Annotated in this window: 52 protein-coding genes, 1 tRNA gene and 1 pseudogene (1 of these 54 running past the window's edge); 25 read left to right on the forward strand and 29 right to left on the reverse strand. The window is 64.1% G+C overall.

Annotated elements, in window-relative coordinates; genetic code table 11:
• Positions 1-128: pseudogene (locus FFY45_RS03075) on the forward strand (EF-hand domain-containing protein); the annotation flags it as partial.
• 666 nt (positions 129-794) lie between these two features.
• Here FFY45_RS03075 and FFY45_RS03080 read toward each other — a convergent pair.
• The 3 genes from FFY45_RS03080 to FFY45_RS03090 form a co-directional block, all read right to left on the reverse strand.
• Positions 795-3,119 carry a hypothetical protein gene (locus tag FFY45_RS03080; RefSeq protein WP_176339391.1) on the reverse strand — a complete coding sequence of 775 codons (2,325 nt, stop codon included), beginning with the start codon at positions 3,117-3,119 and terminating at the stop codon, positions 795-797.
• Positions 3,120-3,143: 24 nt separating this feature from the next.
• Entirely contained in the window at positions 3,144-5,015 is a 1,872-nt protein-coding gene (locus FFY45_RS03085) for an ATP-binding protein (protein ID WP_176339392.1), read from the reverse strand.
• Between the two features lie 217 nt (positions 5,016-5,232).
• Positions 5,233-6,588: a helix-turn-helix transcriptional regulator gene (locus tag FFY45_RS03090; protein WP_176339649.1), complete on the reverse strand. Its 1,356-nt coding sequence runs from the start codon at positions 6,586-6,588 to the stop codon at positions 5,233-5,235.
• Positions 6,589-7,510: 922 nt separating this feature from the next.
• On the opposite strand from FFY45_RS03090, the gene FFY45_RS03095 reads away from it, so the two are divergent.
• Positions 7,511-8,296 carry a winged helix-turn-helix domain-containing protein gene (locus tag FFY45_RS03095; protein ID WP_023903139.1) on the forward strand — a complete coding sequence of 262 codons (786 nt, stop codon included), beginning with the start codon at positions 7,511-7,513 and terminating at the stop codon, positions 8,294-8,296.
• A 121-nt stretch (positions 8,297-8,417) separates the two neighbouring features.
• Here FFY45_RS03095 and FFY45_RS03100 read toward each other — a convergent pair whose 3' ends face one another.
• The 13 genes from FFY45_RS03100 to murJ form a co-directional block, all read right to left on the reverse strand.
• The gene (locus tag FFY45_RS03100) at positions 8,418-8,804 is read right to left on the reverse strand and encodes a DUF805 domain-containing protein (RefSeq protein ID WP_006450581.1); all 387 of its coding nucleotides are present in this window, start codon (positions 8,802-8,804) and stop codon (positions 8,418-8,420) included.
• Positions 8,805-9,254: 450 nt separating this feature from the next.
• A complete protein-coding gene (gene radA, locus FFY45_RS03105) occupies positions 9,255-10,646 on the reverse strand; it encodes a DNA repair protein RadA (RefSeq protein ID WP_176339393.1) in 1,392 nt (463 codons plus the stop codon).
• Between the two features lie 390 nt (positions 10,647-11,036).
• Positions 11,037-12,917: a M61 family metallopeptidase gene (locus tag FFY45_RS03110; RefSeq protein WP_176339394.1), complete on the reverse strand. Its 1,881-nt coding sequence runs from the start codon at positions 12,915-12,917 to the stop codon at positions 11,037-11,039.
• Positions 12,918-13,086: 169 nt separating this feature from the next.
• Entirely contained in the window at positions 13,087-13,422 is a 336-nt protein-coding gene (gene cyoD, locus FFY45_RS03115) for a cytochrome o ubiquinol oxidase subunit IV (RefSeq protein ID WP_006450195.1), read from the reverse strand.
• Positions 13,422-14,051, reverse strand: a complete 630-nt coding sequence (gene cyoC / locus FFY45_RS03120) for a cytochrome o ubiquinol oxidase subunit III (RefSeq protein WP_176339395.1) — start codon at positions 14,049-14,051, stop codon at positions 13,422-13,424. Before cyoC ends, cyoD begins: the two co-directional genes overlap by 1 nt.
• A complete protein-coding gene (gene cyoB / locus FFY45_RS03125; RefSeq protein WP_176339396.1) occupies positions 14,048-16,048 on the reverse strand; it encodes a cytochrome o ubiquinol oxidase subunit I in 2,001 nt (666 codons plus the stop codon). Before cyoB ends, cyoC begins: the two co-directional genes overlap by 4 nt.
• A complete protein-coding gene (cyoA, locus tag FFY45_RS03130) occupies positions 16,048-16,998 on the reverse strand; it encodes a ubiquinol oxidase subunit II (RefSeq protein ID WP_104550311.1) in 951 nt (316 codons plus the stop codon). The genes cyoB and cyoA overlap by 1 nt, the downstream gene beginning before the upstream one ends.
• A gap of 363 nt (positions 16,999-17,361) precedes the next feature.
• Positions 17,362-17,437: transfer RNA gene (locus tag FFY45_RS03135), tRNA-Thr, on the reverse strand.
• A gap of 183 nt (positions 17,438-17,620) precedes the next feature.
• Positions 17,621-18,571, reverse strand: coding sequence for a 4-hydroxy-3-methylbut-2-enyl diphosphate reductase (gene ispH / locus FFY45_RS03140; protein ID WP_176339397.1), 951 nt, complete (start codon positions 18,569-18,571; stop codon positions 17,621-17,623).
• Between the two features lie 79 nt (positions 18,572-18,650).
• The gene (lspA, locus tag FFY45_RS03145) at positions 18,651-19,163 is read right to left on the reverse strand and encodes a signal peptidase II (protein WP_043889026.1); all 513 of its coding nucleotides are present in this window, start codon (positions 19,161-19,163) and stop codon (positions 18,651-18,653) included.
• 337 nt (positions 19,164-19,500) lie between these two features.
• Positions 19,501-22,332, reverse strand: coding sequence for an isoleucine--tRNA ligase (gene ileS / locus FFY45_RS03150; protein WP_176339398.1), 2,832 nt, complete (start codon positions 22,330-22,332; stop codon positions 19,501-19,503).
• Between the two features lie 6 nt (positions 22,333-22,338).
• Positions 22,339-23,373, reverse strand: coding sequence for a bifunctional riboflavin kinase/FAD synthetase (locus FFY45_RS03155; RefSeq protein ID WP_176339399.1), 1,035 nt, complete (start codon positions 23,371-23,373; stop codon positions 22,339-22,341).
• Positions 23,374-23,580: 207 nt separating this feature from the next.
• Entirely contained in the window at positions 23,581-25,185 is a 1,605-nt protein-coding gene (gene murJ, locus FFY45_RS03160) for a murein biosynthesis integral membrane protein MurJ (RefSeq protein WP_176339650.1), read from the reverse strand.
• A 116-nt stretch (positions 25,186-25,301) separates the two neighbouring features.
• Between murJ and rpsT the strand changes: the two genes are divergently transcribed.
• Complete coding sequence (gene rpsT / locus FFY45_RS03165; RefSeq protein ID WP_002807888.1) at positions 25,302-25,571, forward strand: 30S ribosomal protein S20; 270 nt, start codon at positions 25,302-25,304, stop codon at positions 25,569-25,571.
• A gap of 91 nt (positions 25,572-25,662) precedes the next feature.
• On the opposite strand, the gene obgE is transcribed toward rpsT, so the two are convergent.
• From obgE to rplU, 3 genes are all read right to left on the reverse strand, one after another.
• On the reverse strand, positions 25,663-26,715 hold the full coding sequence (obgE, locus tag FFY45_RS03170) for a GTPase ObgE (protein ID WP_006449999.1): 1,053 nt from the start codon (positions 26,713-26,715) through the stop codon (positions 25,663-25,665).
• A 232-nt stretch (positions 26,716-26,947) separates the two neighbouring features.
• Positions 26,948-27,208, reverse strand: a complete 261-nt coding sequence (gene rpmA / locus FFY45_RS03175) for a 50S ribosomal protein L27 (RefSeq protein WP_006450000.1) — start codon at positions 27,206-27,208, stop codon at positions 26,948-26,950.
• 12 nt (positions 27,209-27,220) lie between these two features.
• Positions 27,221-27,541, reverse strand: a complete 321-nt coding sequence (gene rplU, locus FFY45_RS03180; protein ID WP_006450001.1) for a 50S ribosomal protein L21 — start codon at positions 27,539-27,541, stop codon at positions 27,221-27,223.
• Between the two features lie 326 nt (positions 27,542-27,867).
• On the opposite strand from rplU, the gene uvrA reads away from it, so the two are divergent.
• Both uvrA and FFY45_RS03190 read left to right on the forward strand, forming a co-directional pair.
• Positions 27,868-30,834 carry an excinuclease ABC subunit UvrA gene (uvrA, locus tag FFY45_RS03185; protein WP_176339400.1) on the forward strand — a complete coding sequence of 989 codons (2,967 nt, stop codon included), beginning with the start codon at positions 27,868-27,870 and terminating at the stop codon, positions 30,832-30,834.
• Positions 30,834-31,241 (forward strand): acyl-CoA thioesterase, encoded by a 408-nt coding sequence (locus tag FFY45_RS03190; RefSeq protein WP_176339401.1) that lies wholly within the window; start codon positions 30,834-30,836, stop codon positions 31,239-31,241. The genes uvrA and FFY45_RS03190 overlap by 1 nt, the downstream gene beginning before the upstream one ends.
• Positions 31,242-31,554: 313 nt before the next feature.
• Here the strand turns inward: FFY45_RS03190 and FFY45_RS03195 are convergent, their stop codons facing one another.
• Positions 31,555-31,983: a copper chaperone PCu(A)C domain-containing protein gene (locus FFY45_RS03195; protein ID WP_176339651.1), complete on the reverse strand. Its 429-nt coding sequence runs from the start codon at positions 31,981-31,983 to the stop codon at positions 31,555-31,557.
• Between the two features lie 65 nt (positions 31,984-32,048).
• Between FFY45_RS03195 and FFY45_RS03200 the strand changes: the two genes are divergently transcribed.
• The 5 genes from FFY45_RS03200 (at position 32,049) to FFY45_RS03220 (ending at position 36,659) form a co-directional block, all read left to right on the forward strand.
• Entirely contained in the window at positions 32,049-32,819 is a 771-nt protein-coding gene (locus tag FFY45_RS03200) for an enoyl-CoA hydratase/isomerase family protein (protein ID WP_176339402.1), read from the forward strand.
• Positions 32,820-32,892: 73 nt separating this feature from the next.
• Entirely contained in the window at positions 32,893-33,798 is a 906-nt protein-coding gene (tesB, locus tag FFY45_RS03205) for an acyl-CoA thioesterase II (protein ID WP_023903119.1), read from the forward strand.
• A gap of 157 nt (positions 33,799-33,955) precedes the next feature.
• Positions 33,956-34,459, forward strand: coding sequence for a putative signal transducing protein (locus FFY45_RS03210; protein WP_154844801.1), 504 nt, complete (start codon positions 33,956-33,958; stop codon positions 34,457-34,459).
• A gap of 96 nt (positions 34,460-34,555) precedes the next feature.
• Entirely contained in the window at positions 34,556-35,752 is a 1,197-nt protein-coding gene (locus tag FFY45_RS03215) for an RNA polymerase sigma factor (RefSeq protein WP_176339403.1), read from the forward strand.
• A gap of 448 nt (positions 35,753-36,200) precedes the next feature.
• Complete coding sequence (locus FFY45_RS03220) at positions 36,201-36,659, forward strand: hypothetical protein (RefSeq protein WP_176339652.1); 459 nt, start codon at positions 36,201-36,203, stop codon at positions 36,657-36,659.
• A 353-nt stretch (positions 36,660-37,012) separates the two neighbouring features.
• Here FFY45_RS03220 and FFY45_RS03225 read toward each other — a convergent pair whose 3' ends face one another.
• Positions 37,013-37,618: an EF-hand domain-containing protein gene (locus tag FFY45_RS03225; protein WP_176339404.1), complete on the reverse strand. Its 606-nt coding sequence runs from the start codon at positions 37,616-37,618 to the stop codon at positions 37,013-37,015.
• Between the two features lie 40 nt (positions 37,619-37,658).
• Between FFY45_RS03225 and FFY45_RS03230 the strand changes: the two genes are divergently transcribed.
• Together FFY45_RS03230 and FFY45_RS03235 are read left to right on the forward strand one after the other, a co-directional pair.
• Positions 37,659-38,573 (forward strand): arginyltransferase, encoded by a 915-nt coding sequence (locus FFY45_RS03230; RefSeq protein ID WP_176339653.1) that lies wholly within the window; start codon positions 37,659-37,661, stop codon positions 38,571-38,573.
• A 52-nt stretch (positions 38,574-38,625) separates the two neighbouring features.
• Entirely contained in the window at positions 38,626-39,858 is a 1,233-nt protein-coding gene (locus FFY45_RS03235; RefSeq protein ID WP_255171850.1) for an endonuclease/exonuclease/phosphatase family protein, read from the forward strand.
• 263 nt (positions 39,859-40,121) lie between these two features.
• Here FFY45_RS03235 and purT read toward each other — a convergent pair whose 3' ends face one another.
• Complete coding sequence (gene purT / locus FFY45_RS03240) at positions 40,122-41,324, reverse strand: formate-dependent phosphoribosylglycinamide formyltransferase (RefSeq protein ID WP_176339405.1); 1,203 nt, start codon at positions 41,322-41,324, stop codon at positions 40,122-40,124.
• Positions 41,325-41,451: 127 nt separating this feature from the next.
• Here purT and FFY45_RS03245 point away from each other — a divergent pair, with 127 nt between their 5' ends.
• The 5 genes from FFY45_RS03245 (at position 41,452) to FFY45_RS03265 (ending at position 43,929) form a co-directional block, all read left to right on the forward strand.
• Positions 41,452-42,321 (forward strand): SPFH domain-containing protein, encoded by an 870-nt coding sequence (locus FFY45_RS03245; RefSeq protein WP_176339406.1) that lies wholly within the window; start codon positions 41,452-41,454, stop codon positions 42,319-42,321.
• A gap of 9 nt (positions 42,322-42,330) precedes the next feature.
• Positions 42,331-42,615 carry a hypothetical protein gene (locus FFY45_RS03250; protein ID WP_006450014.1) on the forward strand — a complete coding sequence of 95 codons (285 nt, stop codon included), beginning with the start codon at positions 42,331-42,333 and terminating at the stop codon, positions 42,613-42,615.
• Positions 42,612-42,791, forward strand: coding sequence for a type II toxin-antitoxin system antitoxin (locus FFY45_RS03255; RefSeq protein WP_006450015.1), 180 nt, complete (start codon positions 42,612-42,614; stop codon positions 42,789-42,791). Before FFY45_RS03250 ends, FFY45_RS03255 begins: the two co-directional genes overlap by 4 nt.
• Positions 42,788-42,967, forward strand: coding sequence for a DUF4177 domain-containing protein (locus tag FFY45_RS03260; protein ID WP_023903110.1), 180 nt, complete (start codon positions 42,788-42,790; stop codon positions 42,965-42,967). Before FFY45_RS03255 ends, FFY45_RS03260 begins: the two co-directional genes overlap by 4 nt.
• A 161-nt stretch (positions 42,968-43,128) precedes the next feature.
• Positions 43,129-43,929, forward strand: coding sequence for a M15 family metallopeptidase (locus tag FFY45_RS03265; protein ID WP_176339407.1), 801 nt, complete (start codon positions 43,129-43,131; stop codon positions 43,927-43,929).
• A 75-nt stretch (positions 43,930-44,004) separates the two neighbouring features.
• On the opposite strand, the gene FFY45_RS03270 is transcribed toward FFY45_RS03265, so the two are convergent.
• The 5 genes from FFY45_RS03270 to FFY45_RS03290 form a co-directional block, all read right to left on the reverse strand.
• Complete coding sequence (locus FFY45_RS03270) at positions 44,005-44,679, reverse strand: DNA-3-methyladenine glycosylase family protein (RefSeq protein ID WP_176339408.1); 675 nt, start codon at positions 44,677-44,679, stop codon at positions 44,005-44,007.
• Positions 44,680-44,681: 2 nt separating this feature from the next.
• Positions 44,682-45,068 (reverse strand): DUF423 domain-containing protein, encoded by a 387-nt coding sequence (locus tag FFY45_RS03275; RefSeq protein ID WP_170118591.1) that lies wholly within the window; start codon positions 45,066-45,068, stop codon positions 44,682-44,684.
• 81 nt (positions 45,069-45,149) lie between these two features.
• Positions 45,150-46,319 (reverse strand): polyketide cyclase, encoded by a 1,170-nt coding sequence (locus tag FFY45_RS03280; protein WP_168957959.1) that lies wholly within the window; start codon positions 46,317-46,319, stop codon positions 45,150-45,152.
• A 400-nt stretch (positions 46,320-46,719) separates the two neighbouring features.
• On the reverse strand, positions 46,720-47,361 hold the full coding sequence (locus FFY45_RS03285) for a response regulator (protein WP_006450021.1): 642 nt from the start codon (positions 47,359-47,361) through the stop codon (positions 46,720-46,722).
• Entirely contained in the window at positions 47,362-48,558 is a 1,197-nt protein-coding gene (locus tag FFY45_RS03290; RefSeq protein ID WP_023903105.1) for a sensor histidine kinase, read from the reverse strand.
• A 219-nt stretch (positions 48,559-48,777) separates the two neighbouring features.
• On the opposite strand from FFY45_RS03290, the gene FFY45_RS03295 reads away from it, so the two are divergent.
• The 5 genes from FFY45_RS03295 (at position 48,778) to FFY45_RS03315 (ending at position 51,887) form a co-directional block, all read left to right on the forward strand.
• Positions 48,778-49,377: a GNAT family N-acetyltransferase gene (locus FFY45_RS03295; protein WP_006450023.1), complete on the forward strand. Its 600-nt coding sequence runs from the start codon at positions 48,778-48,780 to the stop codon at positions 49,375-49,377.
• Between the two features lie 3 nt (positions 49,378-49,380).
• Positions 49,381-50,127 carry a septum site-determining protein MinC gene (gene minC, locus FFY45_RS03300; protein WP_176339409.1) on the forward strand — a complete coding sequence of 249 codons (747 nt, stop codon included), beginning with the start codon at positions 49,381-49,383 and terminating at the stop codon, positions 50,125-50,127.
• Positions 50,128-50,162: 35 nt separating this feature from the next.
• On the forward strand, positions 50,163-50,972 hold the full coding sequence (gene minD, locus FFY45_RS03305) for a septum site-determining protein MinD (protein ID WP_006450025.1): 810 nt from the start codon (positions 50,163-50,165) through the stop codon (positions 50,970-50,972).
• 2 nt (positions 50,973-50,974) lie between these two features.
• Positions 50,975-51,232 carry a cell division topological specificity factor MinE gene (gene minE / locus FFY45_RS03310; RefSeq protein ID WP_005994583.1) on the forward strand — a complete coding sequence of 86 codons (258 nt, stop codon included), beginning with the start codon at positions 50,975-50,977 and terminating at the stop codon, positions 51,230-51,232.
• Positions 51,233-51,419: 187 nt separating this feature from the next.
• Entirely contained in the window at positions 51,420-51,887 is a 468-nt protein-coding gene (locus FFY45_RS03315) for a hypothetical protein (RefSeq protein ID WP_176339655.1), read from the forward strand.
• Between the two features lie 153 nt (positions 51,888-52,040).
• Here FFY45_RS03315 and FFY45_RS03320 read toward each other — a convergent pair whose 3' ends face one another.
• Positions 52,041-53,339, reverse strand: coding sequence for a sensor histidine kinase (locus FFY45_RS03320; RefSeq protein WP_176339410.1), 1,299 nt, complete (start codon positions 53,337-53,339; stop codon positions 52,041-52,043).
• Positions 53,332-54,048 carry a response regulator transcription factor gene (locus FFY45_RS03325; protein WP_176339656.1) on the reverse strand — a complete coding sequence of 239 codons (717 nt, stop codon included), beginning with the start codon at positions 54,046-54,048 and terminating at the stop codon, positions 53,332-53,334. Before FFY45_RS03325 ends, FFY45_RS03320 begins: the two co-directional genes overlap by 8 nt.
• Before the next feature lie 136 nt (positions 54,049-54,184).
• On the opposite strand from FFY45_RS03325, the gene FFY45_RS03330 reads away from it, so the two are divergent.
• The 3 genes from FFY45_RS03330 to FFY45_RS03340 all read left to right on the forward strand — a co-directional run.
• The gene (locus FFY45_RS03330) at positions 54,185-55,918 is read left to right on the forward strand and encodes a glycosyltransferase family 39 protein (protein WP_176339411.1); all 1,734 of its coding nucleotides are present in this window, start codon (positions 54,185-54,187) and stop codon (positions 55,916-55,918) included.
• A 98-nt stretch (positions 55,919-56,016) separates the two neighbouring features.
• Positions 56,017-56,781 (forward strand): phosphatase PAP2 family protein, encoded by a 765-nt coding sequence (locus FFY45_RS03335; protein ID WP_176339657.1) that lies wholly within the window; start codon positions 56,017-56,019, stop codon positions 56,779-56,781.
• Positions 56,778-57,671, forward strand: partial view of a phosphoethanolamine transferase gene (locus FFY45_RS03340; protein WP_176339412.1) — the 5' portion only. 762 nt of this gene lie beyond the right edge of the window; only the first 894 of its 1,656 coding nucleotides appear in the window; the start codon lies at positions 56,778-56,780; its stop codon lies beyond the right edge, outside the window. Before FFY45_RS03335 ends, FFY45_RS03340 begins: the two co-directional genes overlap by 4 nt.

The raw sequence follows: 57,671 nt of genomic DNA on the forward strand, positions 1-57,671 counted from the left end.
TCAAGAAGACGGTCGAAGGAAAGCGCCATTGCGACCTGTTCTATTGGCGCAGCACCGATGCGCAGATCCGTGTGGATTGCCGCACGGTGTTCAGTACCAGCGATGACAAGGCTGCGGCCAAGCCCTGAGGGGTGATAGGTGGGTGCGGATGGATCACCTTTGGAGCAAGTGATCAGTCTGTGCGAACAGATCACTTGTGGAGCGGCTGATCTGCTGTTTGGCTGCAGGGTCCTTGCCCGCCCACCATCGCGGGACACGCCGCAAGTACGTCCGTGTAGGCTCTTACGCGGCATCCATGCCGCGTAAGGTCCCACGCCGGGACGCGCGCAAGCACCACCACACGTGATTGGTGGCGATAGGAAAGCGGCGACTGGTTGACGGACCCTTCCTCGGATCGTGACCTTCAATGGCGAAACGATGGGTTGATGCCAACCACATCGACTGCGGAAATCGACTTTGCAATCCGCAGGCACTACGCCTGCCTGAAGCCATTGCTTGCCGATCAGCACCCGCGAAGAGTCGGAGCGCGGTGACGCATCCGGGGGCGGGACCGTGTGGCGGCATGGATGCCGCCACCGAGCCTACATGGACGTACTTGCGGCGTGTCCCGACACCGGATGCGGCACCGCGCGCAAGCCGACCACGCACACGAAGTCAGCAGGTTTTCGTGGGAATGCTTCGGTACGCTGCAGGCGCTTGCACGCGTACCGCAGTGGGACACCGGATGCAGTACCGCGCATCGACTATCCCCGCACACGACCTAAGCGGCTGCGCGATGACGCTGATCGCCGCCCTTACAGCCCGTAACGCTCCACTGCGTCCAGATGTGGGCGAGGATCCTGATCGCAGGCCTCGGCCAAACGCAGCCAGCACATCGTGTGCGGCCACTGCGCGGTGGCGGCCAGCAAGGCCCGATGCAATTCCAACGGCGCCGCCGTTTCCGGCAGCGCTACGGTGAACAACACGCCGGGCAGGCCCGTGCTCGCATCTTCCGGGTCGAACGCATCCGGATGTTGCGGATCGATCACGTGATAATCGTCGCGACTGTGCACCCACAGCTTCCAGCCGCGGGCCTCGATCTCTTCGCGCAAGGCCTCGATCGCCGGATCGCCGGGATGCACGCCATCCACCAACCAACTGCTGCCGTAACCGCCCGCCTGCAACACATGCACCTGCGCGTAGGTCGGTACGAAACGCTCGCGCTCGGCCTCGTCTTCCGGTGGCGGATACAGCAACTCGGCATCGAACACCACCCAATCGCCGACATGCTGACGCCGATGCGCAGGCGCGTTTTCGAGGATGCGCGCGGTGACCGGGCCGGTGCGGCGCGCGTAATACTCGGCCGCCTCGCCGTCGTCCACACAACGCACGATCACCCAGCCCCAGTTCTCTTCGACCACACCGCTGGTGCTGCTCAGCTCCATGCCGATCGCCAGCGCCGAGGCACGTACTGCCTCCCACTGCTGCGCCGCACTGGCCGCGGTCATGTGATCCCAATGCGCAGAGCGCGGCTCTTCCATCAGCTCAGTCAGCTGCCGGTAGACCTCGGCCGCTTCGGCAAAGCGCCCGGTGTTGAGATACATGCGCCCCAGCAAACCGCGTGCGCCATGCGAGCCGGGCGACAGTTCCAGCAACGCGATACAGGCCTGTTCCAGCGCCGGCCAATCGGCCAGCCGCTGGGCCAGCTGTGCTTCGCACCATAGCGCCGCCACCGGCACCAACGGGCGATACAGCTGCGCCAGCCGACGCATGCCGGCGTCGTCGCCACGGCCCAGCAACAGATTCATCAGCCGGAAGGTCGGGCTGGTCTCGCGATCGGCATGCCGCTGCACGAATGCCCACAGCAGCGTAATTGCCTCATCGTCGGCCGCACACGCGCTCAAGGCAGACGCAGTGGTGTCCACCAACTCGGCATCGTCGGGGCGCTCGGCCACTGCCTGCAGCAACCATTGCGCTTCGCGCTCGGGGTTGCGCACCACGTCTTCGGCTTGCGCCTCCAGCCATTCCAGCAGCTGCGCGGCAGGCACCGGCGGCGCCTCGCCCGCCGGTGCGGTCTCGATGCGCATGGCCAAACGGTCCAGCAATTGCGTGGCGCCACGGTCCTGCCGCAACTTGGGCACATGCGCACGCGCAAGCGCCAGATGCCGGCGCGCGGTCCACACCGCACCACGCTGCAACGCCAGCTCGATCGCCATCTCGGCCGCGTCGATCAGGATGCGATGCGCACCGACCTGCGCGTAATGATCCAGCATCACCTGCAAGCGGCTGCCCAGATCCCAGGTATTGCGCTCCGGCGTGCGCGACACCAGCACCACCACCGCACGCAACCAGTGCATGCGATAGCGCGGCGCAACCTCGCGCCACGGCAGAAATGCCTCCAGCGCTTCATCGTCGCGATGCAACAGCGCCAATGCGCGCGCCTTTTGCAAACGCCGCGGCTGGCTGCAGTTGGCCCACTCTGCACCTTCGCGTGCGGCCTCGCGTTCGCGCTGTTCGATCAGCGCCAGCGCTTCTTCTGCACGGCCGAGCGAGAGCAGGATCGAGATGCGCATGTCCGGCACGCCGTCGTAGATCTGCCCGCCATGCGCAAGAATGGTCTGCGACTGCTCTTCCAGATAATGCAGTGCCGCCTCGCCGCGCCCATCGTCGAGCAAGGCGTCGGCTTTTTCGCAGCTCAGACACTGGTAACACGACCAACTCGGGTCGATGCGGCCCAGCGTTTCCTCGCATACTTCGATGCGCTCTTCCACCCAGCCCGGCCCGTCGATATTGGCGTAGCACGCGGCCAGATCCTGGGTCACGCACACCGATTGCGGGCACTCCACCGCATCGGCGCGATGCGCGCGCTCGAACAGCGTCACCGCATCGCTCAGCGCACGCTCGCCTTCGCATAGATTGCCGACCCGGTTGCGCATTTCCCAATGCCCGACGAACACCTCCAGCCACGGATTGGCCAACGTCTTGCCCAGCGCACGCGCCTCGGGCAAGAGCGCTTCGGCGCGTTCGATCTGCAGGTCGCAGATATGGTCGGTCAGGCGCGTCAGCAGTTGCGCGTTTTGCGGCTGACCGGCTTCGCCCAGATCGTCCTGCAGCTTTTCAACCCAGTTCCAGATCTCCATCCTGTTGCTCCTTCGATGCGGCGCTCAGCGCGCCAGCAGTTGGGTCACGGCCTCGGCAAGATCGCCGAAAGCCCGGTTCAAATCCGATCCGCCCGACGCGCTGGCGCCCGGCTGCGGCTGGGTGCGCCCCTGTGCCGACACGATCACCTTGAGTGAGCGCAGCAGCCGCGCCGCCACCGCCGCCTGCGGATTGCCGGCGCGCTGCGCCGCCAGCAGTGCCTGCAGCGCCGGGTTGTCGAGATTGAGATACAGCCGCTGGGTCTGGCGTGCTTCGATCCCCGCAGTGAACTGCCGGGCCAGCCGCAACGCAGCGGTGGACACGCGCTTGTCGTTTTCGTCCTGCTCCAGACGGCGTTTCAGTTCGGCCTCACGGTCGGGCACCACCACCAACGGCAATGCTTCGGGGCTGAAACGCGCCGGCACCAAGGCTTCGCCATCGCCCAGATGCTGTTCCAGCCAGGCCAATTCGTCGGCCGGCAAGCTGTCGTCCAATTGGAACAACTGCCGGTTGCCCTGCTCGGTGCCCAGCTCCACCAGCCGCACGCCCTTGGCCTGCGCCCAGCGACGCAGGAACGGCACCACCGCATAGCGATTTCCGTAGGCCACCGGCACGCCCATCGCGCGGAACAGCATCTCTTCGAAACCGCTGTCGCTGTCCAGGATCACATGCACTGCGCCACGCGCCGGCAACTGCTGCGCCGGCAGATCGCCTTGCGAGGTCGGCACCCGCACGTGTTCCATCAGCAACTCGAACAGGCGCTCGTCGCACAAGGCCGCGCCCAGCAAGGCCTCGTTGTGGCGCAGCAGGATGCGTCGCCAGGCTTCCGGCTGCTGACGTGCGACATCGGCCAGACCTTGCACCAGCGCTTCGGACAGCGCGTGCTGCACCGCCGTGTAGGTGGAGTCGCGCTGCAGATCCTCGCGGCTGGCGGTGGGCGTCAGTCGATTGGATTCGATCACCCCGCCGATGAAGCCCGCCCACGGCGGCAGCAGCTCGCGTGCGTTGTCGTCCAGCAGCATGCCGCGCAGGAACACCGACAGATTGCGGTTGTCGCTGGTGCCGTAGGTCGCCCCGTCCTGCACCCATAGCAAGCCGACCGCATCGCTGCCCTCCTCCGTACGCACCGGCATGCAGCACAGCGGTTCGAAGTTGCGCTCGAAGCGCGCGGCAAACTCGCGTTGCCGCCGCCAGGCCTGCACCGGATGCAAGGGCACCGCATCGTGCATGCGCCACGGTGGCGGCTCGGGGTTGATCGCCTGCGCATCGCCCCCGATCCAGATCGGCTCGCGCAACAGCGCGCAGTAGCGCGACAGTATCTCGCGCAGCCGCCCTTCCTGGGCCAACGACAGATAGTCCTCATGCAGTTCCAGCACCACTTCGGTGCCGACCTGCGCACGCGCCGGGATCGGGCTGACCGTGTATTGCTCGGCGTTGCTGGAGATGTAGCAATGCCCCAGCGTCGGGCTCTGGTACGAGGTGGTGCGCACGGTGACCCGGCGCGCCAGCACGAAGGCCGACAAAAACCCCAGCCCGAACATGCCGATCAGGCCGCTGTCTTCGTGCCCGCCCTGACGCAGCCCACGGGTGTAGCCCACGCCCACGGTGGCCAGATAATCGTGAATTTCCTGCTGGGTCAGCCCGGCGCCGGTATCGACGATGCGCACGATGCCCTGGGCCGCATCGGCATGCACTTCGATGCGCGATTCGCCTTGCCAGTCGGTTTGTTCCAGGCGGCGGCGCAGGATCGAGTCGTGCGCGTTCTGCACCAACTCGCGCAACGCGACCACCGGTGTGGAATAGAGGTGCTTGCTGAGGACGGACATCAGTCCGTTGAGATCGACGCCTGCACGGCGGATCTGAGAGGCGTCCGTCGCCTCGGAGGTGTGATCTTGCATGATCGTCTGTCGTTTCCTTGGCGGCCACGCCCATCCTCGGACGCGCCTTCCTGGGTGGCAATGCGAGCCGGAAAGCATAGCCGCAAGCCACGCCGCACGCACGCACGTCTCAATTCGGATCCCTCCACCGCACTGCGACCGGACATCGCTGCTGCATCACCCACCGGAAACGAAGCGCCACGGCCCGCATGACTGCACGGCCGTGGCGCCAGACACATTATCGCTGCAAGGTTTCCATCGGTGCCTCATTGAAGTGCTGGCGGTAGCCCTTGGCCAGCGCCGAGCGGCTGCCCACGCCCCAACGGCTTGCCGCCTGCAGCACACTGCCGCAGCCGCCTTCGGCCAGCAATTCGTCGCGGATGCTCTGCATCCGGTAACGCCGCAGCACCTGGGTCGGCGACAGCCCGGTGGCGGACTTGAACGCCTGCTGCAAGGCGCGCCCGGTCACCCCGATCTGCGCAGCCACTTCATTGATCGACAGATCCGAGCGATGCGCGTTGGTGATCATGTAGGTGTAGGCACGCCGGTACTTGGCCGGCAGGCGCGCCGAGATGTCGTCGCTCACATGCGCCGGGGTACCGCTTTCCAGCAGGCGCGGCGCCTGCACTTCGCTGCGCAGGCATTGCACCGCACCCAGCGCGTACCGGTTGTAGAGCAACAACGCCTGCTCGGTCTTGCCCAACGCCTGGCTGATCTTGGCCTGGCAATACTCGAACTCCAGGTTCCAGCGCGGCGCATGGTGCCGGCCGGCACCGGCCAACGCACGCTCGGCCAGATCCGCACGCCCCACCGCCAACGCAGCCAGTGCCAGTTCCACCTGCGCGTCCTGGCGGGCGCACGGCGGGCAACCGGTGGCCGCAGCCGGCAACGCATCGATCTGCGCATCGAAACCGAAGGTATCGCCACCGGCAATCCGCAACAGGTTGCGCACATGCCGCATGCGCTGGGCGAGCACCGGCATGCTCTCGGCCAGATCGGCGATGCAGGCGCGCAGCTCGTTGGGCTCGAAGGCATGCGCCGCATCTTCCTGGCGCAGCGTGGCCTGCCAGAACACGTGGTCGCTCATGCGATCGGAGCGACGGATGCGCAGTTGCGCAATCATGTCCAGGCGCAGCGCGGTGGCGATCCGCAGCCAATCGCTCGCACCGGTCTCCAGTTCCGAAAGCACCTCGTTGGCGCGCTCCAGCGTCTGCAGCGCGAGTGTGCTCTGGCCCAGATGGAAGTGCGTCAACGCTTTACCCAACAGGCTCTCGCCGCACAGGCAGGACGGTGTCTCGCGGTCCATCGCCAGCTGCGCAAAACAGTTCAACGCGGCGCTGAGCCGGCGCTGGCTCAGCATCAACCAGGCGGTGTTGCGGCACGACAACAGCCGCAACTGCCGTTGATGCCCACGCATGGCCTTCAATGCATGCCGATACTCATCTTCGGCTTCTTCCTGATACTCCAGGATCAACAGCGCGTCACCACTGGCGCCGAGCAGGCTGACTTCATCGTCGCCGCCATCCGAGGCGGCCTGCCCGTCGCGGCGTTGTTGAAGGTGTTGCAGACCCTGCGGCCAGGCACCAACCAGCATCCTGCTTGTATAGGTAGGAAGACGGTCTGCGTACGACAACGCAGAGATCGCTGCGAGGTAGGTGGAAAGGATCATGCCAGGCTCTCTCTTAGGGGGATGAGCAAAAAACAACCAATTTCGCCGGTCTTTTGGCGCAATCGATTGTATGCAGCGGATCCAATGGAATTTCTCACTTTGGGGCACTAAGAAAATCAAAAATTCTCACTCTGTGCCGAGCCGTGCCAGTCGCACAGCGTGCAGAGCATGTGGGCATTTTTTGCACTCCAGGTCCGATGTCGCGCACAGGACATCGCACGACATGCGATTGCGTATTGAAGACATCGACTCCTGCAGCAAGACCCTGGCGGTGCCGGAACGTCTCGGAACATCTCGCTTCCACACGCACCTCGCGTTGTCGAAGCATGTCGTGGCAATGACTGCATGTCGGTTGCGTGTGGTAACAGACGCAATCGCCGCGAATAGAAACTTCGGCGATCCGCCGCGTCGATAAACCGCCGACATATTCCACAAGCGCTATAACAGCGAATAAATTGCAATACCTTGGTCTATACCTGACCAATTGGTCTGGATGTCTGCGGGCCCAGGCGTTTTTCTGGCGCTTCCGCAGGGCCATCCGCCGCAGCAATGTCGTAATTTTGTTATTTCCTGCGCATCCATGCCTAAATGTAAGAGCTCCGTTACGCCTATCTGAGCGCACGTTAAAGCCAACCCACGCAAAGCCGAAGAAAAGTACGCAGCAGTGAAACTTTCTGCCTCGCCAATGGTACATACCATTCGTCTGATCTCGGTCAGACCCTCCCTGGCAGCCGAAAGGTTTGGCGATGTACTTATCTATACACGTGGGTTTTGTATTGGCGCCGGCTGCCCGTCACAGGCACCCGACATACGACTGGTACGCATGCCGACATGGGAAGGCTGGCTGATGTACGCCAACGCTTCCGGCAAGCAAGGATCGGCTTTCCTGTTGACGCAGGATGCGCGTCTGGCCTCGCAGGTCAACGCGAGCCTCGCACCGCTCGCGCCGAGTTTTGCGGTCTTTTCCGACGAACTCGAACTTCTGCGCTCGCTGCGACATTCCCCTTGCGAGCTGCTGGTGTTCGATGCGACCTGCGTCGCCTCCGACGATAGTTCGCTGCTGGCCTGGCAGCGCTGCCATAGCGGCCATCCAACGCCATTGATCGTGCTGGGACGCTTCGATTGCCCCAACGACATCCTGGCCTGGTATCGCGCTGGTGCGCAGGACGTGCTGGCGCTGCCGTTCAATTCGCATGAGTTGCATGTCCGCGCGGCATTGGCGATCTCGCCGGTGGCGCAGGCATGCCCGGAAACGCAGCAGCTCAGCGTTGGGCCCTACCAGTTGATCCGCGACGAGAACACCGTGTATCTGCACGGCAAGCCGATCGTACTCACCGCACGCGAGTTTTCGATTGCCTGGTTGCTGTTCTCCAGCCCCGGTGTGTGCTTCCGCCGCTGCCAGTTGGCCAAGGCGGTATGGGGCAGCCATACCGAGTTCACCGACCGCACCATGGAGCAGCACATCTACAAGCTGCGCAAGAAGTTGCAGCTGTGCAATCACAGTGGCGCGGTGCGCATCAGAACCGTGTATTCGCATGGCTACAAGCTGGAACTTGCCCTGCATGACACAGATGCAGTGACTCCGGGCAAGCTCACACCCCAGAACGCCGCAAGCCACGCTGCGGCGTGCTGATCCAGACGCGTCTTGACGTGGTGCGTGCCGACGCAAAGCTTGTTTCAAGCTAATAAGTTGCACAAACGACAACGGCGCAGGGACTCCCCTGCGCCGTTGTTCGATCGATCGGTGCGTCCGGTTACTGCTTGGGGCTTTCACCGTATTCGTTCGGGCCCGGGGTGCCGTCCATGCACATGAAGACCAGCAAGACGATCGCACCCACGTAAGGCACCAGGCTGATCAGATAGAACCAGCCGGACTTGCCCTGGTCATGCAGGCGACGCACGGTCACTGCAATGCCCGGCACGATCATTGCCAGGCCGACGATCATGATGATGGCAAACACCACCCACGCCAGCGGGCCGGGGCCGTTGTCGCCGCCGCCTATCGCTGCCGCGATGCCGAATATGCCGCCCAGCACCAGCAGAACAATCATCTGCAGCAAGAAGAACATCCAGTATTCCTTGCGACGCGAGCGACCGGTGAAGTCGGCGTAGCGCTTGAGCGGCAACAACATCCATTCCATTGTGATTCTCCAGGTAAGAGCAGTCAGCGGTGTCTGTGATCCGGTGCACGGTGCAACGGGCCGCGCATGGTGCCATAGCCGCACTCTTTCTGAAAACGTTTTCTCGACAATCAAATGCAAATACAGCCGTCTATCCGACAGACGGTTTGCAGCGCTCAGTCGCAGCGGAGAGGCGCGGTCAACGCACCAACCAGACCGGCTAACGTTCTGCACCCGGCACGTCGCCGCCGCAGCTCGTGACGCGCACTGAAGGTCGCCAGGTTTTCAACGATGACTCTGGCTGAGCGTGCGCTCATGAGAGGCGATCGTCAGGGCGTCCGATCGCTCATTGACGGTCGGCCGGCAATGGTCGGGACGAGCGCAACATGCGGCTGCCTGACATGGTCGAGGCGATGCTGCCGCCACGTTCGACACTGCTCAGCGCAGCACCCACCCCGCTCTGCGTGGAGCTCAGTCAGCCGCCGCTTCCAAGGCCTGGCTCAGACGCTCCACCGCAATGATCTCCATGCCCTTGATGCTGGTGGTCTTCGGTGCATTGGCCTTGGGCACGATCGCGCGCTTGAAGCCATGGGTGGCGGCTTCTTTCAGGCGGTCCTCGCCGTTGGGCACCGGCCGGATCTCGCCGGACAACCCCACCTCGCCGAAGGCGATCGTCTTCTCGGCCAATGGCCGGTCGCGCAACGAGGACAACACTGCCAGCAACACCGGCAGATCGGCCGCGGTTTCCTGCACGCGGATGCCGCCAACCACGTTGACGAATACGTCCTGATCGCCCACCACGATGCCGCCATGGCGATGCAGCACCGCCAGCAGCATCGCCAACCGGTTCTGTTCCAACCCCACCGCGACCCGACGCGGATTGGACAACGGCGAGGCATCCACCAGCGCCTGCACTTCCACCATCAACGGCCGGGTGCCTTCGCGGGTAACCATCACGCAACTGCCGGGCTGCTGGGTGCTGCCGCCGGACAGGAAGATCGCCGACGGGTTGGAGACCTCCTTGAGGCCCTTCTCGCCCATCGCGAACACCCCCAGCTCGTTGACCGCACCGAAGCGATTCTTGAAGGCGCGCAACAAGCGAAACCGGCTGCCGCTCTCGCCTTCGAAGTACAGCACCGCATCGACCATATGCTCCAGCACGCGCGGCCCGGCAATGCCGCCTTCCTTGGTCACATGGCCGACCAGGAAGACGGCGGTGCCGGTTTCCTTGGCATAGCGCACCAGCCGCGCCGCGCTCTCGCGCACCTGGCTCACCGAGCCCGGCGCTGCGGTCAGCGATTCGGTCCACAAGGTCTGTACCGAGTCGGCCACGATCAGCTTCGGCCGCGCCACGCTGGCGTGCTGCAGGATGTTTTCGACGCCGGTTTCGGCCAGCGCATTCAGGCCTTCCAACGGCAGATCCAGGCGCACCGCACGTCCTGCGACCTGGGCCAGCGATTCTTCGCCGGTCACGTACAGCACCGGCAGCGTACTGGCCATGCTGGCCAATGCCTGCAGCAACAACGTCGACTTGCCGATGCCGGGGTCGCCACCGATCAACACCACCGCGCCTTCGACCAGCCCGCCGCCCAGCACCCGATCGAACTCGCCGATGCCGGTGGACACGCGCGACTGTTCGGATTGGCGCACGTCCTTGAGCGCGGTGATCTTGGGCGCCTCGGTCTTGCCCGACCAACCGGTGCGGCGCGAAGCCGCCGGCGATGCCTTGCCACCGGGGGTTGCGCTTTCGAGCACGATTTCGCTGAGCGTATTCCAAACCCCGCACTCGGTGCACTGCCCCTGCCACTTGTTGTATTCGGCGCCACACTCGCCGCAGACATAGGCTATTTTTGCCTTCGCCATCGTCAGTTAGCCAATCGTTTCTGGAGCGACAGCATAGTCGCCGCCGGTCTCAGGATGCGCGACGCGGGATTCGGGATTCGGGATTCGGGATTCGGGATTCGGGATTCGGGATTCGGGATTCGGGAATCGGGAATCGGGAATCGGGAATCGGGAATCGTCCAAGCTGACGCGCTGTTGGATTGCGTGCAACTGGAAATTTCAACAACGACGCTCTACGTGGGAGGCATCGACGAGGCCGGCCACTTGGCTAGCGCACTATCTTTCTATCGATCAGTCGGTATCGGCAGCGACGAATATCAATCTCCGAAGCTGCATGATCGATCGCAACCGACCATGCAGCTCCGGCTCCTGCCATTGCCCGCTCGAACAGCTCCGAGCGGGCAGCGCCCATCAACGCGCCTTGTACAACTCGCTCAAGCGATCCGGCTTGCCGGCGATGCGCTCCAGATGCGGATACAGCAGGCCGCCGTGGTAATCGATGCGCACGGTGTCGTAGCGATCCAGGCGCTTGACCAGCAGCTCGATCGGCGCGGTGGTGCCCTTGGCCGCCGTGATCGCGTCCTTGATCACCTCACTGCTGAAGGCGCGGCCGTTGACCGCCACGATCGTGTTGCCGGCGATCAGGCCGGCATTGAAGGCCGGGCCGTCCCACAGCACATCACCGATGTCGCCAGAGGCTTTCAAGGACACGCCAAGCGAATAGGCCAGATTGGCGTCCTTGTCGTCGCTCTCGTCGGCCTTGGTGGCCAGGTTCGGCTCCTCGTTGTAGACCAGCTTCCAGCCATTGGCTTCGATGCCGCCGTTCAACGACCCGTGCCCGTCCATGCGGCTGCGCAACAGGCTCGCCCAGTCGTAGGCGGCCACGCCGTTGAGCGTGGTCACGATGTCGTCGAAGGTGTACGGATTGACGTCCCAATCGCCGTTCTTCATGCCGAAGAACGCCTTGCCGAAGTCGTCGATGGAGCGCTTGTTGTTGGTCAGCGCGCGCAGCTTGCTATCCACTTCCAGCCACATCATCTGGCCGCCGGAATAGTAGTCCTCGCTCATCTGGTAGCTGCGGTACGCCTTCGGGCGGCGCATCGACATGGTCGGGTCGTTGGTGGTGTCCTGCACGGTGCGCCAGGCCATGCCGGGGCGGCCACGCTCGTAGCTTGCCGCCACGCCGGCCAGCATGTCGCGCGCCTGATCCTGCGTCCACAGGCCCGAGCGCGCGGCCATCACTTCGCCCCAGAACTGGGTCTGGCCTTCGTACAGCCACAGCAGGCTGTCGCCCATCGGCACGTTGAAATTAGGCGTGGCCAGATCCGCGCCGCGGCGATACTTGCCGTTCCAGGAATGGTTGAATTCGTGCGCGAGCAGGTCGCGCCCGGTCCAGCTCTTGTCCCACTCGGTGAAATACGTCGGCACGCCGCTGTTTTCGCTGGAACGGTGATGCTCCAGGCCGATGCCGCCCAGCTTCTTGGTCAGCGCGAGCAAAAATTCGTAATGGTCGAAATGGCGCGCGCCGTACAACTTGTCCATCTGCTGCACCAGCGCCGCATGCGCCTTGATCTGTTCCGGCTTGGCATCCAGCGACTTGGCTTCGTCGGCAAAGACGTTGAGGTAGACCGGCTGCTTGCCGCCGCTCAGCTCCACGCGCTTGTAGTACTTGCCGGCGAACATGGGCGAGTCGACCAGATCGTCGAAGTCGATCGGCTTGAAGGTCACCGTGTCGCCGACCCGGCTCTGGGTTTCCAGCGAGGTCGCGTAGTCCCAGCCCTTGGGCAAGGTCACACTGGCCTGCGTCTTGATGTTGCGTGCGAAGACACCGGCCGGATACAGCGCGGTGGTATTCCACTGCAGGTTGAGCATTTCCGGGGTCATCATCACCCGGCCCTGGTTGCTGGCCTGCGGCGAGAGAAACTTGAACTCGGCTACCAGCTCGGTGGCGCCCTGCGGCACATCGATCTTGAAGGCATACACGTCGAACTGATCGCGCGTCCACGGCACCACCTTGCCATCGACCTTGATCACCAGACCGGCGAGCTTGTCGATCGGCCCGGTCGGCGAGTGATTGCCGGGGATCCACTGCGGATACAGCAGCGTCATCGGGCCGGGCTTTGCCGGCATGGTGGTCCTGACCTTGAAGATGCGGTGCGCCAGATCGGTGGCATCGACATCGATCTTCAAGCTGCCTTCGAACGGCACGTCCTGCGGCGGCGCGGTTTGCGCAGCGGCGGGCAACGACAGCGCTGCCAGCAGCGACACGGACAACAGGGTAGGCATCTTCATCGCAACTCCGCAGTGACCTGGAACAGGCAAGCCTACGATGCTAAGCGCCCACCACGGCTTCCCCGTATGCCATTGGTCATGCCGCAGGCAAATTCATGCGCAAAAAAAAGCCGCCAATCGCTGGCGGCTTTCTTCATAACAGCATGACGCGATCCGGCGTGGCGCCGTCTCAATGCATCATGTTGACGTTCATGTTGTGCAGCACCCACAGCGAACCGACGATCACGATGCCGATGATCAGCAGCGAGAACAGGCCCACCTGCACGTTGGAGCGCTGCTCGGGCGAGCGATCCATATGCAGGAAATACACCATGTGCACCAGCATCTGCACGGCGGCCATCAGCGAGATCACGATGACGGTGACGCCCTTGGAGAACGCCCCACTCATCACCATCGCAAACGGGATGACGGTCAGGATCACGGCCATCACAAAGCCGATCAGGTAGGACTTCAGGCCGCCGGCATGTGCATCGGCAGCGGTTTCATGCGCGTGGTGATTGGCCATTACAGCGCTCCCAGCAGATAGACGACGGTGAACACACCGATCCAGATGATGTCCAGGAAATGCCAGAACAGGCTCAGGCAGGCCAGACGCGTGCTGTTGCGCGGGGTCAGGCCGTTCTTCGAGATCTGGATCACCAGCACTGCCATCCACAACAGGCCGGAGGCCACGTGCAGGCCGTGCGTGCCCACCAGGGTGAAGAAGGCCGACAGGAACGCGCTGCGCCCCGGACCCGCCCCTTCATGGATCAGGTGGTTGAACTCCCACACTTCCATGCACAGAAAGCCGATACCCAGCAGCGCGGTGACGCCCAACCAGGCATACAGCCCGGTCATGCTGCGCTTGTGCGCGGAAATCATCGCGACGCCGAAGCTCAGGCTGCTGAACAACAGCAGGAAGGTTTCCACCAGCACGAACTTCAGGTCGAACAGCTCCTTGGCGGTCGGTCCGTCCACCGTGGCGCCCGAGAGCACCGCATAGGTGGCGAACAGGCCGGCGAACAGCAGGCAGTCGCTCATCAGGTAGACCCAGAACCCGAAGACGGTGTTGCCACCAGCGTCGTGATGCTCGTGGTCGTCGTGGCCGCCCGCGTGGGCGGCGTGGTCAAGCATGGTCGAGGAAGACATGGTCATACCACCTTCGCGGCCTGCGCCGCATGTTGCTGTTCGAGCAGGGCAAAGCGCGCGTTTTCGATGCGCTCCACTTCGTCGGCCGGCACCCAGTAATCGATGTCGTCATCGAAGGTACGTGCGATGAAACTGCCGATCATGCCGACCAGGCCAATGATCGCCAGCCACCAGATGTGCCAGATCAACCCGAAACCCATCAGCACGCTGAAGGCACCGATGTACACGCCTGAACCGGTGTTGCGCGGCATGTGGATCGCTTCGTACTTGGACGGACGCACCCAGCCCTTGCCGTTCTGCTTGTCGGCCCAGAACTGATCGCGGTCGTCGATGTGCGGCAGCACGGCGAAGTTGTAGAACGGCGGCGGCGAAGAGGTTGCCCACTCCAGCGTACGGCCATCCCACGGATCGCCCGTGTAGTCCATGTGCTCCTTGCGCTTCCACACGCTGTAACCGATCTGCACCAGATTCAGGAAGATGCCCATGCCGATGATCGCAGCACCCGCAGCGGCCACGTACAGCCACGGCGCCCACTCGGGGTGGTTGTAGGTGTTCATGCGGCGGGTCATGCCCATGAAACCGAGCACGTACAGCGGCATGAAGGCCACGAAGAAGCCGATGATCCAGCACCAGAACGAGGCCTTGCCGATCTTCTCGTTGAGCTTGAAGCCGAACGCCTTCGGGAACCAGTAGGTCAGACCTGCCAGGTAACCGAACACCACGCCGCCGATGATCACGTTATGGAAATGCGCGATCAGGAACAGGCTGTTGTGCAGCACGAAGTCCACCGCCGGAATCGCCAGCATCACGCCGGTCATGCCGCCGATGGTGAAGGTGATGATGAAGCCGATCGTCCACAGCACCGGCGAGGTCATGTGCACACGACCGCGGAACATGGTGAACAGCCAGTTGAAGATCTTCACGCCGGTCGGGATCGAGATGATCATCGTCGTGATGCCGAAGAAGGCATTGACGTTGGCACCCGAGCCCATGGTGAAGAAGTGGTGCAACCACACCACGAACGACAGCACGCCGATGCACGAGGTGGCGTAGACCATCGAGGTGTAGCCGAACAACCGCTTGCGGCTGTAGGTCGCGATCAACTCGGAGAAGATGCCGAACGCCGGCAGGATCAGGATATAGACTTCCGGGTGGCCCCAGATCCAGATCAGGTTGACGTACATCATGGCGTTGCCGCCACCGTCGTTGGTGAAGAAGTGCGTGCCCAGGTAACGGTCGGCACCCAGCAACGCCAGCGCCACGGTCAGGATCGGGAACGCGGCGATGATCAGGATGTTGGTGATCAACGCGGTCCAGGTGAAGATCGGCATGCGCATCAGGGTCATGCCCGGCGCGCGCATCCGCATGATCGTCACGAAGAAGTTGATACCGGTCAGCAACGTGCCTAAGCCTGAGACCTGCAACGCCCAGATGTAGTAGTCGACACCGACCCCTGGACTGTATTCCAGCCCCGACAACGGCGGATACGCCAACCAACCGGTCTGCGCGAATTCACCGACACCCAGCGAGATGTTGATCAGCGCCGCACCGGCAACGAACAGCCAGAAGCTCAGCGAGTTCAGGAACGGGAACGCCACGTCGCGTGCGCCGATCTGCAGCGGCACGATCAGATTCAACAAGCCCGTCATGAACGGCATGGCCATGAAGAAGATCATGATCACGCCGTGCGCGGTAAAGATCTGGTCGTAGTGATGCGGCGGCAGCACACCTTCGCCGCCGTTACCCGCCAACGCCTGCTGGGCACGCATCATCGCCGCATCGGCGAAGCCGCGCAGCAGCATCACCAGCGCCACGATGATGTACATCACACCGATGCGCTTGTGATCCACCGAGGTGAACCACTCGTTCCACAGGTAGCCCCACAGCTTGTACTTGGTGATGGCGCCCGCGATGAGCAGGCCGAGCAGGCCGGCGCCACCGAGAGCGACCATAATGATCGGCTCGTGGTACGGAACCGCCTCGAGCGTAAGTTTGCCTAGCATCACTTGTCTCCAGAAGTGCACATGGCAACCGGCTCTGCAGCCGATGCCTGATGGTCGCCGTGGCCTTCGCCATGGCCTTGCGGACCGTGACCCGGACCATTCATGTATTTGTCGACCAGCGAGCGGAACATGCCGTCCTGCACCGACGAGTAGTAGGTGACCGGATACTGTTCTTTATCGTTGCGATTGGCGGCCAGCACCTGGTACTCGGCGGCGGTCAGCGCCTTCGGCGATGCCTTGACCTTGGCCACCCATGCGTCGAAGCCTGCCTGATCGACCGCATGCGCCTTGAAGCTCATCTTCGAAAAACCGTGACCGCTGTAGTTGGTCGACAGGCCGAAGTATTCGCCTGGCTCGTTGGCCACCAGATGCAGCTTGGTTTCCATACCGGCCATCGCGTAGATCATCGTGCCCAGGTGCGGGATGAAGAACGAATTCATCACCGTGTCGGAGGTGATCTTGAAGTTCAGCGGCGTGTGCACCGGGAAGGCGATTTCGTTGACCGTGGCGATGTTCTGATCCGGGTAGATGAACATCCACTTCCAGTCCAGCGAGACCGCTTCGATGGTGAGCGGCTTGACGTCCGAATCCAGCGGCCGGTACGGATCCAGCGCATGCGAGGAGCGCCAGGTCAGCACCGCCAGCACCAGGATGATCACGCACGGGATCGACCACACCACCACTTCGATGGCGGTGGAGTGTGACCAATCCGGCTCGTAGCGCGCCTTCGTGTTGGACGCGCGGTATTTCCACGCGAACGCGATCGTCATCACGATCACCGGGATGACCACGATCAGCATCAGCACCACCGAGGTGATCAGCAGTTGCTTCTCGTCGTGGCCGATCTGGCCTTTCGGATTGAGGATGGCCGAGTTGCAGCCTGCCAACAGCAGGAACGGCAACATCAGGCCTGGACGAAGTACACGCCCGAGATGTTTCAACGGAATCATCGGTCGATCCAAGTGCGAAGGAACGCCAGCCTCATGCGTCGCATCCCCTTTCGGGACATGTCCGGCAGCGCTCTTCCTGAAGAAAGATGACCGCGCAGACCGAAGACACGGGTTAGCTTCCTAATTTTAAACTTTGCTGCACCTGCACGAAACCCATCGGCCATGATCTGCCGCAATTAATGCGCGCAAACGTATGCGACATGTTGTCGCAGCGCTGCGCAGGGCAGAAACGATGCGATTGCGGACCTGCACAATCAGGCCTGCGTGATGTGCAGCGTCTATTGCTGCTAGCGCGCCAAGGTGTGTGTGCATCCGCCCAAAACGCAACTGGGCCGACCAATGGCCGACCCAGTATTGAAGCGATGGTGCCGGAAATAGGAATCGAACCTACGACCTACGCATTACGAATGCGCCGCTCTACCAACTGAGCTATTCCGGCGAGCCGTGAATTGTAGGAGCGGAGCCAGTCTGCGGTCAATCGCCGCTGGTGGAGCAGACCGGGCATTGCGGCGTCATGCGCCAGATTGCGACTGGCGAAGGTCAGTCAGCTGGCAACTGCAAGGCACCCGACACGCGCCAAACCGAATCCCTACTCGCCAAGCCCATTTATAAGCGCCCGCTTTCAGCTGACCAGGCGCAACCGCAGTTCCTTGGGCAGCGCGAAGACCATCGATTCCGGCTCGCCCTCCAGCTCTGAGACGCCCCCGGCGCCCAGCTCGCGCAGCCGTGCCAGCACCCCATCCACCAGCACCTGCGGCGCCGAAGCGCCGGCGGTCAGGCCGATGTGCTGCTTGCCGACGATCCAGGCCGGGTCGATCTCGCTGGCGTTGTCGATCAGGTAAGACTCCACCCCGTCGCGTCGTGCTAGCTCGCTGAGACGATTGGAATTGGAGCTATTGGGCGAACCAACCACCAGCACCAGATCGCATTGGCGCGCGAGATCGCGCACCGCGTCCTGGCGGTTCTGGGTGGCGTAACAGATATCGTCGTGGCGCGGTCCCTGCATCGCCGGGAAGCGCGCACGCAGGGCCTCGATGATGCCCATGGTGTCGTCCACCGACAGCGTGGTCTGGGTGGTGTAGGCGAGGTTTTCGGGCTGGCGGATCTGCAGCGTGGCCACCTGCTCGATGTCTTCGACCAGATAGATGGTGCCGGGGCCGCGCTCGCGGCTCCACTGCCCCATCGTGCCTTCCACTTCCGGATGCCCGGCATGGCCGATCAGCACCACATCGCGGCCGGCCCGGCAGTGCCGCGCCACCTCGAAGTGCACCTTGGTCACTAGCGGGCAGGTCGCGTCGAACACCTTGAGCCCGCGGCGCTCGGCCTCCAAACGCACAGCTTGCGAGACGCCGTGTGCGCTGAAGATCACCGTGGCGTTGTCGGGCACCTCGTCGAGTTCTTCGACGAAGACCGCGCCGCGCTGCTTGAGGTCGTCGACCACGAAACGATTGTGCACGACTTCATGGCGCACATAGATCGGCGCGCCCAGCGTCTCGATCGCACGCTTGACGATCTCGATCGCACGGTCGACGCCGGCACAAAAACCACGGGGATTGGCGAGCAGGACTTCCATGGCGGGCATTCTACGGGAATGGGGAATCAGGAATCGGACCGGGCGGCGTGCGCCCGCAGGAACACTTCAGCCTCGATTGCTAATTTTTGATCCCTGACTCCCGCTTGCCGCCCTTGTCGAACAGACCGAACACTGCGATGCCGATGGCGCCGCCCACGATCGCCGAGTCGGCGATATTGAACGACGGCCAGGTGTGGCTGCCGATGTACCACTGGATGAAATCGACCACGTGGCCATGCATCAGGCGGTCGATCACGTTGCCGATCGCCCCGCCGATCACCAGCGCATACGGCAGCGCGCTACGCCACTCGCCGCGCGCGGTGCGTGACAGCCAGAACGCCAGCAGCCCGCTGATGCCCACCGCCAGCGCGGTGAAGAACCAAAGCTGCCAGCCGCCGGCATCGCTCAGAAAGCTGAAGGCCGCCCCGGTGTTGTAGGTGCGGTACCAGTTCCAGAAGCCGTCGATCACCGGCACGGCTGTGTACTCGGGCAGGCTGGACAGCACCCAGGCCTTGCTCCATTGGTCCAGCCCGACCACGAGCGCAGACAACAGCAACCAGATCAGGGCGGAAGGTTTGGGGCGTTGACTCATGTCGAGAGGTCGCAATTGGTTGTGATTTCTCCGACGCCGGAGAAGATGCCTGGATGGCGTTGGAGATGGCGAAAACTAAACAACGATGATCAAAGCTGGATGACAGGCAAGCGAGGATGGCATGGACGCTTCAGCCAGCTGCCCTGGCCCGCTCTGCCGCAAGCGCGAGCTTCAGCAAGCGCCACAACGCATCAGGCATAGCGGACAGCGCCGCGTAAGCGTGTGGCGCAGTAGCCTGCAAATAAAGCAGCGGCCCGTTCCAGTGCAGCACGTTCTACGAAAAACATCGGCAACGTGTCGCGGAATCTTCCGCGACGCGTTGCCGTCGATGCGCGCATCAGAACCAGCGACGCGCCTCGCCCGGGCCTTCGAGATTGCTCACGCAGCGGCTGCACAGTTCCGGGTGACGCGGATCGCTGCCCACGCTGGCCTGGTGGTGCCAGCAGCGCACGCATTTGGCCTTGGTGGTCGGCTGCGCACTGACGAAGATGTCGTCGGTGCTGGCTGCGGTGACGGTGACATCGCCACTGATGAACAAAAAGCGCAGCTCCTCGGCCAGCGGCTGCCAGCGTGCGGCGGTCTGCGCATCGGCGGCGACGGTGATCTCCGCTTCCAGCGCCGCACCGATCGCCCCGTTGGCACGCATCGGCTCCAGCACCTTGGCCACCTGCTCGCGCAAGGCCAGCAATTTGTCGAAGTCGGCACTGGTCAACGCGGCATCGGCCGGCAGTGGCGCCAGGCCGTCGTACCAAGTGGCGAACAGCACGTTGTCGGTGTGCTTGCCCGGCAGATAGCCCCACAGTTCTTCGGCGGTGAAGCTCAGCACCGGCGCGATCCAGCGCACGAACGCCTCGGCCACGTGATACATCGCGCTCTGCGCCGAACGGCGGCCGCGTGCCTCCTCGGCCATCGTGTACAGACGGTCCTTGGTCACATCCAGATACAGCGAACCCAGGTCCACGCTGCAGAAATTCAGCAGCGCCTGCACGATCTCGGCGAAGTCGTAACGCGCATACGCGGCAACGATCTTCTCCTGCAGCTCGTGCGCGCGATGCACGATCCAGCGGTCCAGCAGCACCATGTCATCCAGCGCCACCAGATGCTGCAACGGATCGAATCCATGCAGATTGCCGAGCAGAAAGCGCGCGGTATTGCGCAGGCGGCGATACGCATCGGCGTTGCGCTTGAGGATCTCCTGCGACAGCGACATCTCGTTGCTGTAATCGGCCGAGGCGATCCACAGGCGCAGGATGTCCGCGCCCAGGGTCTTCATGATGTCCTGCGGCTCGATGCCGTTGCCCAGCGACTTGGACATCTTGCGGCCGTGCTCGTCCACGGTGAAGCCGTGGGTCAGGCACTGCTTGTACGGCGCCGCCTTGTCCATCGCCACGCCGGTCAGCAGCGAGGACTGGAACCAGCCGCGATGCTGATCGGAACCTTCCAGATACAGGTCGGCCGGTTTGGGCAGGCCGCGGTCCACCAGCACTGTTTCGTGGGTCACGCCGGAGTCGAACCACACATCCAGGATGTCGGTGATCTTGTCGTAATCGGCCGCCTCATCGCCCAGCAGCTCGGCCGCGTCCAGCGTGTACCACACGTCCACACCGCCCAGTTCCACGCGGTCGGCGACCTGGCGCAGCAACTCGGTGCTGCGCGGATGCGGCTCGCCGGTTTCCCGGTGCACGAACAAGGCGATCGGCACGCCCCAGGTGCGCTGGCGCGAAATCGTCCAGTCCGGGCGCCCGTCGACCATGCCGGCGATGCGCGCCTGGCCCCAGGACGGATACCAATGCACGTTTTCGATCGCCTTGAGCGCATCGGCGCGCAGGTTGGCCTGCTCCATCGAGATGAACCACTGCGGCGTGGCACGAAACGCGATCGGCGTCTTGTGGCGCCAGCAATGCGGGTAGCTGTGCTCCATCTTGCTGGCGGCCAGCAGCACGCCGGTGTCGCGCAACGCATCGATGATGATGTCGTTGGCCTTCCAGATATGCAGCCCAGCCAACACGGTGTCGCCTAGCGGCGGCGTCGACGGCAGATACACGCCGCGCCCATCCACAGGATTGATCTGCGCAGCGCCGTAGCGCTCCAGCAACCCATACTGCTTGGAGACCTGATAGTCCTCCTGACCATGACCCGGTGCGGTATGTACAGCGCCGGTACCGTCTTCGGCCGACACGTGGTCGCCCAGTAGCAGCGGGATCTCGCGCTCGGCATAGAACGGGTGGTTCAGCAGCATCTGCTCCAGCGCTGCGCCCTTGGCATGGCCGTGCACCACCACCGTTTCCACGCCGTAACGCAGCAGTGCCTTGCCGGCCAGGGCCTCGGCGATCACCAACCAACGCGGCTGACCGCGATCGGCCGGGCCTTCGACCAGCACGTAATCCAGTTCCGCACCCAGGCTCACCGCCAGCGAAGCCGGCAGCGTCCACGGGGTGGTGGTCCAGATCGGCACCGCCACGCCCACGCCGGCCGGCAGGCTCGCGCCGAAGGCGGCAGCGACAGCCGCCGGATCACGCGCCGGATAGGCGATATCCACCGTTGGCGACACCTTGTCGGCGTATTCGATCTCGGCCTCGGCCAGCGCCGAGCCGCAATCGAAGCACCAGTGCACCGGCTTGACGCCACGGGTCAGATGGCCGTTGTCGACCACCTTGGCCAGCGCGCGGATTTCATTGGCTTCGAAGCGGAAATCCAGCGTCTTGTACGGGTTGTCCCAATCGCCGATCACGCCCAGACGCTTGAAATCGCGCCGCTGCAGATCGATCTGCTCGGTGGCGTATTCGCGGCACTTCTGGCGGAACTGCGCCGCATCCAGCTTCACGCCGACCTTGCCGTACTTCTTCTCGATCGCGATCTCGATCGGCAGACCGTGGCAGTCCCAGCCCGGGATGTACGGCGCATCGAAGCCAGCCAGATACTTCGACTTGACGATGATGTCCTTGAGGATCTTGTTGACCGCATGGCCCAGATGGATCTGGCCGTTGGCATAGGGCGGGCCGTCGTGCAGCACGAACAGCGGGCGCCCGGCCGCGTTGGCGCGCAGTTGCGCGTACAGCCCCTCGCGCTCCCAGCGTTCCAGCATCGCCGGCTCACGCTTGGGCAGGTCGCCGCGCATCGGAAATTCCGTCGCGGGCAGATGGAGCGTGGCTTTGTAGTCGTGGGTCACAGGTCTCTACCGTTGCGCTGCGTTGTCTGAAGCGTCTGCACTTGCATGTGCAGACGTTTGCGAGGAGCTCGCATGTTTATTGTCCGCACATGGAGGTGCGGGTTCTTGCGAGGGACTCGCATTAAGTACCGCACGCGCCTGCTCGGCATCGCGATGCATCTGCACGGTCAGCGCCCCCAGGCCATCGAACTTTTCTTCGTCGCGCAGCTTGGCGACGAATTCGACTTCGATGTGGCGGCCGTACAAATCGCCCTGAAAATCGAACAGATGCGCTTCCAGCAGCGGTTCCACACCGGCCACCGTCGGTCGCGTGCCAAAGCTCGAGACCGACGGCCACGGCTGATCGGCCACACCATGCACCCAGGTCGCGTAGATACCCGACAGCGCCGGCGTGCGCGGAAAGCGCAAGTTGGCAGTGGGGTAACCCAGCGTGCGGCCGAGTTGCTTGCCGCGCACCACCCGCCCGCCGATGGCATACGGGCGGCCAAGCAGTTCGCCGGCATGCGCAAACTCGCCCGTGCCCAGCAGCTCGCGAATGCGCGTGGCAGAAATACGCTCGCCGCGCAGATGCACCGGGGCGATCTCGCCGGCCACGAACCCGTATTGCTCACCGAGCGCACGCAGCAGGCCGATATCGCCGCCACGCCGATGGCCGAAGCGGAACTCCGGGCCGATCCACACTTCGCGCGCGCACAGCCGGCCAACCAATGCGAGCCGTACGAAATCCTCAGCGCTCATTGCCGCCAAGTGGCCGTCGAAACGGATCATGCCCACGCTGTCGGCGCCCAGGCCGTATAGCCCTTCGATCTTGGCGCGGGCCAGCGTCAACCGCGGCGGCGGCGCTGCCGGAGCAAAAAATTCGCGCGGCAACGGCTCGAAGCTCACTGCCACTGCCGGCACGCCCAGCGCGCGCGCGCGTTCGACCGCGTGCTGCACCAATGCCCGATGCCCCAGATGCAGGCCATCGAAGGCGCCGATGCAGACCACGCTTCCGTGCGGGAACAGCGTCCCGCCCTCGACGTCTCTAAACAGCCTGCTCATTGCTCGATCCAAACAGATGCCGGCCTGCGGGCCGACCCTCACTGATACATAACCTGCAAGTATAGCCGTGCCTGTCAATCCGCATGGGCGCGCGCCGCGCAGTGAGCAACGCTTGGCCAGGCGCAATGAGTATTCCAGCTGCGCGAAGTCAGAACTCCGCACAGCACAGGCGGTTCTGCAGCGCGCTTGGCCGGTCCGCCAAGCTGCCTACCCTTCGCGCAGATGCCGCGGCCGCAGCCCCAATGCCAGCTGCGCCACCAGATAGGTCGCCCCACCGCTGCAGACCAGCACCGCCAGCCAGCCGATGCGATCCCACTTTTCCATCACGGTGAACGAGGGCAACCACCACAGCAGGCCCAACAGCACCACCACCATCGCCGTACATGCCAGCAGCAGGCGCAGCGCATAGCCGCCCCAACCCGGCCGCCGCTGGTACACGCCGGACTTGCCCAGCCAATACCACAGCAAGCCCAGATTGAGATAACTCGACAACGCACTGGCAATCCCCAGCGCCAGATGCAGGCCCGGCTGCTTGCCCAGCGCCTGCATCACGCCCTGCGCCTTGAGTTCGGGCGGCACCATGATCTGGTAGACCACCGCCAGCAGCGCGAAGTTGAACACCATGTTGGCGATCAGCGCCGCCACACCCGCGCGCACCGGCGTACGGGTGTCCTGGCGCGCGTAGAACGCCGGCAGCAGCACCTTGAGCATGGCATAGGCCGGCAGGCCGAAGCTCAGGCCATAGACCGACATCGCGGTCATGCGCGTATCGAAGGCGGTGAACTGGCGGTACTGGAACAAGGTGGCCACCAGCGGCTCGGCCAGCAGCAGCAACCCGAGCATCGCCGGCATGGCGATCAGCAACGTGGTACGAAAGCCCCAATCCAGCGCGCCGGAGAACGCGCTTCGGTCGGTCTTGACGTGATGGCGCGCCAGCGCCGGCAGGATCACCGTGCCCAGCGCCACCCCGAACACCCCCAGCGGCAGTTCCAGGAAGCGGTCGGCCAGCGACAGCCACGACTGCGAGCCATCGGTCAGCCTGGCGGCGATGACGGTGTCCAGCAGCAGGTTGATCTGCGCGATCGATGAGCCGAACAGGGTCGGCACCATCAGGGTCAGCACCTTGCGCACGCCTGGATGTTGCCAGCCCCAGCGCGGCAGGGTCAGCAGGTTGATGCCTTTCAGCGAAGGCAGCTGGAACAGCAACTGCAGCATGCCTGCCGCCAGCACCGCCCAGCCCAGCGCGAGGATCTGCTTTTCCGGAGTGCCGCCCAGCTTCGGCGCCAGCCACACGGCGCCGGCGATCATGCACAGGTTGAGGATCACCGGGGTCAGCGCCGGCATGGCGAACTTCTGGAAACTATTCAGTGCCCCGCCAGCCAGCGCGGTCAGCGAGACGAACAGCAGGAATGGGAAGGTCAGACGGAACAGGTCCACCAGCAGGCCATGCTTGGCCGGGTCGGTGTCCACGCCGCTGGAGAACAGCGTGGCCAACTGCGGCGCGAAGATCAGCGCCAGTGCGGTGACCAGCAGCAGCACTCCTCCTAGGGTACCGGCCACGCGCGACATCAGTTCGCGCAGATCGGCATGCGGCCGGGTTTCCTTGACCTCGGTGAACACCGGCACGAAGGCGGTGGCGAAGGACCCTTCGGCAAATAGCCGACGCAGGAAATTGGGGACCCGGAAGGCCGTCCAGAACGCATCGGTCACCGCATTGGTGCCGAAGGTGGTGGTGATGACTTGGTCGCGCACCAGCCCCAATACCCGCGACACCATGGTCATACTGCTGAACGAGAGCAGGCCTCTCAACATACCGGGCTTGCTCACGCAGCCTCCCTCTTGACATCTGACTTGACGTACATAACTAGGTCCATCATACTTTCGCGCTTGCTTTTTCCACCATACCGATTTTTCAGGAACCCACCACCGTGGCCAATATCAAGTCCGCCAAGAAGCGCGCCAAGCAGACCGTCGTGCGCAATGAGCGCAACACGGGCCAGCGTTCGATGCTGCGCACCGCCGTCAAGAAGGTGATCAAGGCCCTTGACGCCAACGATGCTGCAGGCGCCGAAGCTGCTTTCGCCGTTGCTCAGCCCATCCTCGACCGTTTCAGCGCCCGTGGCCTGATTCACAAGAACAAGGCTGCGCGTCATAAGAGCCGTCTGACCGCTCGCATCAAGGCCATCAAGGCCGCGTAAGCGATCGGTTTCGGCACTACCGGAAGCCTGGCTTTCGGTGGAACAGAAAAACCCGGCCTTGGCCGGGTTTTTTGTTTGGCTGCGATACCACTCAGCCGGCATTGCGCGCCTCGAGTTCGTCCTCGCGCTGACGGTCGAAGAACGCCATGATGTCCTTCATGATCGGGAAGGTGCCATCGCGACCCAACGCCGAGACCAGATACCACGGCGAGGTCCAGCCAAGTTCGGCCACGATCGCCTCTGCCGCCGTACGCGCCTCGTCCTCGAACATCAAGTCGGCCTTGTTGAGCACCAGCCAACGCGGCTTGGCTAGCAACTCCGGATCGTGCCGCTCCAGCTCGCGCTCGAGAGTGCGCACCTGATCGGCCGGCGACACACCATCCACACCACCTTCCATGGGCGAGATGTCTACGAGGTGCAGCAGCAAACGCGTGCGCTGCAGATGGCGCAGGAACTGCGTGCCTAGCCCCGCACCATCGGCCGCGCCCTCGATCAGGCCCGGGACGTCGGCGATGACGAAGCTGCGATAGGCCTCGACACTGACCACGCCCAGATTCGGATACAAGGTGGTGAACGGGTAATCGGCCACCTTCGGCGTTGCCGAAGACACCGCTCGGATCAGCGTGCTCTTGCCGGCATTGGGGAAGCCCAGCAGGCCGACGTCGGCCAGCAGCTTCAACTCCAGCTTGAGCAGACGCTCCTCGCCCTCTTCGCCGGTGGTGGACTGGCGCGGGGCGCGATTGATCGAGCTCTTGAAATGCATGTTGCCCAGGCCGCCCTTGCCGCCCTTGGCCACCAGCAGACGATCGCCGTTCTGGGTCAGGTCGCCGATGATTTCATCGGTCTGCACGTTCATCACCACGGTGCCGACCGGCACCACGATGATGCGGTCTTCGCCGCCCTTGCCGTAGGCCTGACGGCCCATGCCATTCTCGCCGCGCTGCGCCTTGAAGGTGCGCTCATGCCGGAAGTCGACCAGGGTGTTGACGTTCTCGTCGGCCACGATCCACACGCTGCCGCCGCTGCCGCCATCACCACCATCCGGCCCACCGAGCGGGATGAACTTCTCGCGGCGAAAGCCGACACAGCCATTGCCGCCATTGCCGGCACTGACCAGGATTTCCGCTTCGTCGACTAACTTCATGAGATTTGGGATTCGTAATTTGGGATTGGTAACACCACCGCAGGACGCCGCTTGGCGGCCGCGGAAACAGCAGGAAGCGACGGCATCGGGACTATCGAAATCCGCCGTTGCGAATCCCAACTCCCGAATCCCCACTCCCGGCCGTCAAACGAAAAACCCCGCAAAAGCGGGGCTTTCCGTCTCGTCCGTCAGGCATCGGTGCCTGGCGGACTGGCCTGCATGGAGCGGGCGATTACGCCTCGACAACCACGCTGACGGTACGACGCTTCTTCGCACCCTTGACCGAGAACTCCACCTTGCCGTTCACCAGGGCGAACAGGGTGTGGTCACGGCCGAGGCCGACGCCGCTACCCGGGTGGAACTGGGTGCCGCGCTGACGCACGATGATGTTGCCGGCATCGATGGCCTGGCCACCGAAGATCTTCACACCCAGGTACTTCGGGTTGGAATCGCGACCGTTGCGCGAGGAACCTACGCCTTTTTTATGTGCCATGACTGGTTCTCCTTACTTCTTATCGCCACCGGCAATGCCGGTGATCTCGATTTCGGTGTAGTACTGACGGTGTCCCTGACGCTTCATGTGGTGCTTGCGGCGACGGAACTTGATGATGCGCACCTTGTCGGCGCGGCCATGGGCCACAACCTTTGCGGTGACCGAAGCGCCCTTCAGCGCATCGCCCAGCTTGATGCCATCGCTATCGCCCAACATCAGGACGGTGTCGAACTTGATCTCGTCGCCAGCTTCGACTTCGAGCTTTTCCACGCGGAGCGTTTCGCCCTGCGCGACGCGGTATTGCTTACCGCCGGTTACCAGAACTGCGTACATGACCAGGTTTTCCTCTGTAGTTATTATGGTCGCACTGACGTGCCCTAGGGCAGACAGGAGCGGGATTGTACTGGCCTATCGGGTTTTGGGTCAACCCGCAAGCCGGGCGCCGGCCGGTTTCCGATCGGCGGCACGTCGACCTGCCGCAGGCGACATCGATCCGGCTCCATGCAACGCATCATCCGGCCGCCACAGCGCTCCGGGCAGACTGGCATTTCGGGCAATTGCCCTCACCTAGGTCGGCGGGTAGGCTGATCGACTGCCACTCATTCCTGCTGAGCACGCTCGCATCACCGCCGGTTCGCCGGCCCGACATCGGATCCCCCATGGCGATGGATTTCATCCGCATCCGCGGCGCGCGGACGCACAACCTCAAGAACATCGACCTCGACCTGCCTCGCGACAAGCTGATCGTGATCACCGGCCTGTCCGGCTCGGGCAAGTCGTCGTTGGCGTTCGACACCATTTATGCGGAGGGCCAGCGCCGCTACGTCGAGTCGCTGTCGGCGTATGCGCGCCAGTTCCTCAGCGTGATGGAAAAGCCGGACCTGGACCATATCGAAGGTCTGTCCCCGGCGATTTCGATCGAACAGAAATCGACCTCGCACAACCCGCGCTCCACGGTCGGCACGATCACCGAGATCTACGACTACCTGCGCCTGCTGTACGCGCGCGTCGGTCAGCCGCGTTGCCCGGACCATGGGTTCCCGCTGGAGGCGCAGACGGTCAGCCAGATGGTCGACCACATGCTCAACCAGGACCAGGAGCAGCGCTACATGCTGCTGGCGCCGGTGATCCGCGACCGCAAGGGCGAGCATGCGCAGGTGTTCGAGCAACTGCGTGCGCAGGGCTTCGTGCGCGTGCGCGTGGACGGCGAGTTGTACGAGATTGATGCGGTGCCGGCCTTGGCGCTGCGCCAGAAGCACACCATCGAAGCGGTGATCGACCGCTTTCGTCCGCGCGAAGACATCAAGCAGCGGCTGGCGGAAAGTTTCGAGACCGCGCTCAAGCTGGGCGAAGGCATGGTGTCGGTGCAGTCGCTGGACGATGCGGCCGCCGCGCCGCATCTGTTCTCGTCCAAGTACAGCTGCCCGGTCTGCGATTACTCGCTGCCCGAGCTGGAACCGCGGCTATTTTCGTTCAACGCACCGGTGGGCGCCTGCCCGAGCTGCGATGGCCTGGGCGTGGCCGAATTCTTCGACCCCGATCGTGTCGTGGTGCATCCGGAGCTGTCGCTGTCGGCCGGTGCGGTGCGTGGTTGGGATCGGCGCAATGCCTATTATTTCCAGCTGATCGCCTCGCTCGCCAAGCACTACAAGTTCGACGTGGACGCAGTGTGGAACTCGCTGCCGGCCAAGGTGCGCCAGGCGGTGCTGTTCGGCAGCGGCGATGAGGTGATCAGCTTCACCTACTTCACCGATGCGGGCGGGCGCACCACGCGCAAGCACCGTTTCGAAGGCATTTTGCCGAACCTGGAACGGCGCTACCGCGAGACCGAATCGCCGGCTGTGCGCGAGGAACTGACCAAGTACGTCAGCCAGCAGCCCTGCCCTGCGTGCAATGGCACGCGACTGAATCGTGCCGCGCGCAACGTGTTCGTCGCCGACCGCCCGCTGCCCGAGTTGGTGGTGCTACCGGTCAACGAGGCGCTGAGCTTTTTCCGTGGTTTGTCGTTGCCGGGTTGGCGCGGCGAGATCGCCAGCAAGATCGTCAAGGAGATCGGCGAGCGGCTGGGCTTCCTGGTCGATGTGGGCCTGGATTACCTGACCCTGGAGCGCAAGGCCGACACCTTGTCCGGTGGCGAGGCGCAACGCATTCGTCTGGCCAGCCAGATCGGCGCCGGCCTGGTCGGGGTGATGTACGTGCTGGACGAGCCCTCGATCGGCCTGCACCAGCGCGACAACGAACGCCTGCTCGGCACGCTGACGCGACTGCGCGACCTGGGCAACACCGTCATTGTCGTCGAGCACGACGAGGACGCGATCCGCCTGGCCGATTACGTGCTGGACATCGGCCCCGGCGCCGGCGTGCACGGCGGCGAAATCTGCGCGCAAGGCACGCTGCAGGACATTCTGGATGCGCCGCGCTCGCTGACCGGTCAATACCTGTCGGGCAAGCGCCGCATCGAGATTCCCAAGCAGCGCCACAAGCCCAACCCGAAGATGATGCTGCATCTGCGCGGGGCGGCCGGCAACAACCTGAAGAATGTCGATCTGGACATTCCGGCCGGCCTGTTGACCTGCATCACCGGCGTGTCCGGCTCGGGCAAGTCCACGCTGATCAACGACACGCTGTTTTCGCTGGCGGCCAACGAGATCAACGGCGCGTCGCATCCGGTGGCGGCGCATCGCGAAGTGGAGAATCTGGACCTGTTCGACAAGGTCGTGGATATCGACCAGTCGCCGATCGGGCGCACCCCGCGCTCCAATCCAGCCACCTACACCGGCATGTTCACGCCGTTGCGCGAGTTGTTCGCACAGGTACCGGAATCGCGCGCGCGCGGTTATTCGCCTGGCCGTTTCAGCTTCAATGTGCGCGGCGGCCGCTGCGAAGCCTGCCAGGGCGATGGCCTGATCAAGGTGGAGATGCACTTCCTGCCCGACGTCTATGTGCCCTGCGATGTCTGCCACGGCAAGCGCTACAACCGCGAGACGCTGGAGATCCGCTACAAGGGCTACAACATCAGCGACGTGCTGCAGATGACCGTGGAAGATGCGCTGCGGCTGTTCGAGCCGGTGCCGTCGATCGCGCGCAAGCTGGAAACGCTGGTCGATGTCGGCCTGAGTTACATCAAGCTGGGGCAGAGCGCGACCACGCTGTCCGGCGGTGAAGCGCAGCGGGTCAAATTGTCGAAGGAGCTATCGCGTCGCGATACCGGACGCACCTTGTACATCCTCGACGAGCCGACCACCGGCCTGCACTTCCACGACATCGAAGCGCTGCTCGGCGTGCTGCACAAGCTGCGCGACGAGGGCAATACGGTGGTGGTGATCGAACACAATCTGGACGTGATCAAGACCGCCGACTGGATCGTGGACCTGGGCCCGGAAGGCGGCCACCGCGGTGGCAGCATCCTGGTCTCCGGCACGCCGGAAGAGGTGGCTGCGCACAAGGCGTCCTACACCGGGCAGTTCCTGGCCAAGATGCTGCCGTCGGTAAAGGCGCGCGAGACGCGTCCGGCGGCAATGGCCAACAAGCCCGATGCGCGCCCGCCGCGCAAGATCAAACCGGAAAAGGTGGCGAAAGTCGCCAAATCCGCCACCAAGAAAACCGCGAAGAAGAAGGCAAGCTGATGAGCGAAGAGCACAAGGTGTTGGCACGCATCCCGATCAGCGTGCGCTGGCGCGACATGGACAGCATGGGCCATGTCAACAACGCCAAGTACATTTCCTATCTGGAAGAAGCGCGCGTGCGCTGGATGCTGGGCGTGGACGGTGTGTCGATGACCGATCGCATCGCGCCGGTGGTCGCGGCCACCAACGTCAACTACAAGCGCCCGCTGGTGTGGCCGAACGACATCCTGGTGGAACTGTTCGTCGAGCGCCTGGGCAGCAGCAGCATCACCATCGGCCATCGCATCCTCGACCAGAAAGACGAAGGCGTGCTGTATTCGGATGGCAACGTGGTCGTGGTGTGGATCGATACGCAAACTGGCAAAAGCGCGTCGCTGCCGGATGCGGTGCGCGCTGCCAGCAACTGAGATTTTATCGGCCCGGTTGCCGAGTTTTCCCAGCGCTAAAGATCGGCGGCGGCTCTTTCGGCAGCCGCCGTTTTCGTTTTCGAATGACGGCGTGATTACGTTACTTCGTACTACCGCACGTTTGCAGCATGCAGTGACTGTGCTGCCGCAGTGACTTCATGCCTGCAGCGTGGTGAGCTGGCACCGCAGCCTGATTAAGCAGCGCCTTCTACGCGCCGTTCGAATGCTTTGCCGAAATCATTGGATCAAGCAGCGCTGCTGCCAACGGCAGCATCCATGCTGCCGTCTTCGCTCTACAGCCAGCTGCGCTCCCTCACGAACCCGGCGCGCGCTTGCGCGCCTCCAGCGTGGTCTTGATCTCGCGGCCATCCTGCAAGGTAAAGGTCACTGGCACCCATGTGCCCTCCTGCAGCGGCGCGCTCGCCTCCATCAGCATCAGATGCAAGCCGCCCGGCGCCAGCATCACCGACTTGCCGGCCGGCAGCGGCAACTCGGGCACCGCACGCATGCGACTGACGCCATTGGTTTGCGTGGTCTCGTGAATGGAGACATCGGCGAACACGCTGCTCTTGGCCGCGGTGACCTTCAGCGGCTGCGCGCAGCCGTTATGGAATTGCCCGAACCCCGCCGCCATGCCCATGCCCCCGGGCGGTGGAATGCGAACCCAGCCATCCTTGAATTCAGGCAGGCACTGCGCCGAGGCGCCTGCACTTGCCAACACCGCCAACGCACCGAGCAGCACGCGTGCGTACATGCGCTGCCTGCTTCGACTGCCGTCTATCATGACCCGACCTCCAGGAGCCCCGAATGAGCATCCAGATCTTAGACCATGGCCGTCTTCGCGAAATCCGTCTGGCCCGCCCGCCGGTCAATGCACTGGACAGCGCGCTGTGCCAGGCCTTGAGCGTTGCGGTGCAGCAGGCCGGCGATGAGACCGATGGCATCGTGCTCTCGGGCAGCGAGCAGATCTTTTCCGGTGGCATGGACGTGCCGCACTTGCTGGCGCACGGCAACGACCGCGCCGCATTGCTGGCCAGCTGGACGGCCTTCTTCGAGGCCGCGCAGGCACTGGCCAATAGCCGCGTGCCGGTGGTGGCGGCCATCGGCGGGCATGCGCCGGCCGGCGGCTGCGTGTTGGCACTGTGCTGCGACTACCGGGTGATGGCGCGCAGTGCCGACACCGCCAAACCCTATGCGATCGGCCTGAACGAAGTGCAGGTGGGGCTGGCCGCGCCCGAAGGCATCCAGCGCCTGTTGCGCCGCGTGGTCGGTGCGCACCGCGCCGAGCGCCTGCTGATCTCCGGCCAGCTGCTACCGGCCGAACAGGCGGTCACGATCGGCCTGGTCGACGAGCTGGCCGATGGCGAGCTGGTCACCGCGCGCGCGGTTGCCTGGCTGCAGGATCTGCAGCGACTGCCGCGCCAGCCCATGCTGACCACGCGCGCCATCGCCCGCGCCGATCTGCGCGCCGCACTGGCACCCGAGCTGATCCAGCTGGAGCGTTTCATCGACGGCTGGTACGCACCGGATGCGCAGGCAGCGCTGCATGGCCTGGTCGCGCGCCTGCAAAAGGCCTGAGCACGCGCCTTGCGCATGGTGGCGACGGGGCGACCGGTATAATCGCGGTCTGTCGCACGCCCAGGCCAGCCCTTTGTCCGCCACTGCCGAACCCGTCGTCTCCGAACTGATCAACCTGCTGTCGCTGGAGCGCCTGGAAGACAACCTGTTTCGCGGCCAAAGCCGCGATATCGGCACCAAGTACGTGTTCGGTGGGCAGGTGCTGGGGCAGGCGCTGGCCGCCGCGCAGGCCACGGTGGAAAACGGCCGCCAGGCGCACTCGTTGCATGCCTACTTTCTGCGCGCCGGGGATATCGATCACCCGATCGTCTACGACGTCGATCGCACCCGCGATGGCGGCAGTTTCTCGGTACGACGGGTCACCGCGATCCAGCATGGCAAGGTGATCTTTTTCTGCGCAGCGTCGTTTCAGGAACACGAAGACGGCGCCGAGCATCAGTCGGTGATGCCGGTGGTGCCGCCGCCGGAAGACATCGAACCCACCGCGCCGCTGGCACCGGAAGTGCTGGCGAAACTGCCGGCCAAGGTGCAGCGCTGGCTCTCGCGTGGCGGCCCGTTCGAATTCCGCCACGTCTTTCCGCGCGACGAACTCAGACCACCCAAGCGCCCGCCGTTCCAGCAGATGTGGCTACGCCTGAGCGACCCGGTCGGCGACGATGTCGGCCTGCATCGCGCCTTGCTGGCGTATGCCTCGGATTTTCAGCTGCTGGGTACCTCCACGTTTCCGCACGGCATCAGTTATTACACGCCGAACGTGCAGATGGCCTCGCTCGACCATGCGCTGTGGTTCCACCGCCCGTTCCGTACCGACGACTGGCTGCTGTACTCGCTCGACAGCCCCACCGCGCAGGGCTCGCGCGGCCTGGCCCGTGGGCAGTTTTTCACCCGCGATGGCGTGCTGGTCGCCAGCACCACGCAGGAAGGCTTGATCCGCGTGGTGCCCGATGGCAGCGCAATTGCCGTGCCGGCGAAGGACTAGCCGTGCCCGTGCTTGAACAACAACTTTCGCTGAGCGCAGACAGGTCTGCTGCCGCCTTTTTCGGTTGTGGACCGACGTCCACGCCACTCTTCTTCCATGTCTCGAACACGCGCACCCGCAGCGCGATGCGTTCGGCAATCGCTGGCACACCTTAAGCATGCGCAAGATCTTCAGCAGTCAACGTATCGAAACCGCCGAAGGCGTCGCCAACCTGTTGCGCGATGCCGGCATCGATGTGCGCATGAGCAATGGCCGCTCCTACGAAAGCAAGCGCACCGGCCAGTTCAGCTATCTCGAACACAGCAACGCACAGACCTATCCCACCGTGTGGATCGTGCATGCCGACGACCAGCCACGCGCGCGCGAGTTGCTGCGCGACGCGCGCCTGCTCGACACCACCCGCCGCGACCTGCCGAACGTGGAATACACCTTCCGCGAAGGCGAGAACGGCTCAAGCTCCAGCGCGCGCAGCTGGGCCTGGCGTATCCGGCTGGTGCTGCTGTTGGTGATCGGCGCGGTTGCAATGTTCGTGGTGCTGCGCCATCGCAGCGCGCCTGCGCCGGTGGCTCAACCGGCATCGCAGCAAGCGGCGCCTGCCAACGCGACACCACCGGCGGCAGAGGACGAAGAAGTGCGCGTGCGGATCCAGCCGGCGCGCTGAGCGCAGCTGACGTCAGCACCTGCATGAATCGGCATCGCATCGGTCACATCTGCCGCTCCCATGCGTCATGCTGGGACCAGGACATGGATTGCGCCGATGCACACCGACACGCTGGACCTGATGTTGCAACGCGAACTGCCGCATGCCGCGGCCGGCTGCCAGCAGGCCTATGGGCGCATCGTGCGTGCCTGCCAGAACACGGTGACCGCCATCGCGCTGGCGATCACCCGCGATATCGCCGCCAGCGAAGACATCGCTCAGGAGGCCTTTTTGCGCGCCTGGCAGCGGCTGGCACAACTCAGCCAACCGGCCAGCTTCCTGCCATGGCTGCGCCAGATCACCCGCAACCTGGCGCGCGACTGGCTGCGCGCCAACCGGCATCGCGCGCTCAGTGGCGAAGCAGCCGACCTCGCCATCGCGATGGCAGCCGACCCAGCACCCTCGCCCGCCGAGCACCTGCTGCAGGTGGAAGAAGAAATTGCCGCGCTCGACATCATTTCCGCACTGCCCGAAGAAAGCCGCGAGACGCTGCTGCTGTATTACCGCGAAGGCCAGAGTTCGCAGCAGGTGGCCTCGCTGCTCGGCCTCAGCGATGCCGCCGTGCGCAAGCGCCTGTCGCGGGCACGTGCCAGCGTGCGCGAGGAGCTGCTGCGCCGGTTCGGCGCGTTCGCGCGTGGCAGCGCACCCAGTGTGGCCTTTGCCACTGCGGTGACCTCGGCAACGATGCTGGCAACCCCGGGAACCGCGAGCGCGGCCATTGTGTTGGGCGGCATCGGTGGCGCGGGCAAGCTGGGCATGGGTGGTTTGACCGGATCTGCGCTCAGCGGTGGCGGTGCCGCCGGTGCGCTAAGCCTCTGGTTCGGCATGCCGGCGCTGTTTGCTGCAGGCAGCGTGCTGGTCGCAGCACTGGGAACTTACTGGTCGGGCTGGTATCTGCTGCGCTTTGCCGAGACAGCTCGCGAAACCGCAGGTATCCACCGCTTCATGCTCACAAGCACCCTGACGTCGGTGATCGTGTGCGGCAGCACGTTGCTACTGAACCGACTCAGCAGCGAACCCTGGTCGGCCTTGCTGGTGCTGTGCGCAGGCATGGTCGTGATCAACTATCAAACGCTGCGCGTGCTGCCCCGGGTGATGCGCCCCATGCTGGAACGCGATGCACAACGGCGCGGCACCACGCAGGCACCATTATTACTTTACCGCTGCATGTTCAGTCCAAGCGCAATGCTCGTGAGCACGCTGGCGGTCCTGCTGCCGATCCTGCATCACTCCATCAAGTCGGGGATGCCATGACGCACTTGAAAGCCAGGATCGGCCTGCGCGGCGGTCGAGCGAGAAAGGCAGCGATCCAGCATCCTCGCATCGCGCTTGCAACCGGCATGCGCCATGTTTTCACAGACACGCAGCTGCGCTCTACGTAAGGCCTCCCGCTTGCGCGGGAGGCATCGCAACCAATAGCCCCTGCCGATATACCCACCGCCTGCAGCAAAGAATGAGAAGGTGCGCGTGCGGATCCGGCAGGCGCGCTGAGCGCCGGCGAATATCCGCGTCGTGAACGGCACGGCCCCATCACAGCGTGGCTGAGCCGCATTTTTTGACTGTATCCCAATGAATTGCATTGCAACTGCTTCTCTGCGAGTATTCCAGCGGCTGTGCGACTGCAGCAGTGCAGTTTCGGCACACGGCGCTTGAAAAAGACCAGGAGAGCAATGCAGTGAAAAAGATCGTGACCGCAGGCCTGATGCTGCTGAGCAGCGCTGGTGCGCACGCGGAAGGACTGACAACCTCGCCCGACGGCCAGACGCTGACCGTGAGCTTTGGAGAACCCACCGTCAAACAGGTGCTCCACTATCGCAAGATGTACGAGAAAAAGCCGTTTCCCGATGCGGAGATTTATTACTACGGCAACGGCATGTACAAGATCATTTCGCAGGGCGAGAACCACTATGGCGTCTACGTTCTGCAAGGCAGTTTCGACGACGAGACCTGCACGGTGAAGTTCATCTCACTCCCCTCTCCAGACTGGGGCAACAAAACCGCCTTCCACCAACTGACCTTCATCCGCAGCGGCAAGGAAAACGTCTTCATTCAAAACGCCATCGTCGAGACGGGTGAAGCCATTGCGCAGCAGAACGGAACCTACACGCAGGAACAGAACACGCTCGCCAATCCTGTCCACAAGGAGTGGCACAGCAAATGACAACCTGCGCTGGCGTCACGGTAATGCCAAGCGCCCGAATCGGCACTGTTCTTGTCGCCGGAGAGTATCCCAACGCCGCCGGGACCTGACGGCAGGCCGCGGTGCTGCACCGGCCGGAACACACTGGCACATCGCGCTGTCGGTACCCGTGCGACTTGCCATTACGGCATGAGCTCGCCTTTTCCAGCAACCGCCGAGGTGATCGCAGCACATCCGGCAGCCCCATGAAAAAAGCCTCCCTTGCGGGAGGCCATGGGTCGATCGGCGCCTTGTTGCATCATCCGTGTGACTGACGTCCTTACCGCTAAAGTTGGCGCGGCACGTGTTCAGCCACGTGCCGCGCCAACACGTGCTCAGTTGCCCGCAGCGGGCTTGGCCGGCATCGGACGCTTGCCGTGATCACCACGCTCGCCATGCTCGCCCGGACCACGCGGACCGTGCTCGCCACGCTGCTTGGAGGCCGCATCGAACTCGGCCTTGCTCAACTTGCCGTCCTTGTCGGTATCGGCCTTGGCAAACCATGCGTCGCGATGCTGCTGCATGCGCAACGCACGGTCGGCGCGATCGACAAAGCCGTCCTTGTTGACGTCCATCTCATCGAAACGCGCGGCGAACTTCGGGTCGGCCTTGGCTTCTTCGCGGCTGATGCGGCCGTCCTTGTTGGTATCGAACTTGCTCAGCCATTCGCCGCGCCCGTCGCGTCCATCACGACCCGGGCCCCGATGATGCGGACGCTCATCGCGCGACAGCTTGCCGTCCTTGTTGGTGTCCAACGTATCGAACTGCGCAGCCAGCTTCGGATCGGCCGCCGCTTCGCTGCGGTCGATCACGCCATCGCCGTTCTTGTCGAGCTTGGCAGGACGCGGCGCATCGCCAGCGGCAGGCGGAGCGGCGAACACCGCGCCGGTGGACAGGGCGGCCAGCACGGCCAATGCGAGAAACGGTTTGCGAGACGTCATGAGAAACTCCTGGGATGTGAGAACCACACGCGGCACCTGCATGGGCCGCATCGCGTGGGTGGCGCATCCGGATCCACCGTGCGCTGCCACCAACACCCACATCAACGAGCGATCGGCACACGCGTTGACGCGGCCACCTGGCGTATTCATCCGGCGGACAGTCGCCGCTGTTGCGACACACAGGCGCTATCCTGCGTCCATGGCCATCCACGCCGACACCCACGACGACCTGCGCCTGTTCCAGACCGGCGAGCATGCCTGCGGCTACTGGCCGGATCGGCGCGCGCGCGACCTGGTGCTGGACCCGCACGATCCGCGTCTGGGCGCAATTTATCCGCAGGCATTGGCGTGGGGATTCCGGCGCTCCGGCGATCTGGTCTACCGGCCGCATTGCGAACGTTGCCGCGCCTGCGTGCCGGTGCGCATTGCCGTGGATGCGTTCCGGCACGATCGCAGTCAGCGCCGTTGCCTGGCGCGCAACCAGGACCTGGTGGTGCGCGTGGTCGCCGCCGAACGCACCGACGAACAACTTGCGTTGTATCGGCAGTACCTCAAGCACCGCCATCCCGGCGGCGGCATGGACGAACATGGCGCCACCGAATTCGACCAGTTCCTGATCGGCGGCTGGTCGCATGGGCGCTTTCTTGAGATACGCGAACCGGCGGTGGCGCACGCGCCAGGGCGATTGCTCGCCGTTGCGGTCACCGATGTCACCGAGCACGCCTTGTCGGCGGTCTATACGTTCTACGCGCCGGATGCCGCCGCGCGCAGTCTGGGCACCTTCGCGATCCTGCAGCAGATCCAGTGGGCGCAACGCGAGCGGCGCGCGCATGTGTATCTGGGCTACTGGATCGACGGCCACGCGAAGATGAATTACAAGCGCCACTTCAGCGCACTGGAAGCTTACGACGGCCGTCAATGGCGCGGGCTCCCCGCCCCTGCACCGGCAGGTTGAACCACCGGACGACGACATCGGCCTGTCGTCTCCCGCATGCGAGAATGTCGCGATGATCAAACCCATCCTGCTGCTTGCGCTGACCATGCTCTGCGCTGCTTGCGCGCATCGCGCGCCCTCCTCCGATACCGCGCCCGGCGCTTCCGCTGCCGCGCCTGAATCTGCCCACTTGCGCATCGCGACCTACAACACATCGCTGTATTCCGACGAGGCCGGCGGCCTGGTGCGCGAACTGCAGGGCGACAGCGCGCATGCGCGCAAGATCGCCGCGGTGCTGCAGCGGGTGCGCCCGGATCTGGTGCTGCTCAACGAGTTCGATTTCGACCCCGAGCACCGCGCCGCCGACCTGTTCCAGCAGCGCTATCTGCAGGTCGCTCAGCCAGGCGGCGGCGAAGCGCTGCGCTATCCGTATCGCTACCTGGCGCCAGTGAATACCGGCGTGCCGAGTGGGCTGGATCTGGACAACAACGGCACTGTCGGTGGCGATGGCCGCTCGCGCGGCAACGATGCCTGGGGGTATGGGTTGCACCCTGGCCAGTACGGCATGCTGGTGCTGTCGCGCTATCCGATCGATACGCAGGCGGTGCGCAGTTTCCAGCTGCTGAAATGGAGCGCGTTGCCGGGTGCGTTGCGCCCGACCGATCCGTCCAGCAAGAAATCGTTTTATCGCGATGCGATCTGGGCGCAACTGCGGCTGTCGTCCAAATCGCATTGGGACGTGCCGGTGCGCACGCCGCTGGGCGTGGTGCACGCGCTGGTGTCACATCCCACACCGCCGGTGTTCGACGGTGCCGAGAAGCGCAACGCCGCCCGCAATCACGACGAACTACGGCTATGGCGCGAGTATCTGGATAACCCAAAAGACGCCGCATGGTTGTGCGACGACCAGGGCCGCTGCGGCGGTCTGCCGGCCGACGCGCGCTTTGTGATCCTCGGCGATCTCAATAACGACCCGGTCGATGGCGCTGGCCGCCACGATGCGATCCGCGCACTGATCACGCATCCGCGCGTGCTGCAGTACCCCACCCCGCACAGCGACGGCGGCCCGGAAAAAACCACCGAATACGCCGCGCTAGGCATTGCGCATACCGGCGACCCGCAGCAGGTCACCGGCGACTTCGGCCCGCAGGCCGGCACGATGCGCCTGGACTACGTGCTGCCATCGCGCCAGTTCACCCTGATCGGCAGCGGCATCTTCTGGCCCGCGAGCAGCGCGCCGGAAGCGGCAATTGCCGATGGCAGCGACCATCATGCGGTGTGGGTGGATGTGGCTGAGAAGCCGTGATTGGGGGATTCGGGATTCGGGATTCGAAGCATCTGGCTCAGAGCTGACTCAGGCTTCTCCTGCGGACGATCCGTTGAACAGCGGCAGCTGCGGCAGGAGCACGGGGTGCTCGTGCAGCAGTATGTTGAAGACGTGCCGGGATGCGGTCGGCGCTCGTCAATGCCGGGCTAGCGCGGTCGGTGACGAGAGCGCCCACCCGAGTCGCCAGAGCAGGGAGCGGTTCTTTGCTGCCGCTACAGCCCCGCCCCGACACGCATTGCGCCTCAGGCGTCCAGCCGGATCGCCAACGCCTCAGCCGCCACACGTGCCTTCTCACGCGCAGCATCGATGCTGTCGGCACGCGCCAGCGTGACACCGACACGGCGATGGCCATCTACGCGCGGCTTGCCGAACAAACGGAGTGCGGTATCCGGGTCGCGCAGTGCATCGGCAATGTTATCGAAGGCCGGCACGCCGTGGCCGTGTGCGAGCAATGCACACGATGCCGATGGCCCGCTCTGACGAATCACGCCACCGTTGTCGGCACCGACCGGCAGGCCAAGAATGGCGCGTGCGTGCAGCGCGAATTCGCTTAACTCCTGCGATACCAGCGTGACCAGGCCGGTGTCGTGCGGGCGCGGCGAGACTTCGCTGAACCACACCTCGTCGCCCTTGACGAACAACTCCACACCGAACAGCCCCCAGCCACCGAGGTCGTCGGTGATGGCCTGCGCGATCTGCTGCGAGCGCTGCAGCGCGGCCGGCGACATCGGCTGCGGCTGCCAGCTCTCGCGGTAGTCGCCATCTTTCTGCCAATGCCCGATCGGATCGCAGAACGAGGTGCCGCCGGCATGCCGCACGGTCAACAAGGTGATCTCGTAATCGAAGTCGATGAAGCCTTCGACGATGCAGCGGCCGGCACCGGCACGCCCGCCGGTCTGCGCGTACTCCCACGCGGCATCGATGTCCGCTTCGCTGCGCAAGGTGCTCTGGCCCTTGCCCGAGGACGACATCACCGGCTTGACCACGCACGGCAGGCCGACGGCGGCGATGGCGTCGCGGTATTCGGCAGCCGTGTCGACGAAACGATACGGCGAGGTCGGCAGGCCCAGGGTTTCGGCCGCCAGACGACGGATGCCTTCGCGGTCCATGGTCAGGCGTGCGGCGCGCGCAGTCGGGATGACCTTCTGCCCTTGCTCGCGCTCCAGCGCGACCAGCGTTTCGGTATGGATCGCCTCGATCTCCGGCACGATCAGATGCGGCTGCTCTTTGGCGATCAGCGCGCGCAGTGCCTGCGAGTCGAGCATGTCCAGCACGTGCGAACGATGCGCCACCTGCATCGCCGGCGCGTTGGCGTAACGGTCGGCAGCGATCACTTCCACCCCGAAGCGCTGCAATTCGATCGCCACTTCCTTGCCCAGTTCGCCCGAGCCCAGCAACAGCACGCGGGTGGCGGAAGGCGACAACGGCGTGCCGAGAGTAGTCATGAGCGCGGTCCAGATCGGAAGGGGGCCGCCATTCTAACGGGCCGTCACCCAGACCGCCGGTCAGAGCCCTTGCGTCGACTGATATCAATTTGATATCTTTTTTCTACTCCCCAAGGACACCTGACTCATGAAAGAGAAGCCGATCAGCTCACTGCCGGGCATTCCCGTCATCCTCGCCGCCGGCGCGGCGTTCGCAGGCGCGGCGTGGTTCATCCTCACCTCGATGGCTGCCACCACCACAACGCCGGGCGGGTTTCTCACTTCGCTGCTGGTGGTGGCGGTGGGCATCTTCATGCTGGCCGGCCTGTACACGCTGGAGCCGAACCAGGCCGCAGTGCTGAGCCTGTTCGGCAAGTACGTCGGCACGGTCAAGGACCCGGGGCTGCGCTGGAACAACCCCTTCTATGCAAAACGTCGCGTCAGCCAGCGCGTGCGCAACTTCGAAAGCGGCCGGCTCAAGGTCAACGAACTGGATGGCAGCCCGATCGAGATTGCCGCCGTGATCGTGTGGCAGGTGCTGGACGCATCCGAAGCGGTCTACAACGTGGACGATTACGAAAGCTTCGTGCATATCCAATCCGAAGCGGCGCTGCGTTCGATGGCCACCAGCTACCCCTACGACCAGCACGAAGACGATCAGATCTCGCTGCGCAGCCACCCGGCTGAAATCAGCGAGCAACTCAAGCGCCATCTGGACGAGCGCCTGACCCAGGCCGGCGTGGATGTGATCGAAGCGCGTATCAGCCACCTCGCCTACGCACCGGAAATCGCCCAGGCCATGCTGCAGCGGCAGCAGGCCAATGCGGTGATCGCCGCACGCACGCGCATCGTCGCCGGTGCGGTGGGCATGGTCGAAATGGCGCTGTCCGAACTGCAGAAAAATGGCGTGGTGCAGCTGGACGAAGAGCGCAAGGCGCACATGGTCAGCAACCTGCTCACGGTGTTGTGTTCTGATCGTGGCACCCAACCGGTGGTCAACGCCGGCTCGCTGTATTGAGGTGATGCGATGAATGTCATGGTGCCGTTGGTGGTCGCGCTCTCCGGCTTGCCCGCGTTGGCAATCGCCGCCTCCATCGGGGCGGACGAGGACGACCGCGCGCGTGGCCTGGGCCTGCGCTGGGCGCTGATCGGCCTGGTGATCCTGATCGGTGCCGCATGCCTGTACTGGGCCGGCGACAACCGCGCCGGCATCTACGCGGTGGTGATCGGCATGCTCGTCGGCGTGAACGTGTTGATCGTCTCGATGGTGATGCACCTGCGCCGCCACAGCGGCCGCGGGGAGCGCGAGTGAACGAAAAGAAGGCCTATCCGCTGCGCATCAACGCCGACGTCCTGGCCGCCGTGCAGCGCTGGTCAGACGACGAACTGCGCAGCCTCAATGCACAGATCGAATACGTGTTGCGCGATGCGCTGCGCAAGGCCGGCCGGCTGCCGAAGCCGCGCGACGACAAGGAACCGCAAGCATGAGCAAACGCTGGAACTATCTGACCATCGAGTTGAAGCCGTCGTTTATCGGCACGATCAAGAGCGAGGACATCCAGGCCGAACTGGTCAAGCAGGGCAACCTCGGCTGGGAACTGGTCAACATCCTCATGCATATGCCGCTTGGCACAGCGCTGCTGGTGTTCAAGAAGGAACTCTGACATCGGCGCGCCAGCGCGCCTCGGCGGCTGGCGCGCAGTGGCCGCTCGTGCGCTGCGTTGATGACGGACGTGGCAGCGGTGGTCGCCGAGCTCTCGCACCGCCGCTGTACCAGGATTTGCCTTCGCTGGCCGCGCTGGCCACTTCGGCCTACCCTGTGCCGATGCCGATACGTCCCTTGCCGACCCTGCTGCTCAATACCCGCTCTATCGAACTGGTGCCAGCCGCCCTTCTGCAGGCGCGCAGCAATGCCGACGCGCGTGTGCTGGCGCAGGCCGACTGGCTGCTGAGGCGCAAGCGCGATGGGCGCTATCTGGCCGCGCAACTGGCGCAAGGGCTGATGCCGCTGGTGCCGCGGCTGGCACGCGAGTCCGGCCTGGATGAGGCGCTGGATCGGTTGGATGCCGGCACGCCCCGCCTGCCGCCCCGCGCCACCACGCTCCCGATCGACGGCCTGCAACGCCGTCTGGCGCAGCTGGGCATCGCTCACGACGATTACGTCAGCCAGACCGGCCTGACGCTGATCGCCGAACCGGCCGTGCTGCAGCATGCCGGCCGCGACCGCTTCGGTCGGCCGCTCTGGCTCAGCCACGGCGCGGCCCGCGCCTGGCACCGCATGCGAATCGATGCGGCACGCACGGGCGTCCTGCTCGATGCGATCTCGGGCTATCGCAGTCACGACTATCAACTGGGCATTTTCGAACGCAAGTTCGCGCGCGGCCTCACGCTTGCCCAGATTCTGGCCGTCAACGCAGCGCCAGGCTTCAGCGAACACCACAGCGGCGATGCACTGGATATCGGCACGCCAGGCGAGCCGCCGGCCGAAGACGCCTTCGAAGCGACGCCGGCATTCGCGTGGTTGCGTACGCATGCCGCGCAGTTCGGCTTTCGCCTAAGTTATCCGCGCGACAACCCGCATGGCATCGTCTACGAGCCGTGGCACTGGCGTTGGTCGGCGACGTAAGCAGGCCGCGCGTCATGCCTCACGCGACGCAGCGCGACACGGCCGCCCAGCTTGTCTGCCACCCCTGCGCGCGAGCTACTCCTGCGAACGCGGCGTCGGCACCTTGGCCGCCACGCTGAAGTCGGCGATCTTCCACAGATAGAAAGCGGCATAGCTGCGATACGGGCCCCAGCGTTCGCCGCGTGCGGCCAGTTCCTTCGGCATTGGCATCTGCTCCTGCTTGTCCACGCGTTGGGCACCTTTGCCCACGCCCAGGTCGTCGATCGGCAGCAGATCCGGGCGACCCAGGCGAAACATCAGCATCATTTCCACCGTCCAGCGGCCGATGCCACGCACCGGTATCAGCGCCTGGACAATCGCTTCGTCGTCCATGAAAGCGAGCTTGCGTAACGAGGGAATCTCGCCTTCCAGTTCGCGCCGCGCCAGATCGCGCAATGCCAGCGCCTTGTTGCCGGACACGCCGCAGGCGCGCAATGCCGCATCGTCGATACGAGCGAGCGTATCCGCATGCAACCGCTGCGCACCGATCGCCACTTCCACCCGCGCCACGATCGTGGAGGCCGCCTTGCCGCTGAGTTGCTGGAACAGGATCGCACGCGCCAATGCGTCCACCGGATCGAACGGCTTGCGCCAACCCGGCTGTGGCGCGATCGGGCCGATGCGCTTCATCCACGCACCCAGCGCGCGGTCGCGCCGGGTCAAGTGCGCGAATGCAGCTTCCACGTCGAATCCGCGGGCATGGCGCGGCATGCTCAGCGCCTCAACGCGCCGATCGCCAGCACCACCCAGCCCAGCATCAGGCTGACCCCGCCAACCGGCGCCAGGCTGGTGGGCCACTGCAGCAGCGCGCCGCCGACCAGGCTACCGGCAAACAGCAGCGTGCCGATCAACAGCAGATACAGACCGATCCGACCCAGCGCGCGCGTTTCGGTGGTGCCGAGCACGGCCAAGACCGCGCCATGCCCGAATGCGTACAGCGACGCCAGTTGCAGCCGCGATTGCAGCACTGCATCGGCCACGCCATGCGAGGCATAGGCCGACAACCCCACCGCGATGGCGGCCAGCAACGCGCCGCAGAACGCCAGCAGCGAGGGATGTTTCTTACGACGTTCGAGCAGGGACATGAGGGCAGGCTCCATTGCAGCGCCGTGGCGCAAAAAAAAACGCGCCGCAAGGTTGCGGCGCGTTTTCGTCTGGATCAACTCATCGTGGTGAAACGATTACTTGATGGCCCAGTAAACATCGTAGACACCTTCCGGCGTAAACGACTTGTCCACGCCTGCCTTCCACGACTCGTACGGACGCTCGGTCACGTCGTTGCCGTTGGTGGCAGACCAGGCACGCAGCGAGCTACGCACTGCATCCAGACCGGCCATGTGGCCTGCGTAGGTTGCATAGGCAGAGCGATGCGCCTTGGTGCGCTCGTACTTCACCGGTGCTTCGGTCGGGATATTGACCTTCAGCTCTTCGCCAGTGGCGGCGACCGGCGTTGCATCGACCGGAGCAGCGGCAGCGGCGTCGTCCTTCTTGGCAGCGTCCTTGGCCGCATCCGGCTTGGGAGCCGCACCGGCACGCTTGCGCACCGGCTGCACGACGTCGAAGGCGTACTTGTCGGAGGCGAAGTCGGTGGTGACGATGCGCACCGGACCCGCAGCCTCAAGGCCGTTGGAATCCATCACACGCTTGATCCACTCCTGGTTGTCCTTGATCGACTTCTTGATCGTCTCGTTGTCACGATCGATGTTGCCTGCGGTGACGACCAACAGGTCCTCGGCCGGCACATCGACGATCTTGAGATCGCTCAACACCGGCTTGCCATCCAGCTCGGCGCGGTAGTCGAAATTGGGAACGGTGGCCAGTGCGGTCGCCAGACGCGACAGACCCAGTTTCAGGTCGTCACCCACGTGGCGGCTGACATACAAGCCGGCATAACGACCGAACAGGTTCCAGCCGTACTTGACGCTGTAGTCCTGCGTGATCTTGACGTTCTTGTTGTTCTTGCCGGTCGGCACCAGGGTGAAATTGGTGACCTTGTCATAGCCCTTGGTGGGATCGTCGATCGAAATCTCAACACGCTCGTTCTTGACGCTGTTGGTGATCTCCCAGCTGCCCTTGCCGATGTAACCTTCGGTGGAGCTGTACTCGATACGTGCACCCTTGCCCTCTTCAGGGCCGGCCAGCTTCAGCTGGAGCTTGGGGTCACGCAGCACGAGCGGGTTCCAATCCTTGAAACGACGGAAGCTGTTCACGGTGTCGTAAACAATCGTCATTCTGCGGTTGGTCTCAACACTCTCGGACATCTGCCGCTCCGAGGGCAACACCAGGCCCACTACGACAAACAGGCCAGCCACGATCCCCAAGGCGATCAGGAACTCGATAATACGGGTCATTCAGGAGGTCTCCGGGGCCGATCCCACGGCCGGGTTGAGTGAAGCGAAGCCGCCATCCTAGCAGGCTTCGAGAAAGATGTTCAGTTGTGCGACGGGTAGCGCGGTCTTGCGGTGTCATCCAGCGCAAGACACGCCGTTGCACAGCGACGCAATCCTAATCCAGGCAGGGGTTTGGACGGATTGCGCGCCGCTATCATGCACATCGCGCGATGCCTGTGTGTGATGCAGCGATGGCATGGCGCCTTCGCCCTGCTCGTCAGCCTGTTGCCATGCAGATGCACAGCAACGCGCCACGGTGGATCGCACCGCAGTGAATCAGGCACGCCCGCAGGGTGAAACGCGCCGCCGCGCGCCGTGCCCCTCAGCGCAGACGGGGATTGGGCGCCGCCCGGCGATGCCGTCAGACCAACTGCAGCTCGAAGGCCTTCAATACCGCGCGGGTGCGATCGCGCACGCCGAGCTTGGACAGAATGTTGGAGACGTGATTCTTGATGGTGCCCTCGGCCACGCCCAGCGAATTGGCGATCTCCTTGTTGGAAAACCCGCTGGCCATCAGCCGCAGGATCTCGGTCTCGCGGTCGGTGAGCGGATCGGGGCGGTCCAGGCTGACGAACTCGTTGCGCATGTGTTCCAGGCCCGACAGCAGGCGCTGGGTCACCGCCGGCTGCACCAGCGAGCCGCCGCCGGCCACGGTGCGAATCGCGCCGACCAGTTGTTCCAGCGAGACATCCTTGAGCAGATAGCCCTTGGCGCCGGCCTTGAGCCCGGCCAGTACCAGTTGGTCGTCGTCGAAGGTGGTCAGGATGATCGTCGGCGGCAGCGTGCCGTTGCGCGAGAGCATCTGCAGCGCCTCCAGCCCGGACATCACCGGCATGCGCATGTCCATCAGCACCACATCGGGCTGAATCTGCGGAATCTGCTCGACCGCCTGCTTGCCATCGGAGGCCTCGGCGACCACTTCGATGCCGTTGTCCAGCGCCAGCAGCGAGCGGATGCCCTGGCGTACCAGGGTTTGGTCGTCGACCAGGCACACACGGATCATCTAGAACACTCCTTGGGTCACGGCCGCAGGCATCAGTGCCGGCGCGCCTGGAACGGAGATGCGCAGGCCGAAGCCGTCACCCCGCCGGGTTTGAATCTCGAGCTGGCCACCATACTGGTTCAGGCGTTCGCGCATGCCGCGCAGCCCGTTGCCGGGCGCCACGGTGTCGGCGCCATGGCCGTCGTCGCGGGCGTCGATCAGCACGCTGTCAGCATCGCGGCGCACCTGGATCCACAGGTTGCGCGCACCGGCATGGCGCACCGCATTGGTGATGATTTCCTGGGTACAGCGCAGCAGCACGTGGGCGCGCTCGGGGTCGTCCAGGGTCAGTGGCTGGGCGATGTCCAGATGGATGTCCAGCGAGGGCACCTGGGTCACCAGCGGGCGCAAGGCCGCTTCCAGATCGATGGCGCCGCTGTCGCGCAGGTGGCTGACCGCTTCGCGCACGTCGGTGAGCAGCAGCTTGGCCAGCGTATGCGCCTGACGCACGTGTTCCTGGGCCTGGCCCTCGGTGATGTGGCCGGCCACTTCCAGATTCAGGCTCAGCGCGGTGAGGTGGTGACCGAGCAGGTCGTGCAGCTCGCGCGAGATGCGGGTGCGCTCGTTGATGCGGGCGCTTTCGGCCAGCAAGGCCCGGGTGGCGCGCAGTTCGGCATTGAGCCGGCGCTGTTCTTCGCGCGCATCGGTCTGCTGGCGCGCGACCAGGCTGGTCACGAAGATGAACATTGAAAAGCCGCCGTACAGCAGCGACTGCATCAATGCGGCGAACAGGGTGAAGTCCGGGCGCAGGTAATAGAACACCGGCAGCACCGCCAGCTGGCTGAGCACCAGCCAGGCCACGCCGATGCGCAGCGGCAGCAGCCAGGGGATCACCCCGGCCGCCACCATCATCAGAATGCTGCCCAGCCCGGTTCCGCTCAGATAGCTGACCGCCAGCGCGAAGATGGTGAGCAGCAGCAGAATCAGCCGGTCGTACCAATGTGCGTGGCCGCCGCTGTTCAAACCGCGGGTCAACCAGAAGTAGCTGGCGCCGAAGCCGACGAAGAACCCCGACATCAGCAGGGCTTCGGCCACGCTGCGGTGGTCGCCCTCTTCGGCAACCGGCCAGTACGTGTACACCAACGGCATGGCGATCATCGCCCAGGTGAACAGGCCGGCGAAGCGCAGGACGCGCGTATGACTGAGGTATCCCAACATGTACGCATCTTAGGCGTAACGCGCGGCCCTGCCCTCTTGCCGGAAGTCATGCATCGGCGCGTTGGCAACAAGTTGCACTCCGACATCGGCGCGCCGCTGCCGCCTGCTCGTCCGCATGCCCTGCGGAGCGCGCATGCCGGGTCGCCGCTTCAGGCCACGCATGTAATAATCCGACGCAGATCCGATTTCGGGTCGAGAGCGTTACCCCACGGAGTCCCAATGTCGATCGTTATCCGCGACGTGCGCGAGCACGAGCTCGATTCCGTCCTGGCCCTGAACAACAATGCCGGACTGGCAATCCTGCCGCTGGATCCAAACAAGCTGCAGCGCTTCTACGAGCAGGCCGAATATTTTCGCGTCGCCGAGCGCGACGGCAACCTGGCCGGGTTTCTGGTCGGGTTCGGTAGCGGCAGTGCGCATGACAGCAGCAATTTCGCCTGGTTCCGGGACCGTCATCCGGAATTTTTCTACATCGACCGCATCGTGGTCGCCAGCCGCCGTCGCGGTGGTGGCGTCGGGCGTGCGTTCTATGCCGATGTGCAGAGCTACACCGAGTTGCGCTACCCGCAACTGGCCTGCGAGGTGTTCCTGGACCATGGCGCCGATGCGGCGTTGTTGTTCCATGGCAGCTTCGGCTTCCGCGAGGTTGGCCAGAACACCATGGCCGATGTGGAAGTGCGCGCCAGCATGCTGATGAAAGACATGTGCAGCTATCCCTGGGTCAAGGAGACCTATGGCGGCAAGTTGCCCGAGCAGTTGCCGTGGGTCGGCCGGCCGCGTCATGCCGCTGCCACCGACAACGCATCGACGGGGAGCTGAGGCGTGGCGAGCGTAAATGTGGATTTTGAACAAGCCGGCGAACTGAAGATCGGCCAGGTGGGTATCGCCAATTTGCGCGTGCGCACGCTGGATGTGCCGCGCCTGCTGCGCGAGATGCAGGAACGGGTGACCCGCGCGCCCAAGTTGTTCGGGCGTGCGGCGGTGATCCTGGATTTCGGTGGGCTGTCGCAATTGCCCGACGTGACCACCGCCAAGGCGCTGCTGGATGGTCTGCGTGCGGCCGGCGTGCTGCCGGTTGCATTGGCCTACGGCACTAGCGAGATCGATCTGCTGTCGCAGCAGCTCGGCGTGCCGCTGCTGGCCAAGTTCCGTGCGCAATACGAACCCGCTGCGGTGAGCCCACCGCCTCCGCCGCCGCCACCTGCACGCGCCGAACCCGCCGCGCCTGTCGTGCGCCCGGCACCTGGCCGCATGCAACGCAACGCGGTGCGTTCGGGACAGCAGCTGTATGCGGAGAACTGCGACCTGACCGTACTCAGTACGGTGGGTGCCGGCGCCGAGGTCATCGCCGACGGCAGCATCCATATCTACGGTACCCTGCGTGGCCGCGCGTTGGCCGGTGCGCAAGGCAATACCGACGCGCGCATCTTCTGCCGCGATTTCCACGCCGAACTGGTCGCCATCGCTGGCCACTACAAGGTGCTGGACGATGTCCCCATGGAACTGCGTGGCAAGGCCGTCCAGGTCTGGCTGGAGCAGGATCAGATCAAGATCGCTGCGCTGGACTGACGCAGCCCAACCACTGAAATATTCGGAGAAATCCTTTGGCTGAAATCATCGTAGTCACCTCCGGCAAGGGCGGCGTCGGCAAGACCACCACCAGCGCGAGCCTGGCCTGCGGGCTGGCAAAGCGCGGCAAGAAGGTCGCCGTCATCGACTTCGACGTCGGTCTGCGCAACCTGGACCTGATCATGGGCTGCGAGCGGCGCGTGGTGTACGACTTCGTCAACGTCGTGCATGGCGAGGCCACGCTCAAGCAGTCGCTGATCAAGGACAAGCGCTTCGACAACCTCTACGTGCTGGCTGCCTCGCAGACCCGCGACAAGGATGCGCTGACCCAGGAAGGTGTGGAGAAGGTGCTCAAGGATCTGGTTGCCGACGGCTTCGAGTATATCGTCTGCGATTCGCCAGCCGGCATCGAAAAAGGCGCGTTCCTGGCGATGTATTTTGCCGACCGCGCGGTGGTGGTGGTCAACCCGGAAGTGTCTTCGGTGCGCGACTCCGACCGCATCATCGGCCTGCTCGATTCCAAGACCCGCAAGGCCGAGGAAGGCAAGACCGTTCCTGCGTTCCTGCTGCTGACCCGCTACAGCCCGGGCCGCGTGGAAGGTGGCGAAATGCTCAGCATCACCGACGTGGAAGAAGTGCTCGGCCTCAAGGCCATCGGCATCATTCCCGAATCCGGCGATGTGCTCAACGCTTCCAACAAGGGCGAGCCGGTGATCCTGGATGCCGAGTCGCCGGCCGGCATGGCGTACGACGACGCGGTCGCCCGCATCATGGGCGAAGACCGCCCGATGCGATTCACATCCGTGGAGAAGAAAGGCTTCTTCAGCAAGCTGTTCGGAGGGTAAGCATGGGCCTGCTCGATTTTCTCAAGAGCAAGAAGAACACCGCCGAGACGGCCAAAAACCGCCTGCAGATCATCATTGCGCAGGAGCGCAACCATCGCGGAGGTCCGGACTACCTGCCGCTGCTGCAGCGCGAATTGCTGGAAGTGATCAAGAAGTACGTCAACATCGATGCCGATGCGGTGCGGGTTGATCTGGTCAAGGACGGCGAACACGACGTGCTGGATATCTCGGTCGCGTTGCCGGAAGACGGCGACAAGTAAAAGTGGCCGGCAAAACGACTGCGATCACCGCCAGGCTGCTCGCGACGTTGTGTTAGCCACTCCACATCCTCTGAACGGCACCGTGTTTGCACGGTGCCGTTTTAACGTGTGACCCGACCGCGAGCTCTCCCGCGTGACCATCGATTCTTCTTCCGCATTCGACTCCGAATCCGAATCTGCCACTGTAATGTGCGTGGCCGATATCGGCCTGGACGCACCCGCCGCGCTGCTCGCACGTTATGGCCTGCGCCTGCATCGCGTGGATGCGGGCGCGCCGATACCGGGCAGTTTCTGGGGCGAGCCGGAGGCCGGCATCATCGGTTGCGATGTCTACGTGCGCGACGACACGCCGGTGCATTCGCTGTTGCATGAGGTCGGGCATCTGATCGTGTTGCCGGCAGACAAGCGTGCCGCCGTGCATACCGATGCCACCGATTCGGTGGATGAAGAAGACGCAACCTGTTATCTGCAGATCCTGCTGGCAGATCAGTTGCCCGGTGTGGGCAGCGCGCGCCTGATGACCGACATGGATACCTGGGGCTATACGTACCGGCTGGGATCCACGCGTGCATGGTTCGAGCAGGATGCGGAAAACGCGCGTCGCTGGTTGAGCGAGCGCGGGTTGTTGCCGGTGTTGAGTGCTGCGTGCGTTTGATACGACGATGGATACGTGATCGACGCTATTGACGGAGTCCGCGATGCAGCGTGGTTCGTCATGCAGTTTTTCTCTCGATCAAGCGGCGTTCGGCCGCACGAACGCAACTGGCGGTGCGATGCGCGATGAGCGCGCAACACGCATCGCGACTATTTATCCCTGCAGCCCGGTCGCAATCGTCGAGCCGGACAGATCCAGCGTCGCCACTGTGCCCTGCCCTGCGCTGGAATCCAGATGCAGATGCCAGCCCAGGTGCTCGCATAGGCGCCCGATCAACTCCAGCCCGATACCGTTGCCCTGGCGTGCATTGCCGCGTGCCAGCCGCGCATAGATGGCACTGATTTCTTCCGGCGTCATGCCATGGCCCGGGTCGGCGATGCGCACCACGCCCGGTGGAGAGAGCGAGACGCGGATGATGCCGCGATCGCTGTTCTCGATCGCGTTGCGCAGCAGGTTGCCGATGGCGGTCTGCACGATGGCTACCGGCGCGGTCAGGCTGCACGCCGGCAATTGGTCGATGAGCACCTGCAGATCCTTGTCGGCACATAGATGCGCGTGGTCGGCGACGATCTCCGGCAATAGCTGATCCAGGCGCAGCGTGTCGTTGCCGCAGCTCAGCCGTCCGGGGTCCTTGGCCAGCACCAGCAACAAGGTGATCAGCTGTTCCACCGCACCGCTGGTATGCGCGATGCGCTCGAGCTGATGACGCACCGCAGGCGGTGTACCGGGCTGTTCCAGCGCCAGTTCGGCGGCGTTGCCGATCACCGCGATCGGGGTGCGCAACTCATGGCTGGCGCTGTCGATGAAGGCGCGTTCGCGCTCCACGAACTGGCCGTTGCGCTCGAGATAATCGTTGAGCGCATCGGCGATGACGTACAGCTCGGCACTGCCCTGCGGGCCCACGGCGATACGTTGCGCGCGGCGCTCCGGGCGCAGCGCGCCGATATCGCGTGCCAGCTCGACCAGCGGCCGCACCAGCCGCGCCATCGCATAGGTACCCATCACCAAGGTGACGCTGATCAGCGCGATGCCCGCGGCGAGCATCCAGCGGGTGAGAAATTTTTCCAGCGCTTCGAAATCGGTGATGTCCAGCACCAGCGCCAGGCGGCCGGCCTGCGCGGTATCGCGCACCATCACCGCACTCTGGCGGCCGGCGATTTCCAGCTCGTCGTGCAGGCCAGGATGCAAAGTACGCAACACCGGCGGCAGCGCCGCACTGTCGTCGACGCGGTACAGCCGCAAGGTGTCCGAATCCTGCCAGCGATAACCCGGATCCTGCGCGCTGCGGTCCAGAATGCTGTCCAGTTCGGAGTTGAGCAGCGAGCGCCAGACGCCGTGTTCGGCGCGCTCGTGCAGATACTGCGCGGTGCCGAACACCGCCAGCGTCATCAACAACGTGTAGCCGAACAACCACACCAACACGCGGCGGCCCAACGGTCGCTGCTTAGCCATCGATGGATTCGCCTGTGGCAAGCGCGCCGGCGCCATCCAGCACGGCCAGCCGGTAGCCGAGCCGCGGCAAGGTGTGGATCAACTTCTGCGCAAACGGGCCGTCCACGCTGCGGCGCAATTCGTAGATATGCGAGCGCAGCATGTCGCCATCGGGCGGGTCGTCGGCCCACAACGATTGCTCCAGCCGTTGCCGGGTGACGGCGGCGGGGCTGGCCTGCATCAGCACTTCCAGCAACTTGCGACAGGCCGGATACAGATGCAGCGCCTGGCCGGCGCGGGTGGCTTCCAGCGTGGACAGATCCAGGCGCAGATCGGCCACCTGCAGCAGCTTGCCGCGACGGCGGCCGTGTGCGCGCGCCAGCAAGGCCTCGATGCGCACTTCGAGCTCGGGCAGCGCGAACGGCTTGGTCAGATAGTCGTCGGCACCGGCACGGAAGCCGGCGATCTTGTCGGGCAACTCGTCGCGTGCGGTGAGCATGATCACCGGCAACTCGGACTGGTGCTGCTCGCGCAGGCGGCGCAGCACTTCCGGGCCGTCCATGCGCGGCATCATCCAGTCCAGCACCAGCACGTCGTAATGCTGGGTGGTGGCCAGATGCAGGCCGGTGACGCCGTCCGGCGCGGCGTCCAGGGTGTGCCCGCGCGCTTCGAAATACTCGAACAGATTGGCAACCATGTTGCGGTTGTCTTCGATGACCAGCAGCCGCATGAGCAGGTTTCCAGGGCGGCCCGGCAGGGGCGATTTGCGCATCCTAACCGAGCCTGGCCAAACGCAACCGTTACCGGTGCTTCCTACAGAATTCCGACCTGCTTGCCGGATAGTGTTCCGCCACTTTCATCAGAGCGTGCACGTGTCGCCTGCCATCTCTGCCGCTGTGTCCCATCAACGCATGCTGCTGGTTGCGCTGGCGCTGATCGTTGTCAGCCTGCTGGCCGGCCTTGGCTTACGTCAGCCCAATCCGCCGGACGAGCCGCGCTTTGTGCTGGCCGCACGCGGCATGGTCGAGACCGGTCAGTGGCTGCTGCCGCATCGCGGCAGCGAGCTGTATGCCGAAAAACCACCGGTGTTCATGTGGTTGCAGGCCGCCAGTTATCAGCTGGTGCCGCACTGGCCCGTCGCGTTCTTGCTTCCATCGCTGCTGGCGGCACTGGCCACGCTGTGGCTGACCTGGGACCTGACGCGGCGGTTATGGAATCGGCGCGTGGCGCGCCATGCGGTACTGGCGTTGTTTGCGGTGCTGCAGTTCGGCCTGATGGCCAAGCGTGCGCAGATCGACATGGTGCTGGTGGCGCTGACCACGCTGTCGTTGTGGGGGATGCTGCGGCATCTGCTGCGCGGGCCGGACTGGCGCGCGTGGACGCTGGGAGTATTCGCGGCCGGCGTGGGAACGGTGACCAAGGGCGTGGGCTTTTTGCCACTGCTGCTGTTGCTGCCGTGGATGGCGCTGCCGCGCAAGCACTGGAGTGTGTTGCCGGCACGTGCGCAGGCAGGGCGCAGCTGGTTGTTGGTACTGCCGGCGTTTCTGGCCGGCACTGCGGTGTGGCTGGGGCCGCTTTGCATCGCGCTACTGCAGAGCAACGACCCGGTGCTGCATGCGTACGCGCATGAGTTGTTGTTCAAGCAGACCGGCACCCGTTACGCACACGCGTGGCATCACGTGAAGCCGGTCTGGTACTACCTGCAGGTGATCGCCACGCTGTGGTTGCCCGGCTGCCTGTTGTTGCCGTGGCTGCTGCCGGCGTGGTGGCGACGACTGCGGCGCGGCGATCCGCGCTATGTGCTGTTGCTTGCCTGGAGCGTGTTGGTGCTGGTGTTCTTCAGCGCCAGCCCGGGCAAGCGTGAGGTGTATATCTTTCCGATGCTGCCGGCGTTGTGTATTGCCGCCGCACCGCTATTGGCCGGGCTACTGCGCAAGCGCGGCATCCGCGTGCTGCTGACCGGCTATGTGCTGCTGCTTGCGGTGGCCGCACTGGTATTGGGTATCGGGATCGCATTGCATCTGCATTGGGCGGAAAACACCGCGCTCAAGCGCGGAATGGATCTGGCCTCGATGCAATCGGTGGGTGTCTGGTTGATCGCCCTGGGCGCGGTCGGTCTGGCAGCGATCGCATGGTGGCGCGGCAAACGCGCCGGCATTGCGGTGGTGGTGGTGACCGCAGCGCTGTGGATCGTATACGGCCTGGGTTTGATGCCGGCATTGGATCCCTATAGCTCGGCCGCGCGATTGATGCAGCATGTCGGTCAACGCATCGGCCCGGATGCCGAGCTCGGCATGCTGGGCTGGCGCGAGCAGAACATGCTGCAGGCGGATCGGGCAGTGACCGACTTCGGCTTCAAGGCATCTTGGCAACAGCAATGGGACAAGGCCGGTCCGTGGCTTGCACACGCGCCGGAGAAACGTTGGTTATTCGTGCTCAAGCAGGCTGTACCGGCGTGTATCGCTCCGGCGCAACGCATCGATATCGGCGAATCCAATCGCAATCAATGGCAACTGGTGCCGGGCACCGCGTGGCACGCCGGTTGCATCGCCACTGCGTCCGACACCGAACAAACCGGTAGCGATGGCGATACAGACTGAATGCTCGGTGTCGATTAACGGCCGGGCAACTCCGGTCCGACCGCTCTCCGACATCCGGGTTTCGAAGATGCCCGGCAATGACACAGACCGACATTTCGATGAGCACGCTTCCCGTCCATGCGCCAGCTCTGGTGCGCATCGCCCCTGATGTGCGGGCGCGTTTTTTTGTTCGCCATCTATGGATGCCGCTGACGGGTGTGCTGTTGCTCAGTGCACTGCTGATGGGCGCCGGTGGCGACCAGTGGATTGCCGATGTGCTGTATCGCCTGGAAGGCGGGCAATGGCTGCTCAAGGAGCATTGGTTTACCAGCGGCGTTATGCATCGCGCCGGCAAATGGTTGAGCACAACTGCCGGAGTCTGCGTGTTACTGCTGGCTGTGGCCGCTTGGTTTACTCCACGCAGGCGTGCACTGCGCTGGCCACTGACGTATCTCGCTGCATCGATCGCACTGTCGACCTCGCTGGTGTCGCTCCTTAAATCATGGACAGCGATGGATTGCCCCTGGGATCTGAGCCGTTATGGCGGTACGCAGGCAATGATCGGTTTATTTGAGCCGCGCCATGGCATTGCTGCGTCCGGGTGTTTTCCCGCCGGCCATGCAAGCGCCGGTTATGCGTGGGTGGCACTGTATTTTTGTGCGCTGTCTCTACGTCCCGCATGGCGCTTTACAGGTTTGTTCGCAGGTCTAGTAGCAGGTCTCATTTTCGGTATTGCACAACAACTGCGCGGCGCGCATTTTCTCTCGCACGACCTATGGTCGTTGGCGGTGTGTTGGGTGAGCGCACTGGCACTTTACTGCGTGATGCTGGCTCGGCCGCATCGCGCGCGCGATTCGATGTTGCAATCGGGGGATGCAGCATGAGTACCTGGCTACCGGAGCCGCAAGGGCAAGCGCGCCCGCGTGCGCTGACCTGGAGTACCCGGCCGACCGTATCGACCGAGACACTGGTCCTGCTGTCGAGCCTGTTTTTCGCCCTGGTGTGCAACCAGTTGTTCTGGCGCACGGCGATGGCGACGCATCCAGGCAGCATTGGATTTGCCATCTCGTTGATGGCGCTGCTGCTGGCCGTGCATGCTCTGCTGTTGGGCTTGCTGGTCTGGCGCTGGAATGCGAAACCGCTACTGACGGTGCTGCTGTTCACCACCGCATTGGCTGCGCATTACATGGACAGCTACAACGTCTATCTGGATGCGGACATGCTGCGCAACGTGCTGCATACCGACCACAAGGAATCACGCGAACTGCTCACCCCTGGCTTGATCCTGCCGCTAGTGTGCTACTTCCTGATCCCCACAACGCTGTTGTGGCGCACCCGGTTGCGCGCACGCAGCACCGGCAAGTCGCTGGCGATTCGCGCCGGCTTTCTGCTGCTAGTGGCAGTGGTGGGCGCGGCGGGCACCATGCTGTCGTTCCAGGATATTTCCGCGTTGATGCGCAATCACCGCGAGGTGCGTTACCTGGCCACGCCGATCAATTACATCGTGGCGTTGCGACAGAACCTCAAATCCGATTCGCCGATCAAGCACGTGCCCAAGCAGCCGATCGAACACGATGCAATGGCCACGCCACGTGCTGCCGGCAGCCGCCCCCGTTTGCTGCTGGTGGTCCTGGGCGAAACCGCGCGTGCGCAGAACTGGGGCCTTAATGGTTACGCACGCCAGACCACGCCGGAGCTGGCGCAGGCCGGGGTGATCAACTTCCCGGACATGCATTCGTGCGGCACCAGCACCGAAGTCTCGGTGCCCTGCATG

The sequence above is a fragment of the Xanthomonas hortorum genome (assembly GCF_011305375.1).
Classification (GTDB): domain Bacteria; phylum Pseudomonadota; class Gammaproteobacteria; order Xanthomonadales; family Xanthomonadaceae; genus Xanthomonas; species Xanthomonas hortorum_E.

Excerpts from the sequence above, each read along its gene's own strand:
- FFY45_RS03080 (WP_176339391.1), bottom strand. The coding sequence starts at position 3,119 with ATGGAGATCTGGAACTGGGTTGAAAAGCTGCAGGACGATCTGGGCGAA.
- FFY45_RS03085 (WP_176339392.1), bottom strand. The coding sequence starts at position 5,015 with ATGCAAGATCACACCTCCGAGGCGACGGACGCCTCTCAGATCCGCCGT.
- FFY45_RS03090 (WP_176339649.1), bottom strand. The coding sequence starts at position 6,588 with ATGCTGGTTGGTGCCTGGCCGCAGGGTCTGCAACACCTTCAACAACGC.
- FFY45_RS03095 (WP_023903139.1), top strand. The coding sequence starts at position 7,511 with ATGTACGCCAACGCTTCCGGCAAGCAAGGATCGGCTTTCCTGTTGACG.
- FFY45_RS03100 (WP_006450581.1), bottom strand. The coding sequence starts at position 8,804 with ATGGAATGGATGTTGTTGCCGCTCAAGCGCTACGCCGACTTCACCGGT.
- radA (WP_176339393.1), bottom strand. The coding sequence starts at position 10,646 with ATGGCGAAGGCAAAAATAGCCTATGTCTGCGGCGAGTGTGGCGCCGAA.
- FFY45_RS03110 (WP_176339394.1), bottom strand. The coding sequence starts at position 12,917 with ATGAAGATGCCTACCCTGTTGTCCGTGTCGCTGCTGGCAGCGCTGTCG.
- cyoD (WP_006450195.1), bottom strand. The coding sequence starts at position 13,422 with ATGGCCAATCACCACGCGCATGAAACCGCTGCCGATGCACATGCCGGC.
- cyoC (WP_176339395.1), bottom strand. The coding sequence starts at position 14,051 with ATGACCATGTCTTCCTCGACCATGCTTGACCACGCCGCCCACGCGGGC.
- cyoB (WP_176339396.1), bottom strand. The coding sequence starts at position 16,048 with ATGCTAGGCAAACTTACGCTCGAGGCGGTTCCGTACCACGAGCCGATC.
- cyoA (WP_104550311.1), bottom strand. The coding sequence starts at position 16,998 with ATGATTCCGTTGAAACATCTCGGGCGTGTACTTCGTCCAGGCCTGATG.
- ispH (WP_176339397.1), bottom strand. The coding sequence starts at position 18,571 with ATGGAAGTCCTGCTCGCCAATCCCCGTGGTTTTTGTGCCGGCGTCGAC.
- lspA (WP_043889026.1), bottom strand. The coding sequence starts at position 19,163 with ATGAGTCAACGCCCCAAACCTTCCGCCCTGATCTGGTTGCTGTTGTCT.
- FFY45_RS03155 (WP_176339399.1), bottom strand. The coding sequence starts at position 23,373 with ATGAGCAGGCTGTTTAGAGACGTCGAGGGCGGGACGCTGTTCCCGCAC.
- murJ (WP_176339650.1), bottom strand. The coding sequence starts at position 25,185 with ATGTTGAGAGGCCTGCTCTCGTTCAGCAGTATGACCATGGTGTCGCGG.
- obgE (WP_006449999.1), bottom strand. The coding sequence starts at position 26,715 with ATGAAGTTAGTCGACGAAGCGGAAATCCTGGTCAGTGCCGGCAATGGC.
- rpmA (WP_006450000.1), bottom strand. The coding sequence starts at position 27,208 with ATGGCACATAAAAAAGGCGTAGGTTCCTCGCGCAACGGTCGCGATTCC.
- rplU (WP_006450001.1), bottom strand. The coding sequence starts at position 27,541 with ATGTACGCAGTTCTGGTAACCGGCGGTAAGCAATACCGCGTCGCGCAG.
- uvrA (WP_176339400.1), top strand. The coding sequence starts at position 27,868 with ATGGCGATGGATTTCATCCGCATCCGCGGCGCGCGGACGCACAACCTC.
- FFY45_RS03190 (WP_176339401.1), top strand. The coding sequence starts at position 30,834 with ATGAGCGAAGAGCACAAGGTGTTGGCACGCATCCCGATCAGCGTGCGC.
- FFY45_RS03200 (WP_176339402.1), top strand. The coding sequence starts at position 32,049 with ATGAGCATCCAGATCTTAGACCATGGCCGTCTTCGCGAAATCCGTCTG.
- FFY45_RS03210 (WP_154844801.1), top strand. The coding sequence starts at position 33,956 with ATGCGCAAGATCTTCAGCAGTCAACGTATCGAAACCGCCGAAGGCGTC.
- FFY45_RS03215 (WP_176339403.1), top strand. The coding sequence starts at position 34,556 with ATGCACACCGACACGCTGGACCTGATGTTGCAACGCGAACTGCCGCAT.
- FFY45_RS03220 (WP_176339652.1), top strand. The coding sequence starts at position 36,201 with ATGCTGCTGAGCAGCGCTGGTGCGCACGCGGAAGGACTGACAACCTCG.
- FFY45_RS03225 (WP_176339404.1), bottom strand. The coding sequence starts at position 37,618 with ATGACGTCTCGCAAACCGTTTCTCGCATTGGCCGTGCTGGCCGCCCTG.
- FFY45_RS03230 (WP_176339653.1), top strand. The coding sequence starts at position 37,659 with ATGGGCCGCATCGCGTGGGTGGCGCATCCGGATCCACCGTGCGCTGCC.
- FFY45_RS03235 (WP_255171850.1), top strand. The coding sequence starts at position 38,626 with ATGATCAAACCCATCCTGCTGCTTGCGCTGACCATGCTCTGCGCTGCT.
- purT (WP_176339405.1), bottom strand. The coding sequence starts at position 41,324 with ATGACTACTCTCGGCACGCCGTTGTCGCCTTCCGCCACCCGCGTGCTG.
- FFY45_RS03245 (WP_176339406.1), top strand. The coding sequence starts at position 41,452 with ATGAAAGAGAAGCCGATCAGCTCACTGCCGGGCATTCCCGTCATCCTC.
- FFY45_RS03250 (WP_006450014.1), top strand. The coding sequence starts at position 42,331 with ATGAATGTCATGGTGCCGTTGGTGGTCGCGCTCTCCGGCTTGCCCGCG.
- FFY45_RS03260 (WP_023903110.1), top strand. The coding sequence starts at position 42,788 with ATGAGCAAACGCTGGAACTATCTGACCATCGAGTTGAAGCCGTCGTTT.
- FFY45_RS03265 (WP_176339407.1), top strand. The coding sequence starts at position 43,129 with ATGCCGATACGTCCCTTGCCGACCCTGCTGCTCAATACCCGCTCTATC.
- FFY45_RS03270 (WP_176339408.1), bottom strand. The coding sequence starts at position 44,679 with ATGCCGCGCCATGCCCGCGGATTCGACGTGGAAGCTGCATTCGCGCAC.
- FFY45_RS03275 (WP_170118591.1), bottom strand. The coding sequence starts at position 45,068 with ATGGAGCCTGCCCTCATGTCCCTGCTCGAACGTCGTAAGAAACATCCC.
- FFY45_RS03280 (WP_168957959.1), bottom strand. The coding sequence starts at position 46,319 with ATGACCCGTATTATCGAGTTCCTGATCGCCTTGGGGATCGTGGCTGGC.
- FFY45_RS03285 (WP_006450021.1), bottom strand. The coding sequence starts at position 47,361 with ATGATCCGTGTGTGCCTGGTCGACGACCAAACCCTGGTACGCCAGGGC.
- FFY45_RS03290 (WP_023903105.1), bottom strand. The coding sequence starts at position 48,558 with ATGTTGGGATACCTCAGTCATACGCGCGTCCTGCGCTTCGCCGGCCTG.
- FFY45_RS03295 (WP_006450023.1), top strand. The coding sequence starts at position 48,778 with ATGTCGATCGTTATCCGCGACGTGCGCGAGCACGAGCTCGATTCCGTC.
- minE (WP_005994583.1), top strand. The coding sequence starts at position 50,975 with ATGGGCCTGCTCGATTTTCTCAAGAGCAAGAAGAACACCGCCGAGACG.
- FFY45_RS03315 (WP_176339655.1), top strand. The coding sequence starts at position 51,420 with ATGTGCGTGGCCGATATCGGCCTGGACGCACCCGCCGCGCTGCTCGCA.
- FFY45_RS03320 (WP_176339410.1), bottom strand. The coding sequence starts at position 53,339 with ATGGCTAAGCAGCGACCGTTGGGCCGCCGCGTGTTGGTGTGGTTGTTC.
- FFY45_RS03325 (WP_176339656.1), bottom strand. The coding sequence starts at position 54,048 with ATGCGGCTGCTGGTCATCGAAGACAACCGCAACATGGTTGCCAATCTG.
- FFY45_RS03335 (WP_176339657.1), top strand. The coding sequence starts at position 56,017 with ATGAGCACGCTTCCCGTCCATGCGCCAGCTCTGGTGCGCATCGCCCCT.